General features: G+C 68.2%; 52 protein-coding genes (1 of these 52 cut by a window edge). 23 read left to right on the top strand and 29 right to left on the bottom strand.

The window, feature by feature from the left end; genetic code table 11:
• Nucleotides 1–211: 211 nt before the first annotated feature.
• A complete protein-coding gene (locus P3H15_RS05385; RefSeq protein WP_276136292.1) occupies nt 212–760 on the bottom strand; it encodes a hypothetical protein in 549 nt (182 codons plus the stop codon).
• 451 nt (nt 761–1,211) lie between these two features.
• Between P3H15_RS05385 and P3H15_RS05380 the strand changes: the two genes are divergently transcribed.
• From P3H15_RS05380 to P3H15_RS05340, 9 genes are all read left to right on the top strand, one after another.
• On the top strand, nt 1,212–2,111 hold the full coding sequence (locus P3H15_RS05380) for an NAD(P)-dependent oxidoreductase (RefSeq protein WP_276136291.1): 900 nt from the start codon (nt 1,212–1,214) through the stop codon (nt 2,109–2,111).
• Complete coding sequence (locus tag P3H15_RS05375; protein ID WP_276136290.1) at nt 2,108–3,568, top strand: aldehyde dehydrogenase family protein; 1,461 nt, start codon at nt 2,108–2,110, stop codon at nt 3,566–3,568. The genes P3H15_RS05380 and P3H15_RS05375 overlap by 4 nt, the downstream gene beginning before the upstream one ends.
• A gap of 174 nt (nt 3,569–3,742) precedes the next feature.
• Nucleotides 3,743–5,185: an amino acid permease gene (locus tag P3H15_RS05370; RefSeq protein ID WP_276136289.1), complete on the top strand. Its 1,443-nt coding sequence runs from the start codon at nt 3,743–3,745 to the stop codon at nt 5,183–5,185.
• Nucleotides 5,186–5,258: 73 nt separating this feature from the next.
• Nucleotides 5,259–6,620, top strand: a complete 1,362-nt coding sequence (glyA, locus tag P3H15_RS05365; RefSeq protein ID WP_276136288.1) for a serine hydroxymethyltransferase — start codon at nt 5,259–5,261, stop codon at nt 6,618–6,620.
• On the top strand, nt 6,620–8,032 hold the full coding sequence (locus P3H15_RS05360; RefSeq protein WP_276136287.1) for an L-serine ammonia-lyase: 1,413 nt from the start codon (nt 6,620–6,622) through the stop codon (nt 8,030–8,032). Before glyA ends, P3H15_RS05360 begins: the two co-directional genes overlap by 1 nt.
• A gap of 100 nt (nt 8,033–8,132) precedes the next feature.
• On the top strand, nt 8,133–9,347 hold the full coding sequence (locus tag P3H15_RS05355; protein WP_276136286.1) for a CdaR family transcriptional regulator: 1,215 nt from the start codon (nt 8,133–8,135) through the stop codon (nt 9,345–9,347).
• A 142-nt stretch (nt 9,348–9,489) separates the two neighbouring features.
• On the top strand, nt 9,490–10,827 hold the full coding sequence (locus tag P3H15_RS05350) for a hypothetical protein (protein WP_276136285.1): 1,338 nt from the start codon (nt 9,490–9,492) through the stop codon (nt 10,825–10,827).
• Nucleotides 10,827–11,849 carry a glutamate ABC transporter substrate-binding protein gene (locus P3H15_RS05345; protein ID WP_276136284.1) on the top strand — a complete coding sequence of 341 codons (1,023 nt, stop codon included), beginning with the start codon at nt 10,827–10,829 and terminating at the stop codon, nt 11,847–11,849. Before P3H15_RS05350 ends, P3H15_RS05345 begins: the two co-directional genes overlap by 1 nt.
• 163 nt (nt 11,850–12,012) lie before the next feature.
• Nucleotides 12,013–12,342, top strand: a complete 330-nt coding sequence (locus tag P3H15_RS05340; RefSeq protein WP_276136424.1) for a hypothetical protein — start codon at nt 12,013–12,015, stop codon at nt 12,340–12,342.
• On the opposite strand, the gene P3H15_RS05335 is transcribed toward P3H15_RS05340, so the two are convergent.
• Both P3H15_RS05335 and P3H15_RS05330 read right to left on the bottom strand, forming a co-directional pair.
• The gene (locus P3H15_RS05335) at nt 12,303–12,893 is read right to left on the bottom strand and encodes an alpha/beta fold hydrolase (RefSeq protein WP_346348752.1); all 591 of its coding nucleotides are present in this window, start codon (nt 12,891–12,893) and stop codon (nt 12,303–12,305) included. The two genes, P3H15_RS05340 and P3H15_RS05335, sit on opposite strands and share 40 nt — an antisense overlap.
• Before the next feature lie 380 nt (nt 12,894–13,273).
• Nucleotides 13,274–14,101, bottom strand: coding sequence for an NADPH-dependent oxidoreductase (locus tag P3H15_RS05330; protein WP_276136282.1), 828 nt, complete (start codon nt 14,099–14,101; stop codon nt 13,274–13,276).
• Nucleotides 14,102–14,274: 173 nt separating this feature from the next.
• On the opposite strand from P3H15_RS05330, the gene P3H15_RS05325 reads away from it, so the two are divergent.
• Complete coding sequence (locus P3H15_RS05325) at nt 14,275–15,021, top strand: SDR family oxidoreductase (RefSeq protein ID WP_276136281.1); 747 nt, start codon at nt 14,275–14,277, stop codon at nt 15,019–15,021.
• A 14-nt stretch (nt 15,022–15,035) separates the two neighbouring features.
• On the opposite strand, the gene P3H15_RS05320 is transcribed toward P3H15_RS05325, so the two are convergent.
• The 4 genes from P3H15_RS05320 to P3H15_RS05305 all read right to left on the bottom strand — a co-directional run bounded on the left by P3H15_RS05320 (nt 15,036) and on the right by P3H15_RS05305 (nt 19,742).
• Entirely contained in the window at nt 15,036–16,280 is a 1,245-nt protein-coding gene (locus P3H15_RS05320; RefSeq protein ID WP_276136280.1) for a reverse transcriptase family protein, read from the bottom strand.
• A gap of 273 nt (nt 16,281–16,553) precedes the next feature.
• On the bottom strand, nt 16,554–17,780 hold the full coding sequence (locus P3H15_RS05315) for a YbfB/YjiJ family MFS transporter (RefSeq protein WP_276136279.1): 1,227 nt from the start codon (nt 17,778–17,780) through the stop codon (nt 16,554–16,556).
• A gap of 28 nt (nt 17,781–17,808) precedes the next feature.
• Nucleotides 17,809–18,708 (bottom strand): LysR substrate-binding domain-containing protein, encoded by a 900-nt coding sequence (locus tag P3H15_RS05310; RefSeq protein ID WP_276136278.1) that lies wholly within the window; start codon nt 18,706–18,708, stop codon nt 17,809–17,811.
• Complete coding sequence (locus P3H15_RS05305; RefSeq protein WP_276136277.1) at nt 18,708–19,742, bottom strand: nitronate monooxygenase family protein; 1,035 nt, start codon at nt 19,740–19,742, stop codon at nt 18,708–18,710. The genes P3H15_RS05310 and P3H15_RS05305 overlap by 1 nt, the downstream gene beginning before the upstream one ends.
• Nucleotides 19,743–19,870: 128 nt before the next feature.
• Here P3H15_RS05305 and P3H15_RS05300 point away from each other — a divergent pair, with 128 nt between their 5' ends.
• Nucleotides 19,871–20,740 carry a LysR family transcriptional regulator gene (locus P3H15_RS05300; protein ID WP_276136276.1) on the top strand — a complete coding sequence of 290 codons (870 nt, stop codon included), beginning with the start codon at nt 19,871–19,873 and terminating at the stop codon, nt 20,738–20,740.
• Here the strand turns inward: P3H15_RS05300 and P3H15_RS05295 are convergent.
• From P3H15_RS05295 to P3H15_RS05270, 6 genes are all read right to left on the bottom strand, one after another.
• A complete protein-coding gene (locus tag P3H15_RS05295) occupies nt 20,728–21,414 on the bottom strand; it encodes a pyridoxamine 5'-phosphate oxidase family protein (RefSeq protein ID WP_276136275.1) in 687 nt (228 codons plus the stop codon). The genes P3H15_RS05300 and P3H15_RS05295 overlap by 13 nt on opposite strands.
• A 125-nt stretch (nt 21,415–21,539) precedes the next feature.
• On the bottom strand, nt 21,540–23,345 hold the full coding sequence (locus P3H15_RS05290; RefSeq protein ID WP_276136274.1) for a zinc ribbon domain-containing protein: 1,806 nt from the start codon (nt 23,343–23,345) through the stop codon (nt 21,540–21,542).
• Nucleotides 23,346–24,091: 746 nt separating this feature from the next.
• The gene (locus P3H15_RS05285) at nt 24,092–25,081 is read right to left on the bottom strand and encodes a nitronate monooxygenase (RefSeq protein WP_346348751.1); all 990 of its coding nucleotides are present in this window, start codon (nt 25,079–25,081) and stop codon (nt 24,092–24,094) included.
• Between the two features lie 246 nt (nt 25,082–25,327).
• A complete protein-coding gene (locus P3H15_RS05280; RefSeq protein ID WP_276136272.1) occupies nt 25,328–26,068 on the bottom strand; it encodes a lipoate--protein ligase family protein in 741 nt (246 codons plus the stop codon).
• 203 nt (nt 26,069–26,271) lie between these two features.
• Nucleotides 26,272–27,261, bottom strand: coding sequence for a transketolase family protein (locus P3H15_RS05275; protein ID WP_276136271.1), 990 nt, complete (start codon nt 27,259–27,261; stop codon nt 26,272–26,274).
• Entirely contained in the window at nt 27,258–28,121 is an 864-nt protein-coding gene (locus P3H15_RS05270) for a transketolase (protein WP_276136270.1), read from the bottom strand. Before P3H15_RS05270 ends, P3H15_RS05275 begins: the two co-directional genes overlap by 4 nt.
• A gap of 91 nt (nt 28,122–28,212) precedes the next feature.
• Here P3H15_RS05270 and P3H15_RS05265 point away from each other — a divergent pair, with 91 nt between their 5' ends.
• From P3H15_RS05265 to P3H15_RS05225, 9 genes are all read left to right on the top strand, one after another.
• The gene (locus tag P3H15_RS05265) at nt 28,213–29,004 is read left to right on the top strand and encodes an IclR family transcriptional regulator (protein WP_276136269.1); all 792 of its coding nucleotides are present in this window, start codon (nt 28,213–28,215) and stop codon (nt 29,002–29,004) included.
• Between the two features lie 121 nt (nt 29,005–29,125).
• On the top strand, nt 29,126–29,914 hold the full coding sequence (locus tag P3H15_RS05260; protein WP_276136268.1) for an SDR family NAD(P)-dependent oxidoreductase: 789 nt from the start codon (nt 29,126–29,128) through the stop codon (nt 29,912–29,914).
• A gap of 31 nt (nt 29,915–29,945) precedes the next feature.
• A complete protein-coding gene (locus tag P3H15_RS05255) occupies nt 29,946–30,914 on the top strand; it encodes a substrate-binding domain-containing protein (protein WP_276136267.1) in 969 nt (322 codons plus the stop codon).
• Between the two features lie 3 nt (nt 30,915–30,917).
• Nucleotides 30,918–32,453, top strand: a complete 1,536-nt coding sequence (locus P3H15_RS05250; protein WP_276136266.1) for a sugar ABC transporter ATP-binding protein — start codon at nt 30,918–30,920, stop codon at nt 32,451–32,453.
• On the top strand, nt 32,450–33,469 hold the full coding sequence (locus tag P3H15_RS05245) for an ABC transporter permease (protein WP_276136265.1): 1,020 nt from the start codon (nt 32,450–32,452) through the stop codon (nt 33,467–33,469). The genes P3H15_RS05250 and P3H15_RS05245 overlap by 4 nt, the downstream gene beginning before the upstream one ends.
• 19 nt (nt 33,470–33,488) lie before the next feature.
• Nucleotides 33,489–34,991 (top strand): NAD-dependent succinate-semialdehyde dehydrogenase, encoded by a 1,503-nt coding sequence (locus P3H15_RS05240; RefSeq protein ID WP_276136264.1) that lies wholly within the window; start codon nt 33,489–33,491, stop codon nt 34,989–34,991.
• Complete coding sequence (locus P3H15_RS05235) at nt 34,988–36,049, top strand: SDR family oxidoreductase (protein ID WP_276136263.1); 1,062 nt, start codon at nt 34,988–34,990, stop codon at nt 36,047–36,049. Before P3H15_RS05240 ends, P3H15_RS05235 begins: the two co-directional genes overlap by 4 nt.
• A gap of 30 nt (nt 36,050–36,079) precedes the next feature.
• Nucleotides 36,080–37,822: an NAD(P)/FAD-dependent oxidoreductase gene (locus tag P3H15_RS05230; protein ID WP_276136262.1), complete on the top strand. Its 1,743-nt coding sequence runs from the start codon at nt 36,080–36,082 to the stop codon at nt 37,820–37,822.
• Nucleotides 37,823–38,046: 224 nt separating this feature from the next.
• Nucleotides 38,047–38,484, top strand: coding sequence for a cupin domain-containing protein (locus tag P3H15_RS05225; RefSeq protein WP_276136261.1), 438 nt, complete (start codon nt 38,047–38,049; stop codon nt 38,482–38,484).
• 12 nt (nt 38,485–38,496) lie between these two features.
• Here the strand turns inward: P3H15_RS05225 and P3H15_RS05220 are convergent, their stop codons facing one another.
• Genes P3H15_RS05220 through P3H15_RS05205 form a run of 4 tightly spaced genes read right to left on the bottom strand, consistent with a single transcriptional unit; the run spans nt 38,497 to nt 41,997 of the window.
• Nucleotides 38,497–39,243 (bottom strand): cobalt-precorrin-6A reductase, encoded by a 747-nt coding sequence (locus P3H15_RS05220; protein ID WP_276136260.1) that lies wholly within the window; start codon nt 39,241–39,243, stop codon nt 38,497–38,499.
• Nucleotides 39,244–39,245: 2 nt separating this feature from the next.
• Nucleotides 39,246–39,995 carry a precorrin-4 C(11)-methyltransferase gene (gene cobM, locus P3H15_RS05215; protein WP_276136259.1) on the bottom strand — a complete coding sequence of 250 codons (750 nt, stop codon included), beginning with the start codon at nt 39,993–39,995 and terminating at the stop codon, nt 39,246–39,248.
• Nucleotides 39,992–41,227: a precorrin-6y C5,15-methyltransferase (decarboxylating) subunit CbiE gene (gene cbiE / locus P3H15_RS05210; protein ID WP_276136258.1), complete on the bottom strand. Its 1,236-nt coding sequence runs from the start codon at nt 41,225–41,227 to the stop codon at nt 39,992–39,994. Before cbiE ends, cobM begins: the two co-directional genes overlap by 4 nt.
• On the bottom strand, nt 41,224–41,997 hold the full coding sequence (locus P3H15_RS05205; protein ID WP_276136257.1) for an SDR family NAD(P)-dependent oxidoreductase: 774 nt from the start codon (nt 41,995–41,997) through the stop codon (nt 41,224–41,226). Before P3H15_RS05205 ends, cbiE begins: the two co-directional genes overlap by 4 nt.
• Before the next feature lie 30 nt (nt 41,998–42,027).
• Between P3H15_RS05205 and P3H15_RS05200 the strand changes: the two genes are divergently transcribed.
• Nucleotides 42,028–42,441, top strand: a complete 414-nt coding sequence (locus P3H15_RS05200; protein ID WP_012687822.1) for a TIGR03618 family F420-dependent PPOX class oxidoreductase — start codon at nt 42,028–42,030, stop codon at nt 42,439–42,441.
• Here the strand turns inward: P3H15_RS05200 and P3H15_RS05195 are convergent.
• Nucleotides 42,401–43,159, bottom strand: coding sequence for a polyprenol monophosphomannose synthase (locus P3H15_RS05195; RefSeq protein ID WP_276136256.1), 759 nt, complete (start codon nt 43,157–43,159; stop codon nt 42,401–42,403). The genes P3H15_RS05200 and P3H15_RS05195 overlap by 41 nt on opposite strands.
• A gap of 128 nt (nt 43,160–43,287) precedes the next feature.
• Nucleotides 43,288–44,427: a Xaa-Pro peptidase family protein gene (locus P3H15_RS05190; protein WP_276136255.1), complete on the bottom strand. Its 1,140-nt coding sequence runs from the start codon at nt 44,425–44,427 to the stop codon at nt 43,288–43,290.
• Between the two features lie 36 nt (nt 44,428–44,463).
• On the opposite strand from P3H15_RS05190, the gene P3H15_RS05185 reads away from it, so the two are divergent.
• Nucleotides 44,464–45,420 carry a 5'-3' exonuclease gene (locus P3H15_RS05185; RefSeq protein ID WP_276136254.1) on the top strand — a complete coding sequence of 319 codons (957 nt, stop codon included), beginning with the start codon at nt 44,464–44,466 and terminating at the stop codon, nt 45,418–45,420.
• Between the two features lie 19 nt (nt 45,421–45,439).
• Here the strand turns inward: P3H15_RS05185 and P3H15_RS05180 are convergent, their stop codons facing one another.
• The 8 genes from P3H15_RS05180 to pafA all read right to left on the bottom strand — a co-directional run bounded on the left by P3H15_RS05180 (nt 45,440) and on the right by pafA (nt 54,891).
• A complete protein-coding gene (locus P3H15_RS05180) occupies nt 45,440–46,117 on the bottom strand; it encodes a DUF4333 domain-containing protein (RefSeq protein WP_276136253.1) in 678 nt (225 codons plus the stop codon).
• Between the two features lie 102 nt (nt 46,118–46,219).
• Nucleotides 46,220–48,955: an RNA helicase gene (locus tag P3H15_RS05175; protein ID WP_276136423.1), complete on the bottom strand. Its 2,736-nt coding sequence runs from the start codon at nt 48,953–48,955 to the stop codon at nt 46,220–46,222.
• A gap of 18 nt (nt 48,956–48,973) precedes the next feature.
• A complete protein-coding gene (gene tatC, locus P3H15_RS05170; protein WP_276136252.1) occupies nt 48,974–50,014 on the bottom strand; it encodes a twin-arginine translocase subunit TatC in 1,041 nt (346 codons plus the stop codon).
• A gap of 71 nt (nt 50,015–50,085) precedes the next feature.
• On the bottom strand, nt 50,086–50,382 hold the full coding sequence (tatA, locus tag P3H15_RS05165; RefSeq protein ID WP_276136251.1) for a Sec-independent protein translocase subunit TatA: 297 nt from the start codon (nt 50,380–50,382) through the stop codon (nt 50,086–50,088).
• Between the two features lie 72 nt (nt 50,383–50,454).
• The gene (locus tag P3H15_RS05160; protein WP_276136250.1) at nt 50,455–51,519 is read right to left on the bottom strand and encodes a 2-dehydropantoate 2-reductase; all 1,065 of its coding nucleotides are present in this window, start codon (nt 51,517–51,519) and stop codon (nt 50,455–50,457) included.
• Nucleotides 51,516–52,496 carry a YafY family protein gene (locus P3H15_RS05155; protein WP_276136249.1) on the bottom strand — a complete coding sequence of 327 codons (981 nt, stop codon included), beginning with the start codon at nt 52,494–52,496 and terminating at the stop codon, nt 51,516–51,518. Before P3H15_RS05155 ends, P3H15_RS05160 begins: the two co-directional genes overlap by 4 nt.
• Nucleotides 52,493–53,485, bottom strand: coding sequence for a YafY family protein (locus P3H15_RS05150; protein WP_276136248.1), 993 nt, complete (start codon nt 53,483–53,485; stop codon nt 52,493–52,495). The genes P3H15_RS05155 and P3H15_RS05150 overlap by 4 nt, the downstream gene beginning before the upstream one ends.
• 47 nt (nt 53,486–53,532) lie before the next feature.
• Nucleotides 53,533–54,891 carry a Pup--protein ligase gene (gene pafA, locus P3H15_RS05145; RefSeq protein ID WP_012687833.1) on the bottom strand — a complete coding sequence of 453 codons (1,359 nt, stop codon included), beginning with the start codon at nt 54,889–54,891 and terminating at the stop codon, nt 53,533–53,535.
• A 76-nt stretch (nt 54,892–54,967) separates the two neighbouring features.
• On the opposite strand from pafA, the gene P3H15_RS05140 reads away from it, so the two are divergent.
• Nucleotides 54,968–56,431: a phosphatase PAP2 family protein gene (locus P3H15_RS05140; protein ID WP_276136247.1), complete on the top strand. Its 1,464-nt coding sequence runs from the start codon at nt 54,968–54,970 to the stop codon at nt 56,429–56,431.
• Here the strand turns inward: P3H15_RS05140 and prcA are convergent.
• Together prcA and prcB are read right to left on the bottom strand one after the other, a co-directional pair.
• On the bottom strand, nt 56,422–57,201 hold the full coding sequence (gene prcA / locus P3H15_RS05135; protein WP_276136246.1) for a proteasome subunit alpha: 780 nt from the start codon (nt 57,199–57,201) through the stop codon (nt 56,422–56,424). The two genes, P3H15_RS05140 and prcA, sit on opposite strands and share 10 nt — an antisense overlap.
• On the bottom strand, nt 57,198–57,210 hold the 3' portion of the coding sequence (prcB, locus tag P3H15_RS05130) for a proteasome subunit beta (RefSeq protein ID WP_206010987.1). Its footprint extends 872 nt past the window's final position; the window shows 13 of its 885 coding nt (coding positions 873–885); the start codon falls outside the window, past its right edge; the stop codon is at nt 57,198–57,200. The genes prcA and prcB overlap by 4 nt, the downstream gene beginning before the upstream one ends.

Here is a 57,210-nt window from a genome sequence, read left to right as displayed (position 1 = left end):
CATTGTCGATCCTTCCGCGTGGGCGCCCCAGCGGTCCGTCGATCATACGTCCGACGTCTCGACAACGACGGCGACCCGACCCTGTCCGACCCCGTAGTTCCTGTCACGCAGCGGCAGACGGCGGATCTGTTGTCCCGATCCACGCTGACACGCGAGACGAAGCACATGCCCCGCAATCGAACTGGCGTGGCTCCGACCATGCTGCGGGCACTCAGACTCCGCTGAGACTTGACACGAATTCGTCGACGGCGCCGCTGCGGCCTGGGACGACCACTTTCTCGAAGAGGGTCAGGATCAGCTCGTCGAGGTGGTCGGTGTGCGCGTGGGTGGTGCGCGTGACGCTGACCGAACGGAGTCCGCGTCCGCGTACGAGTTCTGCGAGCAGTGCTCCGTCACGCTCAGCGGTCGCCTTACGGCCGGACGTGTGCCGAAGTGTGTATGCGCGGCCGGGAAGGGTGACTTCGGCTCTTTTGTACTTGCGGCGCATCCTTCCGGCCATTTGGTCGGTGACGGCCCCGGTGGTTCCGTCGGCCAGTTCCAGAGATGCTGGTACGCCCTTGCGTAACGCGGCACCGTAACGGTCGATGCGCTCGGCCACGGATTCTCGCGTGAAGCGGGAGAAGTGGGCGGTGAACTCGTCACCGGGTCCCGGGCGCAGGGTCGCGCGGGCGATATGCGACGGATCGATCAGCGTGACCGAGGACAGGTCGTCGCTGATTCGGGCGGTCCACCCGGTGATTGTTGGTTGATTCCACGACATGTGGTGATTCTGTCAGGCCCGTGTGCAGACCGAGTGACCTGCATCGCGGACCTTGCTCCCCATGTGCGCGTCGGGCGATCCAGATCAGGAGACATTGACGGGTACCGTTGCGGGGGAAGTGAGTTCCAGCAGTTCGGCGTCGGTCGCGCAGCAGATGGTGTGTGGATCTGCACCGCCGGCCCGCAGCAGATCAGGCTGGGCCAGGTCGGCATCGAGGATGGTCCGCAGAGGCCGTGGATGCCCGATCGGCGAGACCTCGCCCCGAGGCACTCGCTGTACGTATTGCCTGTTCAACGGCATCTTCGAGGACCGTTTCTACAAATGTAGGGCAGATCGCGGAAAGCTCTCGTCATTTGCCGGTCGTGACCCAGCTCACGAATTCGTAGCGTTGAGGTCGGTAACGAACGGCCTCGCAGATCAGCGAGAAGTTCCCCCTCGATAGGAGCATCTGATGACATCCACCGTTGGCTTTGTCGGCCTCGGCAACATCGGTAGCCGGGTGGTCGCACACCTGGTCAAGGCAGGTCACGACGTCGCGGTGTACGACCTGAACACTGCGGCGGTGGAGGCGGCGGTCGCGCTCGGTGCCCGTTCGGTGTCCTCGCCGGGAGAGGCCGCGACGAAGGCGGCGGCGCTGTTCCTGAGCCTGCCCACCCCTGCAATCGTCGACGGCGTCGTCACCGAGGTGCTGTCACTGGGCAACCAGGGCCTGGTCATCGTCGATCACAGCACCATCGATCCGGACACCTCCCGTCGCCTCGCGGAGGATGCCCACGCCGCCGGTGCGAGCTTCCTCGACGCTCCCGTCAGCGGCGGTGTGCAGGGCGCCGAGGCCGGCACCCTCGCGGTGATGCTCGGCGGCGACGAGGACACGGTGAAGAAGGTGATCCCGCTCATCGAGAGTTACGCGGGCAACATCTTCCACGTCGGCCCGTCGGGCAGCGGTCAGGCGATCAAGCTCGCCAACAACCAGATCACGGCCGCGAACATCGTCGCTCTCGGCGAAGGTCTGAGCAGTGCCGTCGCGGCCGGTGTCGACCTGGACACCGCGGTCGCGGTGCTGACGAAGAGCTCGGCAAACAGCAACGTGCTGAGCAACTACTTCCCCAAGACGCTGTTCACCGAGGAGCGCCCCACCGGGTTCGCGCTCGACTTCATGCACAAGGACCTCGGCCTGTTCCTCGCCGCGGCGGGCAAGGCCAAGCTCCCCACCCCCGTCACCGGCCTGGTGCGTGATCTGTTCAGCATCGGCCAGCGCGACGGCCGCGGCGGCAAGGACTTCACCAGCGTCGTCGAATTCTACGAAGACTTCACCGGCATCCGTCTGCAGACGAAGGGACATGACAAGTGAGCACCCCCACCCTGACCACCGCCACGAAGGTCAGCCAGCTCATCGGCGGCCAGTGGGTCCCGGCCGACTCCGGCAACTGGATCGAGGTCGAAAACCCCGCCCGCCGAGAGGTTCTGGCCCTCATTCCGGATTCCGGTGCGGCCGACGTCGACCGGGCTGTCGCCGCGGCGAAGGCCGCGTTCGGACCGTGGAAGGCGTTGCCGGCCCGCGACCGCGGCGCCCTGCTGATCAAGATCGGCGACACGATCGCCGAGAACTCCGAAAAGCTGGCCCGGATCATCGCCTCGGAAACCGGCAACGCGCTGCGCACCCAGGCCCGCGGCGAGGCGGCCAGCGGCGCGGACATCTTCCGCTTCTACGGTCAGATCGCCTCCGAGCAGAAGGGCGAGACCCTGCCGTTCGGAGAGAACCTGGTCAGCTACACCGTCCGCGAGCCGCTCGGTGTGGTCGGCGGTATCGTCCCGTGGAACGCGCCGGTCACGTTGTCGTCGTTGAAGATCGCGATGGCCCTCGCGATGGGTAACACCCTGGTCCTCAAGACCGCCGAGCTGGCCCCGCTCGCGGTGCTCCAGCTCGCCGAGTGGGCGCACGAAATCCTGCCGGCCGGTGTGCTCAACGTGCTGACCGGGTCGGGCCGGAATGTCGGGGTGCCGCTGTCGAAGCACCCCGACGTCGCGAAGCTGACCTTCACCGGTTCCACCGGGGTCGGCAAGGAAATCCTCGCCGCGGCCGCGGATCGGATCGTGCCGGTCACCCTCGAACTCGGCGGCAAGTCCCCGGCGATCGTGTTCCCCGACTCCGACGACGACGCCACCGTCGACGGCGTCATTTCCGGTATGCGGTTCACCCGGCAGGGTCAGTCCTGCACCGCAGGGTCGCGCCTGTACCTGCACGAGGACATCTTCGACTCGTTCCTCGAGAAGCTGAAAACCAAGCTCGCCGCCTTCACGATCGGTGACCCGCTCGACGAGGCCACCGATATCGGCGCCATCGTCAGCGAGAAGCAGTTCGACACCGTGTGCCGCTACATCACCTCCGGTATCGCCCAGGGCGGCACCGTGATCACCGGCGGACCCGAGCGGCCGGTCGACGGCGACGGCTTCTTCGTCGCCCCCACCGTCATCACCGGCGCCGGTCCGGACTGGGACATCACCCGCGAAGAGGTGTTCGGGCCGGTGCTGGTGGTAATCCCGTGGAAGGACGAGGACCAGGTCCTGGCCGCGGCCAACGACAGCGCCTACGGACTGGCCGGCTACGTGTGGACCAAGGACATCACCAAGGCCATCCGCACCGCCAACGCCCTCGAGGTCGGCTGGATACAGATCAACCGCGGCGGCGGCCAGTTGCCCGGCATGTCCTACGGCGGCATCAAGCAATCGGGCCTCGGCCGCGAGTACTCCGTCGACGGAGCACTCGAAAGCTTCACCCAGGTCAAGAACATCACCATCGCGGTCTGACCCCCGCTTCTCCCGGCGCCGCCCCGTCCGGCGGCGCCGGGAGCCCACTCGGGCGTCCTCGGATATGCGCCCTCTCGCATTCGATTCGAACTCCCAGCTAGAGCAACCGAGCGACGCCCGGCACCCCTTTCGTGCCACGGTCGTCCTCGCCGACCCTGGAAACAAGGACACACCATGACAGTCGACAGTTCCCACGAACAGTTGAACGAGGACGGCCTCGCACAGGGCCTGAACAAACGACACATCCGGATGATCGCCATCGGCGGCGCCATCGGAGTCGGTCTGTTCCTCGGCTCCGGCAAGGGCATCTCCTACGCCGGCCCCGCCCTGATCGGCGTCTACGCGATCACCGGCGTGTTCATCTTCATCATCATGCGCGCCCTCGGTGAGCTGCTGATGTACCGGCCCGTCACCGGCTCATTCGCCGAATACGCCCGCGAATTCCTCGGCCCTGCTTACGGTTTCATCACAGGCTGGGGGTATTGGATCACCTGGACCATCATCGGGATGGCCGAGATCACCGCCGCCGGGATCTTCGTCACGTTCTGGTTCCCGGCGATGCCGCAGTACCTCACCGCCCTGATCGCGCTGATAGCGCTGGTCGTCCTGAACCTGGCCAAGGTCGGATTCTTCGGCGAGGCCGAATTCTGGTTCGCCTCCATCAAAGTCGTCACCATCGTCGCCCTGATCGTCGGCGGCATCGCGGTTCTCGTCTTCGACATCGGCGCGGCCGGCCAGGAAGGCGGGATCGCCAACCTGTGGGATCACGGCGGCATCGCCCCACAGGGCCTGCTCGCGGTCCTGCTGGCCTTCCAGATCGTGGTCTTCTCCTACCAGGGTGTCGAGCTGATCGGCATGACGGCCGCCGAAACGAAGAACCGGGCGACCGTGCTGCCCAAGGCGATCAACTCCATCCCGTGGCGGATCGGTGTGTTCTACGTCGGCACCCTGATCGTGCTGCTGTCCCTGTTCCCGTGGGACCAGTTCAGCGCTGCCGAGAGCCCGTTCGTGAAGGGCTTCGCGCAGATCGGGCTGCCTGCCGCCGCGAGCATCATGAACTTCGTCGTCCTGGCCTCTGCGCTGTCGTCGTGTTCGGCGGGCCTGTTCAGCAACGGTCGCCTGCTCAAGAAGCTCGCCGCCGACGGGGTGGCACCGAAGATCTTCGAAAAGACCAACCGTGGGCACGTCCCGGCCGCCGCGATCATCGCCTCGGGTTCGTTGATGCTCGTCGGCGTCGCCATCAACGCGATCGTCCCGGAGCAGGCGTTCTCCTACATCTCCTCCGTCGCCACCCTGGGCGCGATCTGGTCCTGGGGCGTCATCGTCGCCTGCCACCTGGTCTACCGCCGCCGCGTCGAGCGCGGCGAGCTCCCGGCGAGCACCTTCCGGCTTCCGCTGGCCAAGCCGTTGTGCTGGGCCACCCTCGCCTTCCTGACCGCGGTCACGGTACTGCTCGCCTTCGACGAGGGACAGCGCATCGCCCTGTACGCCCTGCCGGTCTGGGCCGCTGTGCTGCTCGCCGGGTACTACCTGTCCACCCGACGTACCGCGAGCATCGTCCCGGCCCCGCATCCGGCATCCGACAACGACGACAACCACCCGGTCTTGCACCCCTGACACCCCGGCGGCCGCACCCGGCACCGGGTGCGGCCTGCTCCCCGTCCACCCATCAGTCCGAGGAGACAGACGCATGGAACCCCGTTCGATTCTCGCCCCGTGGGCTTCGCCGATCGCTCAGCAGCGTCTGTCGGCCCTCGAGCTCGAACACACCGAAACCAGTACCGCTCAGGTCGTCGAGTCCGTCGGCCGCGCGGTGGCGGAGTATCACGCCCGGATCGACGACGGCATCGTCCTCTATGCCGGCACCAACATCCTCTCCCCGACTGCCACCGCCGCCCACGACACCGCCCTGTCCACCCGCCCGGCTTTGGGCTGGCCCGGCGAGAAGGTCCAGACCGCGGTCCAGGACATCGAACACCTCGAGGTGCTCGCCGCCCGGCAGGTCGCACAGGCGCTGCGCGGGACCTACGCCGAGGTGCGCTATCCGACCGCGACCATGGCCAACCTCGCCACCTATATCGCGTTCACCGATCCCGGCGACACCATCGCCGTGCTGTCCCCGGAATCCGGTGGCCACGCCAGCCACCAACAGATCCTCGGGACCGCCGGCGTCCGCGGGCTGACCGTCGAGCACCTGCCCTACTCACCGAGCGTCCTGGACATCGACGCCGGGGAGGTCGTCGACTTCGCGTGCCGGGTGCGGCCGAAGCTGATCGTGGTCGGCGGCAGCGTCACGCTGTTCCCGCACAACCTCGGGCCGATCCGCGAGGCCGCCGATCAGGTCGGTGCCGTCCTGGTGTACGACGCCTCCCACACTGCCGGACTGATCGCGGCCGGCTACTACCAGGACCCCCTCGCCGAGGGCGCGGATGTGGTGACCTTCTCGACGTACAAGACCTTCGGCGGACCCGCGGGCGGCACCGCCGTCACCAACTCCGCCGACTACGCCGAACGCCTCGCCGACGCCGCGTATCCGACGATGCTCTCGAACTACGACCCCGCCCGCCTCGGCCCGCTCGCGATCGCCGCCCGCGAAGCGGTGGAGCAGTCTCCGCCGTGGGCCGCCGCCACCATCGAATACGCCGGGGAGCTGGCCGCGAACCTCAACGCGCGGGGCCTCGTCGTCGTCGGCCGCCGCCTCGGCTATACCCGCAGTCACCAGGTCGTCATCGACGCCCAGGGGCTCGGCGGCGGACCGGCCGCGGTCCGCCGCCTCGAGGCCGACGGCATGTACACCGGGGCCTGCCGGCTGCCCTGGCAGAGTCCCGGCAGCCCAGCGGAGGGTGTGCGCCTGGGCGTGCAGGAATTCATCCGCCGCGGCGCCGGATTCGACACCATCGCCGACCTCGCCGACCTGGTCCACCGATCCATGACCGACGCCACCGACCCACCACTGACCGCCGACACCCGTCGACTGCGCCGCCGGGTCGCCACCGACCTGTGGGGCCGCCCCACCGCCGTCCCGTCCACCGAAGAATGGAGCACTGTCTGATGGCCATCAGCGCATTCGACCTCTTCTCCATCGGCATCGGCCCCTCCAGCTCGCACACCGTCGGCCCGATGCGCGCCGCCGCGATGTTTGTCGACGAGGTCGAGAACGTGCTCGACCTGAAATCGATCACCCGTCTGGAGGTCGACCTGTACGGCTCCCTTGCGGCGACGGGACGCGGGCACGGCACCCTCGGCGCCGTACTCCTCGGACTCGAGGGCAACACCCCGGAGTCGGTCGACCCCGCCTACGCCCGCACTCGGGTCGAAACCATCGACACCGAACACCGCCTGCAGTTCGGGTCGTCCGCCGACCTAGTGTTCGGTACCGCGGACATCGGCATGCACCCGTTGACCATCAAGGACCGCCACACCAACACCGTCCGGTTCGCCGTCCACACCGACCCGGCTGCCGCCGACCACACCCGCGGGCAACTCGCCGCCGCGACCCCCGCCCACGAGGCGGTGTTCTATTCGATCGGCGGCGGCTTCGTCGAACGCGAGGACCAGAGCACCGCCGTCGGATCGACCACCCCGGTACCGTTGCCCTTTCGCACCGGCGCCGAACTGCTCGCGATCTGCGAACGCGAGCACCTGAATATCAGCGACGTCATGTGGCGGAACGAGACCGCGACGCGCGACGCCGAGCAGGTTCGGGCGGGACTGCTCGAGATCTGGCAGGTGATGGCTGCGTCGATCCACAACGGGTTCACCGCCACCGGCCACCTCCCCGGGGCACTGCGGGTCACACGGCGTGCCCCCGAGTTCTACACCCGACTGGTCCGACGCGAGCAAGTCGTCGACCACGCCGACTCGATGGACTGGCTCAACGTCGCCGCCATGGCCGTCAACGAGGAGAACGCCGCCGGCGGACGAATCGTGACCGCCCCCACCAACGGCGCCGCGGGCATCGTCCCGGCCGTGCTGTTCTGGGCCCTGCGCTACCTCCCCGGCCTCGACAACCCGCAGGCCAAGGACGCCGCCGTGGTGAAATACCTGCTCACCGCGGCCGCGATCGCGGTGCTCTACAAGGAGCGCGCCTCGATCTCCGGCGCCGAAGTCGGCTGCCAGGGCGAGGTCGGCTCGGCCTGCTCGATGGCCGCCGGCGCCCTCGCCGAACTTCTCGGCGCCACCCCCGCCCAGGTCGAGAACGCCGCCGAGATCGGCATCGAACACAACCTGGGCCTGACCTGCGACCCGATCGGCGGACTCGTGCAGATCCCGTGCATCGAACGCAACGCCGTCGCCGCCGTCAAGGCCGTCAACGCCGCGAAGATGGCCCTGCACGGCGACGGCACACACCGTGTCTCACTCGATCAGGCCATCGAAACCATGCGACAGACCGGCATGGACATGCTCTCCAAGTACAAGGAAACCTCCACCGGCGGCCTTGCGGTCAACGTCCCCGAATGCTGACATGCCCCCACCCACCCGAACTCGACCCCACGGAGCGAACACGCGATTCTGTCGGCACACGCTCCGCCCGAGAACCACGCACGAAGCGGATGATGAGGCTGTGAGCGAACGAGAGATCCAAGCCGCGATCGACGAGATCGCCGAGGCGCTGGGCACCGGCGCATCCCTCGACGACCTCACCGGCCGACTCGTCGCCTACAGTGCCCAATTCGGCCGCGCCGACGACGCCCGCGTGCGCGCGCTACTCAACCGCGAGGTCCCCGAGGACATCCGGGAATGGGAAGAGCGCCACGGCACACGGACCGCCGTCGAACCACTGATCATCCAGGCCAACCCGGACCTGAAGATGGAAGCGCGGATCTGCATCCCGCTGATTCACCGCGGCGTCCGCACCGGGCTGCTGTACGTCATCGACCCACTCGCACCCGAGGACCCGGACCGAGTGACGACGACGGTCAACGCCATCACCGGCCACGTCGAACTGCTCGCCACCGTCCTCTACGAGATGGCCTCACCGCATCTCGACGAACGGCATCAACGCGAACTCGAATTCTTCGCCGCCTGCCAAGGCAACGCCGGCGCCCTCGAGACGGTCGCGAACTGGCCGCCGGTACGATCTGCGGCAAGCCTGCGACTGGCGGTGTCGATCTTCGCCACCGGCGAGGACATCGCCGAATTCTCCGAGACCCGGGCCGCCCAACTGAGGCTGGCCAGCCAGCAAACCGTCTCCCGGTACCCGAGTGTGATCGCCGGATCCGTGCAGGACACCCACTCCGTGGTCCTGCTACGACCGGACAACGAAGCCAACGCAGCGCTTCGCCTGCATCAACGCCTCGCCGCTGCGTCCGGAGTCGGGCAGCCCGGCGACACGGCCCCCGAGCGCCTCTACACCGGTGTGGCAGAGAATATCTCGTCGACGAGCGAGCTTCCCGAGGCATACCGGAGGGCCGTGATTGCCGCCCAGACGGCCGCCGTCGAACCGGAATCCGGCACGATCGCCACCTGGGAGACGATTGGCCCGTACCGGCTGATCGCCACCCGACTGCGCACCGACGGATCCATCTCCGACCTACTCGACACCCTCGTCGACGCAGACCCCAACGGTGACCTCGTGAACACCCTCGAGGTGTTCTACGACCAAGGCGACAACGTCAAAGCCGTGGCCGACACCCTGCACCTGCACCGCACCAGCCTGTACTACCGGATCAACAAGATCCGAGACATCCTCGGCGTCGACCCCCTGGGCGGCGCCACCCGCCTCGAGTTGCACCTCGCGCTCAAAGCCCGCCGCTGGACCCGCCGCCCGCGGATCTGAACCTTCCGAACCAGGCGGGCGTACCCGGTCCGGCAATCGGCGACTTGCCTCCACGCGAACCCCGATCAGGCAGACTGAAAGCGCTGGTCGGCCCGCGCCCGCGAGCGCGTGGTGCCCGGACCGACGGGCCTGGAGGAGCACAGTGTTCCAACGCGCGACCGACACCACCGGAGCCGGGCACGTCCTCGACGAATCGCAGGTCGCCGAGGACGCCCCACCTCGCCGACCGTGGCGCGAACTGCTGATGTCCACCCCGGGCCGGCTCACCCTCCTCGGCGCTCTGTTGATTTCAGCCACCCTGGTCGCAGGGGTGGTGCCGTCCGTCTCGGTTGGGGCCCGCCAACAACAAATCCAGACGCTGCGCGGCCATACCGAACCGCTGGCGGTCGCAGCGCAGTCTCTCTACAGCTCACTGTCGATCGCCGATGCAGCCGCCACCACCTCGTTCATCTCCACCGACGCCGATCCGACGACGCTGCTGCACACCTACAATCAAGCGCTCGCGGACGCCTCGGCAGCGCTGGTCGTCGCCGGCACCGGAGTCGACCCGCAGAACCGGGACGCCGTGCAGCAGTTGACGGACATCTCCCGGCACCTCGGCGTCTACGCCGGACTGATCTCGACCGCCCGCGCCAACGACAACGCCGGAAACCCGATCGGGGTGGCCTACCTCGGTGACGCGTCCGCGCTGATGCAGGACACCGTGCTGCCGATGGCGCACACCCTCTACTCGGACCAGATCCGTGCCGTCGCCGACACCCAGACCCGAACCGAGCAGCTTCCCACAGCTGCGCTCGCGACCACGATCGTGGTCCTGGCGTTGCTCGTCCTCGCACAGCTGTATCTGGTGCGCAAGACGCACCGGCGACTGAACCCTGCTCTGCTCGCCGCCACCGCGCTGGTGGCAGTCATCGCGCTGGGGGTGGGCACGGCCGGTCTGGTGTCCTCGACAGCCGGCGCGCGTGCACGGGTGGAGGGCACCGAGCCGCTGAGTGCGATCGCGAGCGCCGGAATCCTCGCGCAGCAGGCCCGCGCCGACGAAACGCTGTCGCTGTTGCAGCGCGGTTCCGACAGCCGGCCCGAGGTCGACTACACCGCGTACACCGCCGCGCTCGCACACCTGCTCGCACAGACCCCGCCGGGATCTGCGGCCGCCACCCCCGTGGCCGCGGCGAACGCGGAACTCGAACGGTGGCGCCACGCTCATACTCGCCAGCAGCAGGCACTCGACCGCGGCGACTATCAAGGCGCCGCACGCATTGCGGTGGGTTCCGGCGCCGACGACTCCGCGGCCGCCTTCGACGACCTCACCACACACATTCAGGAGGCGATCACTGCGTTGCGGGAAGAGGCAGTGAACGCCACCACCGAGTCGTATCGGGCCCTGTCGGCCCTGGCGGACGGTGCGGTCGCGTTGAGTGTGCTCGCCGCGCTCGCCGTCGGAGCCGGGGTGTGGCCCCGAGTGAACGAGTACCACTGATGCAGCCCCACCCCCGTATGACCGCGTGCCGGAACCTCTTCGGCGTGTTGATCACGGCCGCAGTCCTCCTCTCGGGATGCTCCGCGCCGCAAGAGCTCTCGCCGCCGGCCAACGGATCCTACGGCGACCTCCCCCTCCCGAACGGCACGACGATCATCACGCCCATCGCCGACACCGGCGGCACTGCGCCGCCCGAACCGCAATCACCAGCAGAGTGCGGCGCCCTTGCCAGCCTTCGCCCCGCCCCGCCGGGCACGGCATCCGCAGGCGGGGCGGTCGCCGCGATTCGCGCGCGCGGCCGGTTGATCGTCGGTGTCGACCAGAGCACCAACCTGATGAGCTTCCGCGACCCGGTGACTGGCACTCTGTCCGGTTTCGACGTCGACATCGCACGGGAAATCGCACGGGATCTGCTCGGGGATCCGTCCCGGATCGAATTCCGCCTCCTGACATCGGCCGCCCGACTCGACGCACTGGAGAACAACGATGTCGACATCGTCGCCCGCACCTTCACGATCACCTGCGCACGGGCGGAACGAATCGCGTTCTCGACCGTGTATTTCCGGGCGAGCCAACGCCTGCTGGTGCGCACCGACGCCGCAACAGAGGCTCCGGTGAACCTGGAGAGCCTGGCGAACCGGAGAGTGTGCTCGCTCGTCGACACTCCCTCGCTCGATGCCGTGCAGCGGCTGGTGCCCACCGCGACGATCGTCGCCGTCCGGGACCTCGACGATTGCCTCATCGTTCTCCAACAGCGCCAGGCCGACGCCGCGAGCACCGATGACGTCATCCTGGCGGGGATGGCAGTGCAGGACCCGCACCTCGAGGTCACCGGCCCCGAGTTGCAGTTGGATCAATACGGCATCGGCGTGAACAAGGACCACGACGACCTCGTGCGGGCAGTCAACGGCACCCTCGAACGCGTACGCTCCGACGGGACCTGGATGCGTTTGTACGACCGCTGGCTTGCCGCCCCGCTCGGTCCGGTGGCCGGCCCGCCCACCCCGACCTACCGTGATTGACAGCGGCAGGCAACGGTGATGCGGTCGAGCCTTCCCCTGTGCCGGGCTCCCCCTCGGCGGCGACGAATCTCTTAGCTGACCGCCCGGTGAACGCGAAACGCTGCACACACATCGGCCACGAGGGCTAGCATCCCCGATCGTGACAACATTGCGCGGCGTGCCGATGACACTTTTGCGAATGAATTATCAATTGCTGCGCATCCCTTTGCAATTCGTGGAGTACGTCGCAATCACGCAACTCGACGAACGCGCGCCGGCGCGCCTCGCCTACGAGCAATTGCTGATTCGGTGCGATCGCGCGGCCGCCTATCTTCTCGACGACGGGAACGCCGACGGCCGAGCGGCGGAACTTCACCGACATACGACTGCCGTTCGAGCCGGAATTGCCCGTCGACAACAGCAAGTAGATGCCGAGAGCGCGACGCTCCTGGATCTCCAGCGCGCCCGGTTCCATCAGCGCCGCCAACCCCGCAGGACCACCGACCCGGCGTGACGCACCGCGCTTCGCCGGCGCGGCAGCGGCCGATGGGGCGGCACTGCACTCCGCCACACAATCCGGGCCCTGGTGACGCCAACGGAGACTGCGGATCGGCTTGCGGAAGGTGCCAGCTCCCGTTGAGCGGAGCAGGAAGTGCCGGTGGAGGCTCGCACGTGCGGCGACGAGACACGTCCGGCCGCCCCTGCCCCGAAACTCCACTGCTGCACGGCCGGCATCTCAGATCGGAAGAACAAGTCGGCCTCGTCGAGCGCCTCGTCGAAGGCGTGTGGAATCACCCGATCCAGCACGGCACGGTAGCCATCGCCGCACACATGTCGCAGGAATCCGTCCACCGCGGCGGCCTTGTCGCCTGATCTATAGGCGGCGATGACCGGCTGTAGCGCGGCAGTGACCTGCTCGGAGCTGGAGATCCCCCGGACGGCGGGTTCGAGCAGTGCCACCGTGCCGACGCGCTCGGGATTCTCCGTCGCCAAGTGGAGTGCGACGAGCGCACCGTAGGAGTGCCCCACGACGTGAGCCTGTCCCAGCCGACGTGGTCCATCCACCTGACGCAGATTGCAGCATCTTCGGCGACTGTACGGCCCCGATATCCCCCGGAGTCTGATTCTCGAAGACGGCGCCGGTACCGCAAGGTCGAATACTCCATCAACTGCTCGGCCAGTGGGTCGTACCACGAGACGAAGGCACTCGCGTGTACGAGGACGACGCGCTCACCGCCCTCGCACAGCTGATAGGTCAGTTCGACGTCGCCGAGCCCCAGACTATCCACGGCGTCCCCCACGGATCCGCTCCATGGAGTCAGTTGAAGCGGAACGGCTCACGAAGTCAAGGGCATCCACGGCACGAAACCCGGTGGGCGGCCCCGCAGCGCCACCCACCGGGTTTCGGCCTTCAATCGGCGCGTCGCACGTAGCGCGAAACGCCTCTAACGAAGCGGGAACCCGAGACGGATGAGCGATTCCTTCAGCCGATCCCGCCCGTTCAGCCGCGCCGCGGACGCGAGTCGGTCCAGAACCCGTTCGATCCAGGAATGTTCGAGCTGCTGCGCAGAGTAAAAGGCTGCGATCCGCCCCTCGTAGGCGTCGACGTGGTCACGCTGGGCGGGCAGGTCGTATTTCTCGTGGTGCAACACCGCCGCTCGGGGCAGGCGCGGTTTGATCTGGGCGTCGGCGTCCGGATGCGGATGTCCGACGACGAGCCCGAACACCGCGAACACGTGGGGTGGCAGGCCGAGTTCCGCCGCGACCTCCTCGGGCTTGTTGCGCAGCGCTCCGATGAACACCGTTCCCAACCCGAGCGACTCCGCCGCGGTCACGGCGTTCTGCGCCGCCAGGGCGGCATCGATGAACCCGAGGTAGCTGCTCTCGAGGAAGTCGGCGCCCTCGATCGGCGCGCCGCGGTCGCCGGCGAGTTGACGGACACGGGCGAAGTCGGCGAGCCACACCAGCAGGACGGGGGCCTCAACGATGTGGGCCTGGTTGCCCGCGAGCGCGGCCAGACGCGCCTTCCTGTCGGGGTCGCGGACCGCGACGACACTCCACGCCTGGAGGTTCGACGACGTGGCGGCCGACTGAGCAGCCGAGACGAGGACATCGAGCGTCTCGTCGGTCAGCGGATCGGGTAGGTAGCGGCGGACCGACCGGTGCGAGTGCAGGGCTTCCAGAACCGGATTCCACTGAGCGGGTTCGGTGAGGGCGGGATCCCAATAGCGCTGCTGCAGCGCGGTGCGGGGTGCGATGTCTGCGATGGTCACCGGGACAGGAAACCCGACCGCCGTCCCCCACTCCAGTGTTAGGCGCACCGTGATTCCTGCGGGCACCACGAACCGGCCGGCCGAACGGCGACTGCCGGAACACCGGCGATCGGCGACAGTTCGCTGGATACCATCAGTTGGTCGTGAACATGTGTCGTCGACCGAATTGAGGAGTGAACGTGACGGAACGGGTCATCGTCGTGACGGGTGCCGGCTCGGGCATCGGACGATCCATCACGACCGCACTACTCGACGCCGGACACCACGTCATACTCACCGGACGCACACGCGACGCCCTCGACCACACCGCACACGGCCACGACCACGCACTCGTGGTCCCCTCCGACGTCTCCTCACCCCGATCCGTGCACAGCCTCTTCGCGACCGTCGCCGAACGGTTCGGCCGGCTCGACGTACTCGTCAACAACGCCGGCACCTTCGGCCCCACCGGCACAGTCGACGAGATCGAACCGGAAGACTGGGACCGGACCGTCGCCACCAACCTCACCGGAGCCTTCCTCTGCGCACGCGAAGCCGTCCGCATGATGAAGACGCAGACACCCCGCGGCGGACGGATCATCAACAACGGCTCCCTCTCCGCGCACACACCCCGACCCGCCAGCGTCGCCTACACCGCAACCAAACACGCAGTCTCGGGACTGACCAAGTCGATCGCGCTCGACGGCCGCGACCACGACATCTGCTGCACCCAGATCGACATCGGGAACGCCGCAACCGCCATGACGGCCGGCATCGGCCAATCCGCCCGCCAACCGGACGGATCCGTGCGAGCGGAACCCACCTTCGATCCGCGGTACGTCGCGGACGCGGTGACCCGGCTGGTCGAGCTGCCCTTGGACGTCACCGTGCCGACGATGACGATCATGGCCACCGGGATGCCGTACATCGGCCGCGGCTGACCGCAGTCCGGCAGCTACCCCGCCCAGTCGACGCGGGCGGCCAGTGCGTGCAGCGAACGTTTCCTGCTCTCGTTCGATTCCCCGACCCAGGCGATGCGTCCGTAGACGTACTCACGAAAGTGCGGTCTCCCGTCACGATTCTGCGAATCCGGTCCGTGCCGAACGCAATTGAACAGCAGCGCCTTTACGTCGTCGTACTCGGCACGAGACGCCTGCGGACGAGTGTTGACCACCAGCCCGCCCAGGTGCTGGCGCCGGTGTGCTCGCATCACCCGGGTCTTGCCCGGGTGGACGGCGAAGCCCTCGTCCGCCACGATCCGGCCGACGGCGTGGATCAGTCGATCCACCGCCAGATCCGACCCGGAGAACGCGAGGTCGTCGGCATACCGGGTGTACGCGACGCGGTGGGCGCGCGCAAGTCCGGTCAGCCTGCGATCGAGCCGGTGTGCAACCAGATTGGCGAGAGCGGGCGACGTCGGCGCCCCCTGCGGGATATGCGCACCCCGGAGCCGGCTCGCCGCGTCGAAGGGAAGCTGCGCGAGGACACCGGGTGGGGTCGACGTCGTGCAGAGCCCGGCGAGCACCCGCGACACCCGAGTCGGATAGCCGAGTGCGTCGAAGACCGCCCGCACCCGCGTCCGCGAAACCGAGGGAAAGAAAGCGCGAAGGTCGATGCGCAGCACGACCTCGTGCCCCGCGTGCGGGGCGGCGAAGGTGTGGACACTGCGACCTCGGACGAATCCGTGCGCCGCCGCATGAGGCGGAACGCGATCGAAGACGGTCCGCAGAATCCGGCGCTGTACCTCCCGGAGGCGTTCCTTCGGCGCTTCGAGCAGGCGGTTGTCAGGCCGGATCCGATAGCGGTAGTGCTGCAGCGGCGGCGCCTTCGTGCGCAGCCACCCGCCGGGATCGGCGAACCAGTCCAGTTCGGCGGGTGTGAGGCCGACCGCCTCGGCGACCGCGGAAGTGCGCGACCACTGCGGGACGTCGAACCTCCAGTCGTTGCCGGATACTTCGTCGACGATCGGCTCTGCTCGCTCGATCAGCGGGAGGTCCGACAGCAGCCGAAAGACGCTGTCGACGCCGTCGATCGGCGGCGTGGGCATGAGGTCGTGGAGCCGTGCCGCGATCCGGGCGGCGTCCGGCACTCCGGATTCCTCGAAGCGGAGGACGAGGCCGGCTCTCGTCCAGGCACTGTCGATCGCCGCCGCCGCGAGGCGACGGGCGAACTCGGGCGGCAGGGCGGGACGTTCCGTCATGCGTGCGACGATGCGAGGTGACCGATATCTGTCGTCTGCGGCGCGCCGGAGCACGCGGAGCATGCGGTCGCGCGTCGGACGGTGTCTCCGGTGAACACTGTCGAGCCAGGGGTTACCCCTGACGTGGTCGCGACCGGCGAACCGGCCACACCACTCTCACCCCCGCACCGTCGCACCTCGTGAGAATGCCACATGATCTCTGCCGTGCGGGGCCCTATCGGTGCTGATTTCGAATCGAGCGACTCCGCCAATCGGAGTGCGCAGTTGAGCCGGTCAGCGGATCACCCCGTCTCGCCGAAGAGTTTCGCTCCGACTCGTTTCGACAGACCTCATGTGAGTGAATGCAAGTAGCGTGGCGGCGAGTGCTGCCGCCAGAACGATGCCCGACGCGACGAGCAATGTCAGGTGGTAGCCATCGGAAAGCAGTGGTGTGACGATGAGCGGGCCCCCGATCTGACCGAGACTGTATCCGGTCGTCAGGACCGCGACCGCGCGTGGGAACTGGAGGTGCGCGCCGATCGTCAGCGTCATCTGACTGATGCCGAGGAATGTTCCCCCGAACAGGAAGGCAGAGATCAGGGCCGGCCAGGTGCGGTCTGCCAGCGCAGGCAACGCGATGCCGGCGGCCTGAACGACGAGGGCGGTCACCAGCAGGATCGGGCGAGACCATCGCCGGCCGAGCAACGCCCAGAGTGGAGCGGACGGTAGCGCCGCCAGCCCGACGATCACCCAGGCGCCACTGCCGGCGACGCTGCCTGCGGTGTGGTCGATCGCTGCGACGAGAAACGTGCCGGCGATGATGTATCCGACGCCCTCGAGGGAATAGCTGATGAACAGCATGCTGAACGAGCGTTGCTTCCTCTTCGGCGATTGTCGGCGCTCCACCGTCGGCGCCATGGGAGCGCGTTCCGGTGTGAGCGTCCACGCGGCGAGGGTGCAGATCAGGGTCAGCAGTGCAGCCGCCCACCACACCGACTCCCACGTGCTCATCGACCGCAGGATCAGGACGACGAGTCCGGACAGTGCGATACCCGCCCCGATTCCGCCGAACGCCCAGCCCGACAGGTGCGCAGCCTGCCCACTCAGAGTGGAGTGCATGGCGCCGACAGCGATGACGAACACCATCGCACTGGTGACACCTGCGATGAATCGCAACGCGCCCCAGAAGGTTTCGTTCGATGCCACCGGCATCAACGCCAGCGTGAGGGTCAGGACGAGCAGCGAGACACGCAGGGTTGCCGCCGAGCGCATCATCCCGGGTAGGGCGATCCCGGCGAGCGCCCCGATGAGATATCCGAGATAGTTTGCCGTCGCCAGAGCGGCGCCCGCCGACGGTGTCAATCCTGCCTGGGCCTCCATCAGCGGAAGTACGGGTGTGTAGACGAACCGTCCGATGCCCATACTCGCCGCCAATGCAGCCCCGACCTGGCCGACCGTGACCCACGGCGATGTCGGCGTGCGGAACGTGACCAGGTCTTCGGCGCCACCAATTACGTTCATACGTTCTCTTTCACAGACATTCGCAGCGTTAGCGAGCCACAGATTGCAGGGAGGCCGGGCGGTTGGACTCGCGGGTGTGGAACAGGAAACGCGACAGGGCAGGGGTCGTGGTGGCGTCCTTGCGGCGGATGAACAGTGTTTCCGCGCGCGAGTCGGCCGGCGCGAGATGATGCACCTTCAAGGCCGCCGCCGACGGCGACGCGGTCACGACGCCCAGCGGCAGCAGCGTCACACCCATTCCGGCGGCCGCGCACCCGAGGATGCCCTCGAGACTTCCGAACTCGAGGACGTCCGGACTCGGCAGACCGTGCTGCTCGAAGAGCCGCTCGAGTCGAGCCCGGTAGGCGCATCCGGCCCGGAGGACGAGAACCTTGTGCCGCCGTCCGTCCGCCGACACGGAGTCCAAGCCCGCCACGCGAACGCCGCTCACCAGCACCAATTGCTCGATGAACACCTGCTCGGAGACCAGGTCCGGATGCCGCACCGGTCCGCAGACGAACGCCCCGTCGAGTCGATGCTCGAGCACCTGGGTGGTGAGGGCGTCGGTGGTGTCGGTCGTCAGGGTGAAGTCGACTCGGGGGCATTCCTCGCTGAAGGCGGCCAGCACCCCGGGGAGCCGCAATCCCGCGGTGGTCTCCATCGACCCGATCGCGAGTCGTCCGGAGGGATCCAGGTCGTCGCCGACGACCTGCGTCACTTCGCGTACGAGCCGAGTGATGTGTTCGGCGTATGGCAGCAGACGTTCGCCGGGGTTTGTCAGAGTCACTCCGCGCGCATGGCGGCGAAACAGTTCCACTCCGAGTTCGTCCTCGAGCGCCCGGATCCGGGAGCTGATGTTCGACTGCACCGTCAGAAGTTCCTTCGAAGCCCGGGAGATTCCCCCGGCGCGGGCCACGGCCAGGAAGAAGCTCAGATCGCCGATGTCCATCAGGCGTCCCGCGCTTCTCTCCACAGGTCCCGGACGATCTCCCCTGCGGGGGCCGACCGGGCACTGCGATACCCGACGCCGGCCCACAGGGCGAGGCCCTGCGGATCGTCCGCGGCGCCCGCCGCGGCCCGCAACCCACTCGTCAACAGGTGAACCTGCGGATATGCCGTCACCGCGTAGGAATCGAAGTCGCGGATGAAGTCGTTGACCAGGCCACGGGCGGGACGACCCGAGAAGGCGCGGGTGACGACGGTGTCGGTGAAGCGGTCGTCGTGCAACGCGGCGCGGTGTGCGGCTTTGGTGCCCGCCTCGTCGGCGCGCAGGAGAGCGGTACCGATCTGAACGGCGGTGGCGCCCGCCGCGAGAGCCGCAGCGACGTCGTCGCCGGTCGCGATCCCTCCCGCCGCAACGAGGGGAAGGTCGACGGCGGCGCGGGCCGCCTCGACCAGGTCCCGGGTCGAACGTGGGTCCGGCTCCGCGTCCGGGTCGAGCGTCGCCCGGTGCCCGCCTGCGTCGACTCCCTGCAGACAGATCGCATCGACGCCCTGCTCGGCGGCCGACCGTGCCTCGGCGACATCCGACACCGTGGCCACGACGGCAGTGCCGGCGGCGTGCAACCGATCGACGACGCCTCGCGGCGGAAGGCCGAACGTGAAGGACACCACGGACACGGCGAGCTCGACCGCGAGGTCGACCTTGGCGTCGAACGCGTCGTCGTCGTGGTCGACAACCTCGGGCAGCACCACGTTCCGGCGTTCGGCGAGCGGCTGCAACCGCTCCCGATAGGCCTCCACGGCCGCGCGGTCGGCCAGGGGACGGCCCGGGACGAAGAGATTGAGTCCGAATGGTGCGTCCGTCAGAGCGCGAACCGCGTCGACCTCATGGCGAACCGCGTCGACGCTCTTGTACCCGGCCGCAAGGAAACCGAGACCGCCGGTGGACGAGACCGCCGCAACGAGTTCGGGGGTGCTCGGCCCTCCTGCCATGGGCGCCCCGACGATGGGAATTCGGAGGTCTTCCTCGAAATCGAACACCAGGATCCTTTCGGTGGATGGGTGCGTGACGAACGAGGTCACGCCCTGCTCACGCTTCCGTCCACCATCGTGCGCCGCCGCATCGGGGAGCGGAAATGCCGTTTCGGCTGGATCTATGCTTGGCAGTTATGACCATCGAACTGCGGCATCTGCGAGCGGTCGTGGCGGTCGCCGAGGCGGGCTCGTTCACCGCCGCGGCGACCGCGCTCCACATCACGCAACCGGCGCTGACCCGAACGGTGCAGCAACTCGAGGCCTCGCTCGGCGTGCGGTTGTTCGACCGGACCTCGCGCGCGCTCGCCCTCACCGAGGACGGCGCCGAGTTCGTCGAGAAGGTGCGCGTCATTCTCGGTGACCTCGATTCCGCGGTGGCGCTGTACACCACCCGAACCCTCGCCCTGGGCTTCAGTTGGCTCCTCCCCGACCCGTGGGCGCAGCAGGTGATCGACGACGTCGAGAGGAACTCCCGCGCCACCGTGGTTCCGCGTCGCTGCGACGACCCCATCGCCGCGCTGAACAACGCCACCGTGGACGCCGCGGTCGTCCGCCGGGACGTCCCGGGCGACGAGTTCGTGCAGCATCCGCTGTTCGAGGAGCAGCGGATCGCGGCGGTATCTGCTGCCTCGCCTCTCGCGAGCCGCGAGTCCATCGACTGGGCGGAGTTCGGAACTCTTCCGCTGGTCATCAACACCCTCAGCGGCACCACGTCCGAGGATCTGTGGCCGAACCATGACGGCCCGGTGGTGACGTGCTCGAATTTCGACGAGTGGCTCGAACTGATCGCTGCGGATCGCGGTGTAGGCACAGTTCCGGAAGTCGCCCGGCGGCGGGTGAACCACCGCAACGTCCGGTTCATCCCGCTGGTCGGTGCGCCGCCCGCGGTCGTGAGGTTCGTGTACCGCCGCAACCGGGTGACGCCGCTGCTGCGGGTATTGCGGGACGCCGCGATCCGCAACTCTCCCCCACCCGGCGGCGCCACCGCCCGTCAACCGCGCTGACCGTCACCGCCGTCACGCAGTTGCGCGATCTCCCGCTCCAGTTCGGCATTGCGGGATTTCAGGATGTCGATTTCGTCCTGCAATCCCTTGCGGGCCAACGTGAGCGATTCCCGCATCCGCGCCTCGCCGTACTTCGGGGGAATGTTCTTCGTGCAGTTCCGGTCCAGCGCCTCGACGTGGACGACGATCGCGCGGTCACAGCCGGCCTTCACGACCCCGTCAGGCGTGGTCAGGAGTCTGGCGACGAGACCCGGATCGTCGGCACGCTCGACGACCTCGGCTCGTCCGTAGACCTTGACTCTGGTGCGGGTGGGGTAGTCGATGAAGAAAAGGGCCACTGCGTCGTTCTCGTCGAGGTTGCCGATCGTGACGAACTGCTGATTTCCCGAATAATCCGCGAGCGCGATCGTCGAGGGATCGAGCACGTGCACGAAGCCGGTCGGTCCGCCCCGGTGTTGGATGTAGGGCCACCCGGAGGGCGTCACCGTCGCGAGGAAGAACGAGTCGGTGGCCCGGATCAGTGCGGTCACAGTTGTGTCGAGTTCGTCGGGCCTGCCTACGTTTTCGCCCTGCGCTCGCCTCCGCCCGTACCAGTGGATGCTTCCCGTCGCCTTCTGCCGCTCGGCCACCGGGGCGGTGAACGCGATCGCACCGTACCGGGTCGGGTGTCTCATGACGAGTACTCGGATTCGATCTGCTTCCACGCCCGCCGGACTATCGGGCTGTCCACTCCCCGCCGTAACGTCAGCACGAACACCACCGCTGTGACCGCGGTGACCGCGACGGGATAGATCAGCGTCTACGTAGATCTCATACTCTCTGCCACTGGTGTGGCGGGCGGGGGAGATGTACGTGTGTCACGGCTACCCGCATCACCATGCGGTGGTGCGGGTTTGACCGTGTCCCACACCGACGCTTCGGGTGCAGGAACATGCTGTTTCGGAGTCACCCCCACCCGGGGTGTCACGGTGGGGAGGCTGCGGCGGACCCGGCGATGCCGCGGCCGAGGTGGTGTCGGACTGGTCTTGTCCCGGGACCTGCGCACCGGCGCGTGCTCGACGACCCGGATCGCGGGCAGCTGCCCCCGCCGCCGGATCACCTTGCGTTTGCCGAGCAGCGCCCGTTTGGCCAGGTTCACCCCCGCGACGTGATCGCGGTTGCCGCCGACCCGACAACCCGAACACCACGCGGTGTGATAGCCGCCGGGGCGGGCAAGGGGTTCGTCGCAGCCCGGACATTGTGCGGACGATCCGCGGGCGGGCACCGACACCACCGCGATCCCCACACCGGCCGCGGTGTGCGCGAGCGCAGCGACGGCTTTACGGCGGGCGGACTGTGCGGCCCGGTTGTTGTTGACCCGTCCGTGTCCACGGGTCTCGAGAGTGGTGAGGTCCTCCACCGCGATCACCTGCGCACCCGCCGCCTCGGCGTAGTCGGTGACCTGGCGGGCGAAATGGAATCCCAGTTCCCGGTTGATCTTCCCGCGCTTGACGCCCACCGCCTCGCGGTGAGCGTTCAGGACGGCGATCTTCTCCTCCAGCCGAGCGCGGACTTCGGAAGGGCCGGTGGCGGCCAGCTTCTCCAACCGGGCCGCCTTGCGGTGCAGCACCTGCCCCTCAGTTTGCAGGCGGGTGAGTTTGGTCCCGAGGCCGCGGTCGTCGTACGTGAAACCCCGAAAGTCCGAGGACAACCCGTCCGGGTCCTCTGTGGTGATGGCGGCGGCGCCGAGCGTGGACGGCGACCAATCCACCCCCACCGCGACGGTCGCCGATACCAGGTCACCCTCGGGGACGAGTTCGGTCGCCGCGCACCGCAACAACAAACCCTGTCCGTCGAGGACCAGAGTCGGCAGGTGCCAGTCGATGATCGCCCGGCCGTGCAGGTGCCCGGGGATGGTGGCGGTCAGCCGGACCCGCCGCCACTGCGCCCGCCCCGCCGGGGCCGGGCAGGTCGGCAGCTTCACCGTCAACCCCAGCTCGTCACCGGTGACGGTGATCTGTGCGAGCTGACGATCGACTGCCGAGAGCCGGGCCATCGCACTTGTCTGAGGCGGGCCCTGCATGTCGGTGATCCGCAACCGACCCGCCGGCATCCCGGTGGTGCGGCGGGCGCGTGCGACGAGCTGACGTCGCACGCCCCGAGCGAAACCGGGCGGCACCCAGTCGCCCGGTTCGGTCGGCGCCGCCAGAGTGCCCGTGGCCGGGTCGAATCGCGCCGACAGTGCCGTGATCGCGGTGTCCCGGTAGGCGAGGGTCCGCAGGGTCGCCATCACCTGCGCGGTCACCACCCTGCTCACCCGCGACGGCACGTAGATTCCGTCCGGGTAGTGCGGGTGCCAGCCGAGGCGGGCGGCGGCGACATGACCCTGTGCGGGCAGCCGGCGACCCGCACCGTCCCGTCCGGCGGCGAGCACATCGAACGTGACCGGCTGCCACAGCCGCGCCACCAACTCGGTGCCGGCCGCGGCGACCAGGTCGAGGAGCCACCCCACCCGGGTATCGACATCGTCGAGACCGATCGACTCGCCGGTCGCGTCATCGACGGCCACGTGGGCGCGGGTGGTGAACGCGAACTGCCGCGGCGCAGTCGATCCCGGCTCGATCACGCCGGCCGGTCCGGCGCCAGGAACACCCCGAATGCAACTTGGCCCATCGCTTTTCCGAGAAGCGCCGCCATCGTCCGACAAGCTCATCGATTACCCCCCTTTCCCGCCCTCTGCCACCCCCGCGAGGCCTCGACTGTAACGCCGACCTCCGACAAGAACCGCTCGATCCGCGCCACCAGCACGAACCGGGTCAATCGATACCACCACACCGCACCACCGGGTGTCTGCCCCCGGGCCGCGTCGTCGAGCATCCGGCCGCGCCCCGCCCGCTGCTCCCACGAGACACGAACCGCGATCCTTGCAGATCCGATACAGCGCACCAATATCGCTCTTCCGCAACATTGTGCTGATCGGCTGGCACCCGGCACCCCAACAGTGCCTTCGCCCTCTCGGGAGTCGCTCCCGCACAACCTGATACAGTCCTGTCTAGATCGACGCCCCGGTCCGCACGGCTACAGAGTTCGGGACCCGAACCCGTGCGCCGAGACGGCAACCGGCCCTCCGTCGGCGCCCTGGCGCACCCCAACGACCGGCAGCCCCACGAATTCCGCAGACGCCAATCCGCGGTGACAGACAGTGCCAGAAACTGGTAGCGAGCACTAGCTGGACGCGGTGATGATCTTGCGAAGACTGCTCTTCGCTCCACCGCTCGCGAGAGCAGGTGGTGAAACGGACTGGCTGGTCATGGGGAATCCTTCTGGGGGACGCGCGGGGTGAGGGTTTTGCGAGGTCGCACCGATCGGGCGCTAGGAGCCGATCGCCGCCAGGTCGTGGGAAGTGCGGCCCAGGATCGAGCAGGCCGTGCCGACCATCTCGTCGATGATCGACGCCACGGTGTCGACTCGATCGATCTGTCCGACGACCTCACCGACGATCAGATTCGCGACGTCGTAGTCCTCGGCCTTCACCGCTGCCCGGAACTGCGCCTGCCTCTCCCGGAGCGCGCCCCGCAGGCCCGACTCGTCGCCGTGCCACCGGCGGATGAAGTCGTTGTGCAGGACTCGTCCCGTGTACCGAGTCGGCCAGGGCTTCTCACGCACGATGTCGAAGGCGCTCTGCCTGATCGTGTCGTCCCCACCCGCCGACAATGCGCGGTGCTGGGCCGCACGCGGAATCGCCGCCTCCTCGGCCGCCCAGAACCTGGTTCCGACGAGGGCGCCGTCGGCACCGAGCGCGAGCGCGGCCGCCAGGCCCCGGCCGTCGCCGATTCCACCGGCCGCCAGCAGCATCACCTCCGGCGCCTCCCGCCGAAGGACATCGGCGATCTCGGGCACCAGAGTGAACGTCGATCGGGCCCCCGTCCCGTGGCCGCCCGCCTCTCCGCCCTGAGCAGCGACGACGCTCGCCCCCACCTCGACCGCCCGGCGCGCCTGGTCGACATCGTGCACCTGGCAGATCAGCGGGATTCCCGCGGCACGAATCGCAGGCGCATGCGGCGCCGGGTCGGCGAAGGAGAGGAAGATCGCCGCAGGCCGGTACCCGATCGTCTTCTCGAGGAGCCTCGGTTGCTGCGCCATGGACCACGTGATGAAGCCACAACCGACCGCGCCGGTCGTCACGTGGTCGAACTGATCACGCAACCAGGCCTCGTCGCCGTATCCGCCGCCGATGAGTCCCAGCCCACCTGCCTCGGCCACGGCGTTGGCCAATCGCCAATCGGAGACGTAATCCATCGGTGCAAGGACTACCGGGTGTTCGATTCCGAATTTCTCGGTCAGACGGTTCTGCAGACTCATGCTGGGCTCCTCCACACAATTCCGACGTGTCGCCGTGTTCTCCACGTGCTGCACGTCACACCGGACGGCTTTGCGACAACGCTAGAAGCCGACAGAAGAGGGGTCCAACGGTTTGTTCCGAACCCTGCGTTCTCCAGAACAGAACGCTCGAGAAGCCGATGGCAGAGGACAGCGGGGTCGCGAAACCCACTGCTCTGCAACAGTTAACGTGCGGCTCGTACAGGAAGCCCCGATTTCTGGGGCCGATCACGCCACGTGTGCGTCGCGCAGGTTCGCGGCTTCCGCGAGGAGGTCGGGGTCTGCGGTCCCTTCGTGGACTGCGCCGATCTCGGCGAGGATCGCGGCCCGAACCTGTTCGAGACCGAGAGCCGGGTTCAGGTCCGTGAGGGACGCCGCCGTGGCGGGGTCGAACTCCAACTCGAGGGCAGCATTGACATCGGCGAGCACCGCCCGCACGGGATCCGAATCGGACACCACGAGTTCGAAGCCGAAGAGCCACGCGCCGGCGACTATTCGCTGCGCGGTCCCCGCCAACTTGACGCGGCCCCCGCCGTTCACCGTCCAATCACCGGGGCAGTACTCACCGGGAACCGGCCCGATGCGAGCATCGACACCGAGCGTCCTCAGCACGGCGACGATCCTCGGGGTGAGGCGCTGGAAGCGGGGCCGGGCCCCGACGATGCCCTCCGTGTCCGGGGAGACGATCTCCACGACGAGGGTCTGCTCGTGGTATGCCGCCGCCCGACCGCCCGCGCCCCGGACGACGGGCGTGAACCCGTGGTGCCGCGCCGCCGCTGCCGCGGCTGGAAACTGCGGCCGAACAGCGTCCAACCGCCCGAACGACAACGTCCGCGCGGGACTGTAGATCCGCACCAGCCCAGACGCATTCGGATCTCGCCCCGTGCGCCGCAGCAGCGCCGAGGCAAACGCCGCATCCATCACGGGATCATCCGGAAAATGCGTGGTCAGCAACTGCTCGATCGTCATACTCCCGTCGGTCCTCTCCGCGGCCGGCACCTCACTACAGTGTCGCCGAGGTGGACGAAAAGAGCACCCTCTTCGTCGCGAAGGCGCGACACCCGCCCGGCCCGGTGAGATGGCCGGGCCGGGCGGGTGTCGCGTTGTCGTGACGCGCCCCGCCGCGCCACCAGGAAAATCGGACCGCGGGAAAGTTACTGCCGGGCGCGGGCTTACGCCCCTACAGCGGCTCGCGCAACCTGCTCGATTCCGGCGGCGTCGAGCTTGTAGTGCCGGTACAGGTGGGTCGGCGGTCCGATCAGCGCGTATTCGTCCTTGACACCGTGCCGGACGACGCGAGTGCCGTACCCGTGTTCGGCGACGACCTCCGCGACCGCGCCCCCGAGACCGCCGATGACATTGTGTTCCTCCACGGTCAGAACGATGCGGGACCGCTGCGCGGCGCGGGCGACGGCATCGGCGTCGAGGGGCTTGATGGTGTGCATGTCGACGACTCCCGTGGAGATCCCGCCTGCGTTCAGAGCCTGCGCGGCCTCGAGAGTGGGATGCACCATCGACCCCGTGGCGATGATCGTCAGGTCGGTGCCGGCACCGTGTTCGATGGCGGTGCCGATCGTGAAGGGGTGAACGCCGTCGGCGTAGACGTCCGGGTCCTGACCTCGGCCGATCCGGAAGTAGATCGGTGCGGGATGATCGACGGCGGCGCGGAGCGCGGCCCCGAGCTGAGCGGTGTCAGCGGGTGCGATGACCGTGAGCCCCGGGATGCTGCGGGTGATGGCGAGATCCTCGGTGGCGTGGTGCGAGGTGCCGTAGAACCCGAGCGTGATACCGGCGTGGTGGCCGATGAGCCGGACCGGCTGCTTGGTGTACGCGATGTCGGTGCGGATCTGCTCGCAGGCCAGGTAGGCCATGAACGACGCGAAGGTCGCAACGTACGGCTGGAGCCCCGTAGTGGCGAGTCCTGCTGCGGTGGAGACCATGTGCTGTTCGGAGATGCCGAACTGGACATAACGGTCGGGGTGCCGCTCCTGGAACGCGACCAGTCCGTTCGAATACTTGAGATCGGCGGTACCGGCGACGATGGGATGGCCCTCGTCCACCAGATCGGCCAAGGTGTCGGCGAGTATGTGGAAGCCGGGCGCCCGTTCGATCAGGGTAAGCAGGTGCCAGGACTCGGCCTGCAGGCCGGGTGCGACGCTCATCGGTTGTTCCTCAGTTCTTCGATCGCGTTGATTTCGTCTTGTTCTGCCAGCCAGCCGAGATGCCAGCCGAATTCGGACTCCATGTAGGAGATGCCCTTGCCCTTGACGGTGTTCGCGATGATCACCGCCGGACGTGTCCGTTCGGGGTCTTCGACGATCGAGCGGAAGGTCGCGAGCAGTGCGCGGACGTCGTGTCCGTCGACCTCGTGCGCGTCCCATCCGAACGCGCGCCATTTGTCGCCGAGCGGCTCGATGTTCGTCACGGTGTCGATGCGGCCGTCGAGAGAGTGGTCGTTGCGATCGACGATCGCGATCAGGTTCGCAACGTCGTGGTGGGCCGCACCGAGCGCGGCTTCCCAGATCTGCCCTTCGTGCAGTTCGCCGTCTCCGAGGAGAACGAAGACGTTGGAGGGGCGGCCCTGCAGGCGGGTGCCGAGAGCGATACCGGTGCCGGTCGACAGGGCATGCCCGAGCGATCCGCTGCTGAAATCGATGCCGGGGATGCGGGTCATGTCGGGGTGGTCGCCGAACGCGTTGCCGAGGCGGGTGTACTCGTCGAGTTCGGCGGGGTCGAAGAATCCCCAATCCGCCAGGAGCGGGTAGAGCGTGGCCGCGGCGTGGCCCTTGCCGAACAGGAAACGGTCTCGGTCGGGCCAATCGGGCTCGCCTTTCCGAAGCCGCATGACGCCGTAGTACAAGGTGGCGAGGATCTCGGCGCAGGAGAAGCCGGACGCGTAGTGGCCGGTCTTGGCGATGGAGATGAGGCGGACGGTTTCGAGACGGGCGAACAGCGCGCGTTCGGAGATCAGGTCGACGAGTTCGTCGTCGTGGTCGGTGACCGGTGGGGTTGGTGTCAGCATGGACGAAAAGTACCAACCATCGGACGTCGTGTCCATAGAGTAATAAGACTATTTGATGGACTGTTTGTCCACTGAGCGATAATCTGGACGCATGGCAAATGACGGAAGTTTGATGTTGGTACGCAAGGTCGCGGAAGTACTCGACTTTCTGACCAAGGGGGAGGCAACCGCCACCGAAATCGCGGAAGCGATACACGAGCCGCGCAGTTCGATGTATCGGCTACTGGCGAGTCTGCAAGAGGAAGACCTCGTGGAGGCGGGATCGCGACGCGGCAAGTTCCGCCTCGGGTTCAAGCTGGTGTCACTCGGTTCGGCGGTGGTCGAACGGTTCGACGAGCGCCGGTTTGCGCAGCCGGTCATGGAAAGACTCCATGCGCTCACCGGCGAGACGGTGTTTCTCTGCGTTCCCCGCGGTGATCAGGCAGTGTGCATCGAACGCCTCGACGGCAAACGCGTGCAGTCGCTGGCCCTGCGGCTGGGAGGGTCCCTGCCGATGCATACCGGTGCCGCCTCCCGCGCCATCCTGGCCTTCCGGGACGAAAGCGAGTGGGAGGCATACATCGCCCGCAACACCCCACTGACCCGACTGACCCCCTCCACCCCCGCCGAGCCGTCCGAATTACGGGCACTCCTGCGGCGCACCCGCGACGAGGGGATCGCGATCAGCGACCAGGACGTGACGGTCGGCGTGGCGGCGATCGGCGTCCCGATCATCGACTACCAGGGCCGGGTCCGGGCGGCACTCTCGATCAGCGGCGTCCGCGAATCCATCCTCGGGGTCGACGGCGACCGGTGGAAGGCGGAGGTGATCAGCGGCGGACAGGAGATCTCTCGCGCCCTCGGCGTAGACCTCGCCGGCCAGAAGGTCGCGAACTTCGGGTAACACCCCGCCGCTGCCCCCTCCTTGCATACTTTGTCTCGCCCACTAGACATGTCGTCCGTGAAGTGAGACAGTGGTGAGCACCATAGTCCGTGGTACGACTCACCAGCAGGGAGGCAAGGACATGAGCGGCGAGCTTCACGACCGCGTGGTCGTGATCACCGGTGCAGGGGGCGGCATCGGCGGGGCCTGTGTTCGACACATGCTCGCAGCGGGGGCCGAGGTGGTCGGCGCCGATCTCGACGTCACCACCTCGGACCTGCCCCACGATTCCGAGCACCTACGCCTGACGACGGTCGACCTTCTCGATCCGTCCGGCGCCCAGACGATGATCGACTTCGCGCTCGACCAGTTCGGGCGCGTCGACGTCCTGGTCAACAACGCCGGCGTAGCGCCGGTGCGCGACAGCTTCCTGACGACGTCCGACGAGGACTGGGCCCTCACGCTGGACCTCAATCTGATGGGCTACGTCCGGGCGTCCCGTGCGGCGATCACGGCGATGCGCCGGCACGGCGACGGCGCCCTCGTCCATATCGCATCGGAAGCGGCCCGGATGCCCAATCCCCGGCTGCCCGACTACAGCGTGTCCAAAGCTGCGATTCTGATGCTCTCGAAAGTCCTCGCCGCGGAGTTCACCTCCGAAGGCATCCGATCGAACGTCGTGTCGCCGGCGTTCATCCGATCTCCTATCTATGACCGGCCCGGCGGTATCGCTGATTCCCTGGCCGCCGAATTCGGCGTCGACAAAGAGACTGCGCTCGCCAAATACGTTGAACTGAACAAGATCCCGGTGGGACGATTGGGGACCGTGGACGAGGTGGCGGGAATCGTCGTCTATCTCGCGTCCACCCGCGCAAGTTTCGTGTCGGGGGCGAATTTCTGCATCGACGGCGGCGTCACGCCCGTCGTCTGACCGATCCAGACCAGCAAGAAGGAACAGCCTGATGTCAGTTCTCGATAAAACCTGTCCACGTGCGAAAACGGCGTCGAAGATCGCTGCTGCACTGGGTACCGCGGTGATAGCGGCCGGCACCATGACAGCGTGCACGTCCGGCGCAGGTGCCGGAGACGACGGCAAGACCACGATCGGCGTCACCCTCAATGCGGCGTCGAACCCCTTCTTCCTCGCGGAAGGCCAGGAGATCGAAGCGGCCGCCGCCGAGAAGCGCGTGGAAGTGTCCGTCCAGTACGCCAATGCCGACGTCGCCGTGCAAAGCGACCAGATCGATACGTTCATCCGGCAGAAGGTGGACTCGATCATCGTCGACGCCGTCGATTCCGACGGCATCGGTCCCGCATTGCTCCGAGCGACGCAGGCGAACATCCCCGTCGTCGCCGTCGATGTCACGGCGATCGGTGCCGACGCGACCGTGACCAGCGACAACGTCCAGGCCGGCCGCGAAGCGTGCACGTATCTCGTCGAGCAACTCGGCGGATCCGGCAAGGTGGCCATCGTCGACGGGGCCGCGGTATCTGCGATCGCGGACCGTATGCAGGGATGCCGGGAAGCGTTCGACGCACACCCGGGCATCGAGGTCGTCGCCACCCAGCGCGCAGACCTCACCCGCGACAAGGCCATGAACGTCGCGAGCACCATCCTCACCGCGAACCCCGACGTGGACGGCTTCTTCGGCGTCAATGATCCCACCGCGATCGGAATCTCCCTCGCTGCACAACAGAAGGGCACCGACGTGAAGGTCGTCGGAGTGGACGGCGCGAAACAACTGACCGACCTACTCGGCAAGAGTTCCATCATCGCCACCTCGGGGCAGGACCCCGCCCAGCTCGGCCGCTCCGGACTCGACATCGCCGTTCGTCTCGCCGACGGCGAGAAGGTCGACAGCGCAACGACATTGATTCCCACCGTCCTCGTCACCGCTGACACCATCACTGCCTACAAGACCTGGGGATGAACCATGGGTACGCTCACGAAGGTCCCCGCAGCGCGTCTCGAAGGCATCACGAAGTCCTTCCACGGCAATTCTGTTCTGCGTGGAGTGTCATTGTCCTTGCATTCCGGATCGGTCTCCGTCCTCGCCGGTGAGAACGGGGCAGGCAAATCGACCCTGATCAAGGTGCTGACCGGTATCCACCAGCCGGACTCGGGAACGATCCACCTCGCCGGCGCCCCAGCGCACTTCACCGGCCCGGGCGACGCACGCGCACACGGACTCACGGTCATCCATCAAGAGCTCAGCGTGGTTCCCGAACTCACCGTCGCAGAGAACATGGTGCTCGGCCGGGAGCCACGGCGGCGCCTGGGCCGATTGGACCGCGGTGCCGCCCGCCGACTCGCGGTCGCGGCACTGGCCCGGGTGGGATCGACTATCCGTCCCGAAACCTATGTGGCCGAACTCAGTACAGGTCAGCAACAGTTGGTGGAGATCGCCCGCGCCCTGTCCGAACAGCCTCGGATCCTCGTCTTGGACGAGCCGACTGCCGCACTCTCGCAGGACGAGGCCGACAATCTGCTCCGCCTCGTTGCCGAACTCAAGTCGCGCGGTCTGGCCATGCTGTACATCAGTCACCGGATGGCGGAAATCGACCGCATCGCCGATCACGTCACCGTCCTCCGCGACGGCGTCGTCGCCGACTCGATGGCCCGAGCGGACATGACCCCGGACCGGATCGTCACGTCGATGGTGGGCAGACCGGTCGAGGCGATGTACCAGCACCGGCGAGCCGCGGCACGCACCGACGTCCGACTCCAGGTCAGCGGCCTCTCCTCCGACAGAGTGCAACCCTGCTCCATCGAGGTACGCGCGGGCGAGGTCGTCGGATTGGCCGGCATCGTCGGCGCCGGCCGAAGCGAACTGTGCCGTCTGGTGGCCGGCTTCGACAAAGCCGCGGCCGGCCGCGTCGAGGTCGACGCCCGCCACGTAGACCTCGGCAACCTCCGCTCGACCGCGGCGGCCGGGATCGTGATGCTCCCGGAGAGCCGCAAGGAACAAGGCCTGTTTCTCGACATGTCGATCGCCGACAATGTCTGCCTCGGTACAGCATTCGGACGCCACCGCTTCGGCCGGACCTCGCCGTCCGCATTGACACGTGCGGCCACTCGATACACCGAGCAGATGCGCGTCAAGACCACCGGCGTCGACCAGCGCGTCGGGGATCTCTCCGGCGGCAATCAGCAGAAGGTCCTGCTCGCGCGCTGTCTGGCCAAGCAACCGTCGGTACTCATCCTCGACGAACCCACCCGCGGCGTCGACATCGGAGCCAAGGCCGACATCTACGCACTCATCAACGAGGTCGCGTCGAAAGGGGTTGCAATACTGTTGATCTCCTCCGAGCTTCCGGAGGTCATCGGACTCTCCGATCGGATCCTCGTCATGCGCGAAGGCGCGATCGTCGCCGAGGTCTCCGGCGACTCCATGACCGAGGAAGGCATCATCCGGCACGCAACCGGAAGCGTGACTGCCCCTTCATCGCTCACCGAGGTAATCTCATGACCACCCAAATTCCCTCCCCCACCCTGCCGACGGCGCCGCACCGGTCCCCGCGAACGAACGGCATCCGGCACCACGTCACCGCACTCGCCGACCGGCTCGGCGTGGCGCTCGCACTCATCGTGCTGATCGCCGTGTTCTCGGCGGTCGCACCGTATTTCCTGTCGGTGGACAACCTTTTCGACGTTGCCCGGCAGATCTCCGTGACCGCCATACTCGGTGCGGGACTGACCTTCGTCATCATGACCGGCGGCATCGACCTGTCCGTCGGGTCGGCGGTGGGCGTGACCGCGTTCGTGGCCGTCGCCCTCTCCATCAACGGCGCTCCGACCCCGATCGCCCTGCTCGGTGCGCTGGCCGCCGGCCTGGTCATCGGATTGATCAACGGTGTACTGGTCGCGGGGCTCGGGTTGGCGTCTTTCATCGTCACCCTCGCCGCGCTGACGTATCTCCGCGGAGTGACCTACGTCGGTACCGACGGCAAGACCCTGTTCTCGACGGACCTCGGCTACGCCGTCCTCGGCCACGGCTCCCTTCTCGGAGTGCCGATTCCGGTGCTCGTCATGGCCGCAGTCTTCGCGGGCGGGTGGTATCTGCTCAATCGCACCGTCTTCGGACGCTGGGTTCGCGCAGTCGGCGGCAACGCCGAAGCCGCCCGGCTGGCCGGCATCCCGGTCCGGCGAGTGCTCACCACCGTGTACGTGATCTCCGGCATCTGCGCGGCCGTGGGCGGAATCATCGCGTCGGCCCGTCTGCAGAGCGCAGTACCGGACCTCGGCGCCGGATACGAATTGTCCGCGATCGCTGCCGTGGTCCTCGGCGGGACGTCACTGATGGGTGGGCGAGGATCGTTGATCGGCACCTTGGTGGGTGCGGCGATCATCGGGGTTCTCGTCAACGGTATGACGCTGCTCGACGTCTCGACGTTCTACCAGCAGATCATCCAGGGCGCGGTCATCGTGCTCGCGGTGGCGCTGGACCGGCTGCGCATCAAGTCCTCGGGGACGCAGCATGCTTGACACACGATCAAAGGAAACCATGACCTACGAAACCATGAATCCCGATGCCGCACTGGCAAAGGTGCCCACCGAACTGTTCATCGGAGGCCGGTGGGTATCACCCGGCACGGGACAGACCATCGCGGTGGAGAATCCCGCAACCGGCGACGTGATCGCCGAAATCGCCGACGGCGGGCTCGCGGACATGGCTGCCGCTGTCGACGCCGCCGCGGCCGCCCAACGAGACTGGGCACGCACCGCACCCCGGGTGCGCTCGGACATCCTGCGCCGCGCCTACACGCTCATGCTCGAGCGATCCGACTACCTCGCCACCCTGACCACCCTCGAGATGGGCAAACCCTACGCCCAGGCGCAGGCCGAGGTAACGTACGCAGCCGAATACCTCCGCTGGTACTCCGAGGAAGCCGTGCGCATCGGCGGCCGCTATACCGTCACCGAATCGGGAGTCGGCCGTATCGTCACGATGGCCCAGCCCGTCGGTCCGTGCCTGTTCGTCACACCGTGGAACTTCCCTCTGGCGATGGGCACCCGCAAGATCGGCCCCGCGCTGGCAGCGGGCTGCACCTGCATCGTCAAACCCGCGAAACAGACTCCGCTGAGCATGCTGGCGACAGCGTCGATCCTCGAAGAGGCCGGTGTTCCCGCCGGCGTGGTCAACATCGTGCCCAGCACCGATTCGAACCGAATCGTGGCCGCGGCAATGAATGATCCACGCCTGCGGAAGATCTCGTTCACCGGCTCGACCGAGGTAGGACAGTCACTCGTGCGGCAGTCGGCCGACCAGTTGCTGCGCGTGTCGCTCGAACTCGGTGGCAACGCCCCGTTCATCGTCTTCGACGACGCGGACGTCGGCTCGGCAGTGGACGCCGCGATACAGGCGAAACTGCGTAACAACGGAGAAGCCTGCACCAGCGCCAACCGCCTGTACGTCCATTCCTCGATCGCCGGCGAGTTCGCTGCCGAACTCGCCGAGCGCTTCTCCGCGTTGACCATCGGCCCCGGCATGGACCCTGGCACCGACATCGGCCCGCTGATCGACGACAAGCAGCGACGCCAAGTACAGAGGCTCGTCGACGACGCCGTCGCCAAGGGCGCACGCGTTGTGACGGGCGGGCACGCCCTCGACCGTCCGGGCTGCTTCTTCGCGCCCACCGTCCTCACCGATGTGCCCGGCGACGCGCTCCTCATCCAGGACGAGATCTTCGGGCCGGTCGCGCCCATCATCTCCTTCGACGACGAAGCCGCGGTCCTCGAATCCGCGAACTCGAGCCGATACGGTCTCGCCTCCTACGTGTTCACCCGCGACCTGGACCGCGCGATCCGCGTCGCCGAACAACTCGACAGCGGAATGGTCGCCGTCAACCAGGGAACGGTGTCGAACCCCGCGGCGCCCTTCGGCGGCGTCAAACACTCCGGCTACGGGCGGGAAGGCGGCCCGGAAGGCCTCGCCGAATACCTGGAGACGAAGTACATCGCATTGGGCGCGGGCACCGCACCCACGAGCACCGGAGGCATCGCATGAGCGGCGGAAAGACTCTGGTCGTCGGCGCCCACGGGGTGATCGGCAGCGCGGTGGTACGCACGCTGACCGACGAGGGCAGGGACGTGGTCACGGTGGCGCGCCGCGGCCCGGTCGAGTTGCCGGGCGGGGCGGCAGTCACCGACCACATCCAGGTCGATCTCCTCGACGGCGCGGCCACCTCGGCTGCGTTCGCCGGGCGTTCCGACATCGACACGATCGTCTACACCGCGTACACCGAACGTGAGTCGATGGCGGCCACCGTGGCACCGAACCTTGCAATGCTTCGGCACGTGCTCGCGGCGGTCGGAGGGTCATCCTCCACACTTCGGCACGTCGTTCTGATCGGCGGTGGAAAGTCGTACGGCGAGCACCTCGGCTTCTACAAGACTCCCGCCAAGGAGACCGACCCCCGCCACCTCGGACCCATCTTCTACAACGACCAGGAGGACCTGCTCTTCGCCGACGCCCAGCAGCACGGGTACACCTGGACTGTCCTCCGACCGGATGCAGTGCTGGGTGTGAGCATCGGATCACCGATGAACATGCTGACCGGTGTCGGCGTCTACGCGACCCTGTGCCGGCACCAAGGTCTGCCACTGCGCTTCCCCGGCACCCCGAAGGCTTGGACGGCGCTGCACCAGGCGACGGACAGCGCCGTCGTGGGCGCTTCGGTGCACTGGGCGCTCGAGGCCGAGACGGCACGCGGAGAGATCTTCAACGTCACCAACGGTGACAACTTCCGCTGGGAGCATCTGTGGTCGGACATCGCCGGCTTCTTCGGCATGGACGTCGCACCGATGCAGCCGATGACGCTGGCCGAGCAGATGGCGGACAAATCCGCACTGTGGGACGACGTCGTCAGCCGGCACCAGCTACGCCCGCTACCGCTGTCCGCGGTGGCTGCCTGGCCGTTCGTCGACGGATGGTTCGCGATGGAGTCCGACATGGTGCAGAGCACGATCAAGATCCGCCGGGCCGGCTTCACCGGGTGCATCGACACCCATGAGAGCTTCGTCGCCAACCTCGAGCAGCTCCGGGCGCTTCGCCTGATTCCGTAATCCCTTTACACTTCTCGACAGGACTGCATCATGACCACCACTTTCAGTGACACCGATCTTCGAACCGACGCCCAGGCGTGGATCGACGGATTCTCCCGGTTCCTCGCCGCCGAACTTTCACCCACCGCTGTCTTCGCCCCGCAGGCCTACTGGCGCGACGTACTCGCGTTCACCGGGGATCTGCGCACGTTCAGCGACGAGATTCCCGCGGAGGTGCTCCGCCGCCAGGAGCTCACGAAGGCAACGAACATCCGCATCGCCGAAGAGCGGACGCCTCCCCGTCTCGTGGAGCGGGCGGGTATCCCCTGCCTGGAGGTCATCTTCGAATTCGACACCCTCGCCGGGTCCGCCGTCGGGGTCGCGCGGCTGGTCGACGTGCCAGAACACGGTCTGCTCGTGCGCTCGCTGTTCACAACCCTCGACCAGCTCACCGACCACCCCGAACGCACCGGTGAGCACCGGCCCGTGGGGCAGGCGGACTCGTCGAAGTTCGGTGGCCCCAACTGGCTGGACCGCCGTGTCGCCGCGCAAGCCTACGAGAACCGCGACCCCGACGTGCTGATCGTCGGCGGTGGCCAGTCGGGACTGACCCTCGCAGCCCGGCTCGGGCAGCTCGACGTCGACGCCCTCGTCGTGGACACCCATGCGCGGCCCGGCGACAACTGGCGCACCCGATACCACGCCCTCACCTTGCACAACGCGGTGTGGCTCAACGACCTTCCGTACATGCCTTTCCCCGCAACCTGGCCGCAGTTCGTTCCCAAGGACAAGCTCGCCGGATGGTTCGAGGCGTACGTCGAGGCCATGGAAATCAACTTCTGGGGTACCACCGCCTTCATCGGCGGAGACTACGACGAACAGTCGCAGTCCTGGGTTGCGCGGGTTCGCCGCGGCGACGGCACCGTTCGCACCCTGCGCCCCAAGCACGTCGTGATCGCGACCGGTGTCAGCGGCATCCCGTACGTTCCGGAGCTCCCCGGACTTTCTCAGTTCACCGGTCGCACACTGCACTCGAGCGAATACGACGACGCGAACGACTTCGCGGGTCAGCGAGTCGTCATCATCGGAACCGGGAACAGCGCCCACGATGTCGCCCAGGACCTGCATGCTCACGGTATCGATGTGACGATGGTGCAGCGCAGCTCGACCACCATTGTGAGCGTGGACCCCTCGGCCGCGGCGGCCGATGCGTCGTACCTGACCGCACCGACCCTCGAGGACTGCGACCTCCTCTCGATGGCGACGGTCTATCCCGACCTCTACACCGGCAGCCAGATGATCACCGCAACGATGAAGGAACTCGACAAGGACCTCATCGCCGCCCTCAATCGCATCGGTTTCCGAACCGACTACGGCGAAGAGGACACCGGCCAGCAGATGAAGTTCATGCGCCGCGGCGGCGGCTACTACCTCAACGTCGGCTGTTCGGATCTGCTGATCTCCGGGCAGGTCGGGCTGGTCCAGTACGCCGACACGGCTGGGTTCGTCCCCGACGGTTTGAGTTTGACCAATGGTGACGTCGTCGAGGCCGACGCCGTCATCCTTGCGACCGGATACCAGACCCAGCAGGAGGGTGTACGCGCCCTGCTCGGCGACGAGATCGCCGACGCGGTCGGCCCCATCTGGGGATACGACGACGAGGGCGAGGTCCGCAACACGTGGAGGCGGACGGCACAACGCGGACTGTGGTTCTCCTCCGGCAACTTCCAGCTCTGCCGGATCTACTCCAAGGTCCTGGCCATGCAGATTCGCACCGAACTCGACAACGACTGAATCCGACCGGCCGGGTGCGACATCGGTGCGCCGACGACGGGGAGGTCCGATGCGCCTGCTCGGGCTCAGCGGACTCTCCCCGACAGCGCCGGTGCCTTCGAGATGTCGAGTTCGCGGATATCCCCTCGGCCGCACGGTTCGTGGTCCTACCCTGGACACGCCGTAATGCACCCCTGGACGCCTGCGCGCAGTGTGCAGGGCCAGCGCGCCGAGAGGTCGTCACGATGCTCCTCAGATCGAGTGTGGTCGTCTTGTCCTGTGCCGTCGCCGTGGTGCTGTCCGCCTCCCCCGCCCAGGCCACGCCGTCTTCGGGGGTGACCGCACAGGTTCTGTTCGAGACGACGGTTCCGGCGGTCGCCGGGAGTTCGGCGGGCACGGATCTGACGCTGCGGCGCATCGAGATCGCCCCCGGCGGCACGACGGGGTGGCACTACCACGACGGCCCGGTGTACGCCTTCGTCGAATCGGGTGTGCTGACGCGCACGCTGCAGGACTGCACGACGGCGGTGACGACCGCCGGTCAGGCGATCACCGAGGACCACGGCAGCGATCACGTCCACGAGGGTTCCAATCTGGGTACGGAACCACTGGTCCTGCTCGCGTTCTACACCGAACCGGAGGGCAAGCCCCTGTCCGAGGACGCGCCGGCGCCGGCCTGCTGATGGCCGGCCGGATCATCGTCGCGTGAGGGCGCCGATCCAGGCGATGGCTCCCGCGACGTCGTCCACCGTTGCCGTCGCCGGCGGCAACGGCGGACGGCGAATCATCAGTACCGGGACGCCCAGCGCGCGTGCGGCGTCCAGTTTCGCGTCGGTCTGACCGCCGCCGCTGTTCTTGGTGACGAGGACGTCGATGCGGTGCTCGCGCATCAGTGCGGTCTCGTCGGCGACCGCGAACGGCCCGCGGGCCAGGAGCAGCGCCGAGTGCGGCGGCATCGCGACGTCGGGCGGATCGATCGCGCGGATCAGGAACCACAGTGCGTGCAGGTCTGCGAACGCGTCGACGCCCTGCCTGCCGATGGTGAGGAAGATTCTCGTTCCCAGTCCGGGCAGCAGTTCGGCGGCGTCGGCGAGGTCCGCGGCGCCGTGCCAATGTTCACCCGGACGCGGCGACCACTCGGGGCGACGGAGAACCACCAGCGGGATGCCGCGGCGGTGCGCGGCATCGGCGGCGTTGCGCGTGATCTGCGCCGCGAACGGGTGCGTCGCATCGACGATCGCATCGACGGGATGCACGCGCAACCACTCCGCGAGGCCGTCCGCTCCCCCGAAACCGCCGATCCGCACGTCACCGACGGGCAGGCGCGGTTCACGGACCCGGCCGGCGAGAGAGGACACGGCCTCGACACCCGGAACGTCCGCGAGTGCCGCGGCCAACGCGCGGGCCTCCCCGGTGCCGCCGAGGATCAGGATCCACGTCACGCTCAGTGGGTGGTGCGCTCGCGGGTGGCGGAATACAGGTAGCTGTCCGGAAACCCCTCGGCAGCAAGCACCTTACCGACGATCACCACCGCGGTCTTCGTGACGCCCGCCGCCTTCACCTGATCGGCGATGGTGGCCAGGGTGCCGCGCAGCACGATCTCGTCGGGACGCGACGCGAACGCGACGACAGCGGCCGGACAGTCGCGGCCGTAGTTCTCGGCGAGTTCTTCGGCGATCTGATCGATCCGGTGCGCTCCCAGGTGCACCACCATCGTGGCGCCGCTGCGGCCGAGGGAACGCAGGTCCTCACCCTCCGGCATCGCGGTGGACAGGGTGGACACGCGGGTCAGCACGATCGACTGCGAGACACCGGGAACGGTCAGTTCCCGGCCCAGCGACGCCGCCGCCGCGGTGAACGCGGGCACCCCGGGCACGACCGTGTACGCGACCCCGGCGGATTCGAGCCTGCGGACCTGTTCGGCGACGGCACTGAAGATCGACGGGTCACCCGAATGCAGTCGCGCGACGTCCTGACCGGCCGCGTCGGCCTCGATCAGCAGGGCGACGATCTCGTCGAGACTCAGACGCGCCGTGTCGATCACCCGCGCCCCCTCGGGGCATTCCGCCAGGAGTTCCTGCGGGACGAGGCTGCCCGCGTACAGACAGACGGGGCTGGCCGCGATGATCCGCTGCGCGCGAACCGTGATCAGGTCGGCCGCACCGGGACCGGCTCCGATGAAGTACACCGTCATGCCACAACACCTTTCGACTGCTTCGTCACCGACCACTGCGCCACCGGCAGTTGCGGCCGCCACGCGGTGAACCCACCGAGCGGCTCGCCCCGGTACACCTGAAATTTGCGGAGCTGCCCACCGCAGTGTGAGAACCACTGCAGCAGGAGCGCTTCCGATTCCGCCGTCACCGCGTTGGCCACCAGCCGGCCGCCGACCCGGAGCCGGGACCAGCACTCGTCCAGCAGACCGTCCTGGGTGACGCCACCGCCGACGAAGATCGCGTCCGGCGCGGACAGGTCGGCGGGGACGTCGTCGAATGCCGCGGGTGCGTCGCCGAACACGGCGAGGGACGGCACCCCGAGCGCTTCGGCGTTCGACGCGATCTGGTCGACGCGTGCCGCACTGCGCTCGAAAGTCGCTGCCCGGCAGAGGGGGTGAGTACGCATCCATTCGATCGCGACGGTGCCCGATCCGCCTCCCACGTCCCACAGCAACTCCCCCGCCGCGGGTGCGAGGGCGCACAGCGTCAGGGCGCGGATCTCGTGTTTGGTCATCTGCCCGTCACCGGTGAACGCGGCATCGGGCAGTCCCGGCAGCCGCGTCAGCCGGACGGCGCCGGCCTCGGCGCGGCAGTCGATCGCGATCACGTTCAGCCGGGGCCCCGGCTCGTGCGACCACGCCGACGCCGTTCCGTCGAGCCTCGACTCGCAGGGTCCGCCCAGTTCGCCGAGCACGGTGAGCCGGGACGGCCCGAACCCCCGTCCCGTCAGGAGTTCGGCAACGGCCGCGGGGGTGTGCTCGTCGCGGCTCAGCACCAGCAGTCGCGTCCGATCGCCGAGTGCCGGCAGGAGCGTGTCCACGGGCCGATTCACGAGACTGACCACCGGTGTCTCGTGCGCCGCCCAACCCAGCCGGGCACAGGCCAGGGTGGCGGAGGACGGGTGCGGAATCACCCGCACCCGGTCCGCGCCGAGGAGGCCGACCAGAGTGACACCGATGCCGTGGAACATCGGGTCTCCGCTGGCGAGCACGCAGACCCGCCGGCCCTGGTGCTGCTCGAACAGACCGGGCAGTGCCGGGACCAGCGGCGACGGCCAGGCCACCCGCAGCGCGGGCGACTCGGGAATCAGGGCGAGTTGGCGCCCCGAACCCATCACGACGTCGGCAGCCTCGATCGCGCGGCGCGCAGCCGGCGACAGACCGTCCCACCCGTCGGCACCGATACCGACGACGACGATCGGGTCGGTCATCGCGGCATCCGGCGCCAGATCGCCTGCGGCAGCAGTCGTATGACGAAGAACACCGGCCGCAACCGTCCCGGCACCCATACTCGGCTCGCGCTGCGGCGCAGGCCCCGCACGGTCGCGTCCGCGACCTGTGCCGGCGTGCTCGACATCGGCGCGGGCGACATTCCCTCGGTCATCCGGCCGATCACGAAGCCGGGCCGCACGAGCAGCAGGGACACCCCGCTGCCGTGGAGGGCGTCGCCCAGACCGGAGGCGAACCCGTCCAGGCCGGCCTTCGCCGACCCGTAGACGTAGTTGGCGCGGCGCACCCGCACACCCGCGACGGACGAGAACACCACGATCCGTCCCGACCGCTGCTCCCGGAGCAGGGTGGCGAGGTGGGTGAGCACAGAGACCTGCGCGACGTAGTCGGTGTGGACCACGGCGACGGCGTGCCGTGCGTCCCGCTCGGCGCGCGCCTGGTCGCCCAGAATGCCGAACGCCAGCACCGCCACCGACAGCGGGCCGTGGGCGTCGACGACGGATCTCAGCAGCTTCTCGTGGCTGTCGAGGTCGTCGGCGTCGAATTCCACGCAGTCCACCGCAGACGCGCCCGCATCGAGCAGCGCCTGCCGCTCGGCGGCGAGTTCGGTGCTGCGGCGGGCGGCGAGGACGATCGTGCGGCCGGGCGCGAGCCGGGAGGCGATCTCGAGACCGATCTCGCTGCGACCACCGAGCAGGAGTACCACCCCGTCGTCGCGCTTTCCGCTGTTCTTCTTCGATCCCAGGCTCACCCGTCCAGTGTCCTGGATTACCGTCGGGGGATGGACCGCACCCCCTCCACCCCGATCCGCCTGCCCGACGCGGCGCTCGCCTTCCTCGGCGAATACCACCTCGGGACGCTCACCACGCTGCGCAAGAACGGCACCCCGCACGTCGTCGCCGTCGGCTTCACCTGGGATCAGGAGCACGGGCTGGCACGGGTCATCACCAACGGCTCCTCGCAGAAGGCCCTCAACGCCGAACGCGGAGGGTACGGCGCGGTCAGCCAGGTGGACGGACCGCGCTGGATGACGCTCGAAGGTCCCGCCCGGGTCCTCACCGACCCCGAATCCGTCGCCGACGCCGTGGCCCGCTACGCCGCGAGGTACCGCCAGCCCCGGGTGAACCCGACACGGGTGGTCGTGGAGATCGCCGTCAGCCGCGTACTCGGCTCGGCTGCGCTGCGTCACGACTGAACCGCAGCGTCCACGGGACCCGCGCCGACTCGAGCTGCACCGCGAGGCTCATCTTGGACACGCCGTCGGTGCGTTCCTCGAACCGGATCGGGACCTCGGCGATCGTCATGCCGCGTTGCACCACCCGGTAGTTCATCTCCACCTGGAACGCGTACCCGTTGCTCTGCACACCCTCGACGTCGATGGCCCGCAGCGTGTCCGCGTGCCACGCCTTGAATCCGGCGGTGGCGTCCTTGACCCGCAACCGCAGGATCGCGTTGACGTAGAAGTTCGCCCACGCCGACAGCGCCTTGCGGTGCCAGGGCCAGTCGCTGGCGACCGCGCCGCCCGCCACGTAGCGGGAGCCGAGCACGACGGCCGCATCCGTCGTCGTCAGCGTCTCCACCATCCGCGGGATGGCCTCGGTGGGGTGCGACAGGTCGGCGTCCATCTGGATCACGATGTCCGCGCCCTCGGACAGCGCACGCGTCATTCCGGCGACGTAGGCCCGCCCGAGGCCGTCCTTCACGGTCCGGTGCAGCACACCGACCGGGATCGGACCGCTCTGCGCGAGCGTGTCGGCGACCTCACCGGTGCCGTCCGGCGAGTTGTCGTCGACGACCAGCACGTGCAGGTTCGGGATGGCCAACGCCGCGAGAAGCTCGACGATCTTGGGCAGGTTGTCGCGTTCGTTGTAGGTCGGGACGACGACGGTTACCTTCGGGGCGACGCTTTCCATGACACCTTCGGTTGATCTGTGATCCCGACTCTCCGCGGACGTGCAGCGGCGAGTGCGGTCGTGAACAAATGGGAGATGTTACTACCCGCGCCGCACCGCCCCGCACACTCCCGGTTCCCGCGGCGTACTCAGCCCGGGAGAACCGTCAACCCGTGCGGCCGGGTGTTGACCGGCTCACAGCCGTCCGCGGTCACGATGACGATGTCCTCGATGCGGGCACCCCACTCCCCGCGGAAGTAGATTCCCGGTTCCACACTGAAGGCCATCCCCTCGGTCAGTTCGATCGCGTTACCCGAGACGATGTACGGCTCCTCATGCACCGACAGACCGATTCCGTGCCCGGTCCGATGCACGAACACCTCGGCGAGCCCCTGCGCGGCCAGCAGGTCCCTGGCGGCCGCGTCGACCGCCTCGGCGGTGACGCCGGGACGCACCAGGGCGACCGCCGCCGCCTGCGCCTGCTCGAGCACCGCGAACTTCGCGGCCACACCCGGATCGGGTTCACCCATGCTGTAGGTGCGGGTGGAGTCGGAGTTGTACCCGGGTTCGACGGGTCCGCCGATGTCGATGACCACGACGTCACCCGACTCGACGACCCGCTCGGACACCTCGTGGTGCGGGTCGGCGCCGTGCGGTCCCGAGCCGACGATGACGAACGCCGCCTCGGTGTGGCCCTCGTCGAGGATCGCCGCCGTGATGTCCGCCGCCACCGCGGCCTCGGTGCGGCCCACCTTCAGGAACTCTCCCATCCGGGCGTGGACCCGGTCGATGGCCTGACCGGCCCGGCGCAACGCGTCGATCTCCGCGTCGTCCTTGACCATCCGCAGCTCCCGCAGCACGTCGGTGGCCAGGACCGGCAGCGCCCCGAGCGCCTCCGACAGCGGAATCAGGTGCAGCGCGGGCATCGCATCCGTGACGGCGGTCCGCGCAGGAGACGGCAGCAGACCCGACACCAGCGCGTACGGGTCGACCCCGTCCACCCAGTCGCGGACCGTCAGACCCAGTTCGGACGTGGCGGATTCGGTCAGCGCGGCCAGTTCGAGCCGCGGCACGACCACGGACGCGGTGTCGCCGTTCGCCGGAATCACCAGGCAGGTGAGCCGTTCGAACGACTCCGCGCGCGAACCCAGCAGATACCGCAGATCCGGTCCGGGCGTGATGAGGAGACCGTCGAGTCCGGCATCACGGGCCAGGGCGCCTGCCCGCGCGATCCGGTCGGCATAGATGGTCGTCGGGAAACGTGAAGGCGATGCGCCGAGGGAACTCATGGCTTCAGGCTAAACCGGTTTGGCAGGATGAGGGTCATGACAGGGCCTCTGCTTCTCCTCGACGGTGCCAGCCTGTGGTTTCGCGCGTACTACGCGCTACCCGACTCGATCACTTCACCTGACGGTCGATCCGTCAACGCAGTGCGCGGATTCACCGACATGGTGGCCGCACTGATCACCAAGCACCAGCCGTCCCGGCTCGCGGTGTGCCTCGACCTGGACTGGCGGCCCGCGTTCCGCGTCGAAGCGGTGCCCACCTACAAGGCGCACCGGGTGGCCGAGGACACCGGCGGGGCGGAGGAAGAGGTCCCCGACACCCTGTCGCCACAGGTCCCGATGATCCTGGATGTCCTGGCCGCCACCGGAATCGCGACCGCGGGCGCGGAAGGCCTCGAAGCCGACGACGTTCTCGGCACCCTCGCCGCCACCGAGACCCGCGACCCGGTCGTCGTGGTCACCGGCGACCGCGACCTCCTGCAGGTCGTCACGAACGACCCGGTGCCCGTGCGGGTGCTGTACGTGGTGCGCGGACTCGCCAAGGCGGAGTTGCTCGGGCCCGAAGAAGTGGCAGCCAAGTACGGGGTGCCCACCGACCGGGCCGGTGAGGCCTACGCCGAACTCGCGCTGCTGCGCGGCGACTCGTCCGACGGACTGCCGGGCGTGAAGGGAATCGGTGAGAAAACCGCGTCCAGCCTGATCATGCAGTACGGATCGCTCGCCGCGCTGCGGGCCGCGGCCGTCGATCCAGAATCGGACATGGCGAAGGGTGCGCGCGCGAAGTTCGCCGCCGCGGCCGACTATCTCGACGCGGCGCTGCCGGTGGTGCGGGTCGTGCGCGACGCGGACGTCGAACTGTCCCGCGAAGACACGCTGCCCGCCGAACCGGTCGACGCGGACCGGCTCGGCAGGCTGGCGGACGAACTCGGAATCGAGAACTCCGTGGGACGCCTCACGACGGCGATGAAAAAGGTGGCCGCCGCACGGGTTCCGTGACGGTCGGGTGGGCCGCCGCCTAGCTGGGGCGGCTCACCTCGTAGGTGCCCTTGTCGTCGGTGAAGGTCAGAGTGACCTGCTTCTTCTCACCGTCGACGGTGAGGCTGCACGTGAAACTGTTGCCCTTCTTCACTTCCTGGCCCGAGGGGCAGGTGACACCGGACACGTTCTCGGCGCCGTACGAATCGGTGACGATGCGCTCGACACCGTCCTCCGCCGCCTTCTGATCGAGAGTGTCCGTGCCGAACACCGTGAACGCCAGCACCAGGGCGATACCCACGATCACCAGCAGTGCCACCACACCGCCGATGATCAACGGCAGCTTCGACTTCCCCGAGGACGGCGGCTGACCCCACTGCTGCTGGCCGGGGGCCGGTCCCCACTGCTGCGGCTGACCCGGTTGCTGACCCCACTGCGGCTGCCCAGGCTGCTGGCCCCACTGCCCCGGCCCCGGCTGTCCGAGCTGACCGGGCTGCGGCTGCTGACCCCACTGGGGCTGTCCGGGCTGCTGGCCCCACTGCGGCTGCCCGGGCTGCTGAGGCTGACCCGGTTGCTGACCCCACGGCTGGGCGGGCGGCTGCTGACCGTACTGCGGCGCGCCGTACTGGCCGCCGGTCTGGTCAGGATTGCCCTGGCCCGGTTGCTGTCCCTGGGCCCATTGCCCGTTCGGGTCGTTCGGTCCGTAAGGGCCGCTCATCGTCGCCTCCCGCTCACGTGTCAAGTTTTGTACCTACCGTAACGCCCCACCATCGGATTCGGGCCCTCGGACGGCGTGCGAATCCAACCACACGGCGTCGGGTCACGCAGCATCCACGGCGACGACGCCGCGACGGATCGCCGCGACCGCACGACCTGCCGCCTTTCCGACCTCCGGATCGGGCGACGTCGACCGGACCTGCTCGAGGAGGTCGATCACCTGCCGACACCACCGCACGAAGTCGCCGGCGGACAGCGCGCGCCCCTGGTCTCCCGCCGCGATCAGCGCCTCGACGAGCGAATTGTCGCTGGCCCAGTGGTAGATCGCGGCGGCGAAGCCGAAGTCCGGTTCACGGGTGGGCGGCAGCTTGTGCCGAATCTCGTCCGCCCGCAGTTCCCGCCACACCCGCACGGTTTCGTCGAGGGCGTGCCGCAGCGCTCCCGGACCGCCGCTCTCGACCGTGTCCCCCTCGCGGCGCGATTCGAAGATCACGGCGGACGCGACGGCGGCGAGTTCCGCGGGCCCGAGCCCCTTCCACACACCCTGCCGGAGGCACTCGGCCACCAAGAGGTCGCTCTCGCAATAGATCCGGCTCAACCGGGTGCCGTGCTCGGTGGCATCGGGGTGCTCACCCGCCGAGACGTAATCGCGCTCGGCGAGCAGCGACAGGATCCGATCGAACGTGCGCGCCAACGAGTTCGTCGTGGCGGCGACCTTCTGCCGCATCGTCTCCGTCTCGCGCGCCAGCCGGTTGTAGCGCTCACCGATCCGGCTCAGCTGCTCGCGGTCGGGCCAGCTGTGGCACGGATGCTGCCGGATCGCGCGCCGCAGCCGCGCGATCTCGGCGTCGTCTCCGGCCGCACCCGACTTCTTCCGCTTCCGCCGGCCCGGCGCGACGATTCCGGTGCTGCGCAACGCCGATGCCAGATCGCGTCGCACCCGGGCCGTGTGGTGATCGAAGCGTCGCGGCAACCGCATCGATCCCAAAGACCGTGCCGGCTCGGGGAAGTCGCCCGCCGACACCCGGCCCGCCCACTTCGCCTCGGTGAGGATCAACGGCTTCGGGTCCGTCGGATCCCGGTCCGGTTCCAGCACCACCGCCAGACCGGAGTGCCGTCCCACGGGGATCGCGATCACGTCGCCGCGCCGCAGGGCGACGAGCGAGGCGACGGCGGCGTCCCGGCGTTCGGTCCGGCCTGCGCGTTCGAGCGATCGTTCCCGGCTGCTCAGTTCCTCCCGCAGCCGCGCGTACTCGAAGTACTCGCCGTCCTCGCCGCCGAGCCGTTCGCTGAGCGTGGTGAGCGCGGCCTCGTTGCGTTCGATGCCGCGCGTCAGGCCGACCACCGACCGGTCGGCCTGGAACTGGGCGAACGACCGCTCGAGCAGGGCCCGCGATTCCGCCGCACCCATGCGGTCGACCAGGTTGATCGTCATGTTGTAACCGGGACGGAACGAACTGCGCAGCGGGAACGTGCGGGTGGACGCCAGCCCGGCGACGTCCACCGGTTCCACCCCGGGCTGCCACAGGACCACCGCGTGGCCCTCGACGTCGATACCGCGACGTCCCGCCCGGCCCGTGAGCTGGGTGTACTCCCCCGGGGTGAGTTCTGCGTGGGCCTCGCCGTTGTACTTGACGAGGCGTTCGAGGACGACGGTGCGGGCGGGCATGTTGATGCCGAGCGCCAGCGTCTCGGTGGCGAACACGGCCCGGACCAGACCCTTGACGAACAACTCCTCGACCGTCTGCCGGAACGCGGGCAACATCCCCGCGTGGTGCGCGGCGAGACCACGCTCGAGCGCCTTGCGCCATTCCCAGTACCCGAGGACCTCCAGATCGGCTTTCGGCAGTTCGCCGGTGTGGGCGTCGACGATGGTCCGGATCTCGGCGACCTGCTCCGGCGTCGTCAGATCGAGCCGGGATCGCAGGCACTGGGCCAGCGCGGCGTCGCACCCGGCCCGGCTGAAGATGAACGTGATCGCCGGGAGGAGCCCCTCGTCGTCGAGACGGGAGATCACTTCCGGCCGGGGCAGCGGCCGGAAATCGCTGGAGTACCCGCGGCCGCCGCCGCGTCGTCCCCTGCCCCGCGACTCCCACGAGTCGGCCCGTTCGAGGGCCTGCCGCTGCTTGACGTGACGCACCAGATCCTGGTCGACCACCAGATCCTTGCGGGCGTCCCCGCTGCGCGCCCTCGTATCGAACAGGTCGAACAGCCGCTTTCCGACCATGATGTGCTGCCACAGCGGGATCGGGCGGTTCTCGTCGACCACCACGGTGGTGTCGCCGCGCACCGTCTCCATCCACGCACCGAACTCCTCGGCGTTGCTGACGGTCGCCGACAGACTGACGAGCCGGACGTCCTCGGACAGGTGCAGGATCACCTCTTCCCACACCGCCCCACGGAACCGGTCGGCCAGGAAATGCACCTCGTCCATGACGACGTGCGACAACCCGCGCAGCGCGGCGGAATCGGCGTACAGCATGTTCCGCAACACCTCGGTGGTCATCACGACCACCGGGGCGTCCGAGTTGATGCTCGAATCTCCGGTCAGCAGCCCGACCGTGTCCTTGCCGTAGCGTCGCACCAATTCCGCGTACTTCTGATTGCTCAGCGCCTTGATCGGCGTGGTGTAGAAGCACTTGCGACCGGCCGCGAGCGCCAGGTGCACGGCGAATTCGCCGACCACCGTCTTTCCCGCGCCGGTCGGGGCGCAGACGAGGACGCCGTGGCCGCCCTCGAGCGCGCGGCAGGCGTTGATCTGGAAGGGGTCGAGCACGAAACCGAGCTGCGCCGAGAACACATCGAGTTCGGTGCCGCCGGTCGTGTCACCTGTTGTCACTGCCACCCCGTCAGATTGTCACAGGGTGTCGGAGAAGTCCTGACCCGGTGTGTTGCTGCCGGTCGTGCTCGCGTCGTCGTTCTTGTTCGCAGCACCGGACTTCCCGGACTTGCGGGAACGACGGAACCGGCCCGCGGGCTCGGGGACCGCGGTGGCGGCCACGTCGAACGACTCGTTCAGGTCCGACGGCGCCGCGATCGTCGACGCCTCGTCGTCGTCGAGGGCACCCCACTCCTGCTCCGTGCGACGAGCCTTGCGGCGATCGTTGACGCGGGCGATCTGCACCGCGATCTCGAACAGCAGCGTCAACGCGAACGCGAGCGCGAGCATCGAGAACGGGTCCTGACCGGGTGTGGCGATCGCGGCGAACACGAACAGGGCGAAGATCAGGCCGCGGCGCCACGCCTTGAGCTTCGCGTAGGACAGAACGCCGACGAAGTTCAGGGCGACGATGAGCAGCGGGATCTCGAAGCTGACGCCGAAGATGATCAGCAGGTTGATGATGAACCCGAAGTACTCCGCGCCGCCGAGTGCGGTGATCTGGACGTTGTCGCCGATCGTCAGCAGGAAATGCAGGGCCTTCGCGACGACCACGTACGCCAGAACGGCGCCGGCCATGAACAGCGCCGCGCCGGACACCACGAAGCCGATCGCGTAGCGGCGTTCCTTCGCGTACAAACCGGGGGTGATGAACGCCCACAGCTGGTACAGCCAAATGGGGCAGGCGAGGACGACGCCCGCCGTGAACGCGACCTTGAAGCGGAGCATGAACTGCTCGAACGGTCCGGTCGCGAGGAGTCGGCACGACCCGTCGTTGCTCAGGTCGGCGCGACTCGACTCCGGCAGCGAACAGTACGGCCCACGCAGGAGTTCGCCGAGACTCTCGATGCCGAAGATCTCGTGGGAGTACCAGAAGAAGCCCACCGCGGTGGTGACCACGATGGCCAGCACCGACAGGAGCAGTCGCGTGCGCAACTCGTAGAGGTGATCGACCAACGACATGGTGCCGTCGGGGTTGGTCCTCCGCTTACTGTGGCGCGGATCGAACGGAATTCGCACTGTTGTTCGCCCTAGTCTTGGTCAGCAGTCAACCGGGGTGAAGAGTCACCCCGGTTGTCAGGCGGCTCGGGCTACGCCGACTTGGGCTCGGTGTGCTGCGACTGCGGCTGCACCGGCGCCGGAGGAGTGACCGGTGCGGCGGTGGTGTCCGCCACGGGCAGCTCGGCGGGCGCGCTCTGCGCGGGGGGCGCACTCTGCGCGGTGGGCGCCGGCGTGCTGTTGTCGTTCTGCATCTCCTTGACCTCGCTCTTGAAGATGCGGAGCGAACGGCCGAGTCCACGAGCCGCGTCGGGCAGCTTCTTGGAACCGAACAGGATGACGACGACCAGCGCGACGATGGCCCAGTGCCAGGGGCTCATGGCTCCCATGATGAAACCTCCAAAAGATCAGGTAACCCTGATGCTACCGGACATACACGGCACCAGCCCGGTCGAAACCGGCTAGCTGCGCTGCCCTTTCCCTGCGGGTTTCCCGGGTCCCCGCTGTGAGCGCAGATCGGCGAGCAAGGCGTCCCCGGACCACTGCCGGTTCCCGCCCGCCTCGGCCTCGCGGATCAGTGCGACCAGCCTCGCGTTCACCGGCGCGGCCGTCCCCGACGCCTCCGCCAGGCGCACGATCTCCCCACTGATCCAGTCCACTTCGGTGCGCCTGCCCGCCTCGAGGTCGTCCCACATCGACGACCGCGCGTGCGGGTCGATGGCCAGCATCCGGCTGCCCGCCACCCGGAACACTCCGTCCGGGACGGTCAGCAACCGGGGAATCCACTGCGGCGGCAGCGGTGTGAGCTTGGCGACAGCGATACCGCGGGCGGTCAGGAGTGCGAGGGCTTCTCGCTGCGCCAGGGCGAGAGCCCGGCGGAACGGCCGCCGCGACAACTCCTCGCGGAGCGGCAGACCGGACAGGGCGTTGACCGGGTTGTTCAGGTTGAGCAGCAGCTTCGCCCACTGCACCGACCGGAAGTCCTCGTGGGCGTGCAGCGGCAGTCCGGCGTCGTCGAACACCGGCGCGAATGCGCGCACCGCCGGATGCTGCTCGATCTCGAGGTCGCCCTCGGAACCCTGGTGAAAGTGCCCGTCGCCGCGGTGCACCACATTGAACGGCACCATCGCCGCGAGAACCACCTGCTCCGGGAGTGCGGCGCGCAGGGTGTCCGCGTTGCCCAGCCCGTTCTGGGCGCTGACCACGACGGTGCCGGGGCCGATCGCCGACGCGAGTGTGGCACCCGCCTCCGGCGTCCCCGCCGACTTCACCGACACGACGACGAGATCGGCGGTGGCCGCCGACCCGGCCCCGGTGTCGAAGGCGATGTCGCGGGCACCGACGCGGATGTCCGATCCGTGCAGGTCCGTCAGCCGCAACCCGTGGTCACGGATCTCTGTCCCGACCCGCTCCCGGCCGATCAGGGTCACCTCGGCGCCGGCCGCGGCGAGCCGGCCCCCGAGATAGCACCCGATGCTGCCCGCCCCGAACACACTGATCCGCAGCGGACGCGCGGCGCCGGTCATGCCTCGACGGCCTCGTAGGCGGACAGCGCCTCCACGGCCCGGCGGCGCACCTCGTCGACCAGGTCGGGTGGTTCGAGCACGGTGATTCCGGAACCGAACCCGAGCACGAGCCGGGCCATCCACTCCAGCGCCCCGTAACTCATGGTCGCCTCGACCGAACCGTCGGCGGCGAGCGTGGCGACATCCATCGGGTAGTAGTCGAGCACCCACACGCAGTCGGCGCGGATGTGCAACCGTGCCTGGGGAAGGGATGCGTCGCCGCTGAACAACTCCAGATTGGAGTCCCGCACGAGCGCCTGCGCCGGCGGGGTGGACGGCTCATCCAGTTCGGTGGCGGCATCGATCCGGTCGAGACGGAACAGCCGGACCCCCTCGGCCTGCCGGCACCATGCCTGCAGATAGCTGTGATTGTCGACCAGCACGATCCGCACCGGATCCACGGTGCGCTCGGTGACCCGGTCCCGGGACGCCGAGTAGTACGTCAGGTGGAGGGCCCGCCGGCGATGGAGCGCGGATCGCACCGCGGCGGCGATGGGATCTTCCGCCACGTCCTCCACCACGTCCCGCTCGGACGCCGGCGTCACCGCCGCACGGGCCGCCGCCGTGCCCGCGGCATCCTCGATCTTCGCGATCGCACTGTGCGCCGCGGACGGGTCGACCATGCCCGGCATCTCCACCAGCGAACGCAGGGCAATCAGCAGGGCGGTCGCCTCGGTGGACGTCAACCGCAGCGGACGGTCGATGCCCGCCGAGAACGTCACCTCGATGCTCTCCTCGGAGAACGACAGGTCGATGAGGTCACCGGGACCGTAGCCGGGCAGCCCGCACACCCACAACTGGTTGAGGTCGGACATCAGCTGCGTGGTGGTGACGCCCAGTTCGGCGGCGGCCTCGGCGGCGCTCATCCCGGGGTTCGCGATGAAATACGGCACCAGGTTGAGGAGCCGGGACAGTCGCGACGACAGCCTGTTGCTCACGACGTCCCCCCTTCCCCTGCGGCGTCCTTCAGCTTGGTCAGCACATCGTGTCGTAGTTCCGGCGGATCGAGGACGAGGGCGTCCGCCCCGTGGCCCGCGACCAGCCGCGCGATCCAGTCCCGGGAGTGGACGGGGATCCGGAGCACGGTGCCGCCGCGCTCGTTCACCCGCTTCTCTTCCGCGGTGGTCGCCAGTCGGCGCAGTTCCTGGGCTCGGCCCTCGGCCACCCACACGGTGGCGGTGCCGGTGACCTCACCCGAACCGGTGACCCGGTCGACGATGTCCCTGAGGTCGACGCCCGCGGGTTTGTGGACGACCCCCGACGGTCCGAACTCCGTCACGTCGTCGCCGATCCGCGACAGCCGGAACGTCCGGACGGCTCCCCGGTCGACGTCGTGACCGACGAGGTACCACCGGCCGTGGGCGGTGACGACACCCCACGGTTCCACGGTGCGTTCGGTGTACGGCTCGTTGAGAGCCCCCCGATGCGGGAAGTGCACGGCGCGGCCGGCGTCGACCGCCGCCAGCAGCTTGCCGAGCGCCGGTTCGGAGCCGCGGGTCCGGGCGGGCACCGCCGTGATCGGGGTGGCCGCCGAATCCGGATCCACCTGCACACCCGCCGCACGCAGCTTGAGCAGCGCCCCCTGCGCCGCGGACGTCAACTCCGGCGACTCCCACAACTGGACGGCCACCGCGACCGCCGCCGACTCCTCCTGGCTGAGGTCGATGTCGGGGAGCTCGTACGCATTGCGGTTGATCCGATAGCCCTCGACCGTCGAGAACCGCGACGCCTGCCCGGTCTCGAGCGGAACACCGAGATCCCGCAACTCGTTCTTGTCGCGTTCGAACATGCGGCTGAACGCCTCGTCGCTGGCGGAGTCGGCGTACCCGGCAACGCTCTCGCGAATCTTCTCGGCGGTGAGGAACTGTCTGGTGGACAGCAAACAGATCACCAGGTTCATCAAGCGCTCGATCTTGGAAGTCGGCACGCCCGGAAGCCTAGTGGGTGAGCCCGTTACGGACTCCCCGAGCGCCGCTACATCGAGGCAATCAGCCGCTCCACCCGCTCGTCGACCGATCGGAACGGGTCCTTGCACAGCACGGTCCGCTGGGCCTGGTCGTTGAGCTTGAGATGCACCCAGTCGACCGTGAAGTCGCGTCCGGCCTCCTGCGCGGCGGTGATGAACTCGCCGCGCAGCTTCGCCCGGGTGGTCTGCGGCGGCGTGTCCACCGCGGCCTCGATGGTCTCGTCCTCGGTGATCCGCTTCACCAGACCCTTGCGCTGCAGCACGTCGAACACGCCGCGACCGCGTTTGATGTCGTGGTACGCCAGATCGAGTTGCGCGATCTTCGGGTCGGCCAGTTCGAAGCCGTGCCGGTCCTGGTAGCGCTGGAACAGCTTGCGCTTGATCACCCAGTCGATCTCCGTGTCGACCTTCGCGAAATCCTGCGTCTCGACGGCGTCCAGCATGCGGCCCCACAGGTCGACCACCTGCGTGACCTGCGGATCGGGGTCGCGGTTCTGCAGGTGTTCGACGGCGCGGGCGTGGTACTCCCGCTGGATGTCGAGGGCGCTGGCCTGCCTGCCGCCCGCGAGCCGCACCGGGCGGCGCCCGGTGACGTCGTGGCTGACCTCGCGGATGGCGCGGATCGGGTTGTCGAGCGCGAAGTCGCGGAACGACACCCCGGCCTCGATCATCTCGAGCACGAGCGCCGCCGTGCCCACCTTCAGCATCGTGGTGGACTCGGACATGTTCGAGTCGCCGACGATCACGTGCAGGCGGCGGTATTTCTCCGCGTCGGCGTGCGGCTCGTCGCGGGTGTTGATGATGGGCCGCGACCGCGTGGTCGCCGAGGACACGCCCTCCCAGATGTGCTCGGCGCGCTGCGACAGGCAGAACGTGGCCGCCTTCGGCGTCTGCAGTACCTTGCCCGCGCCGCAGATCAGCTGCCGCGTCACCAGGAACGGGAGCAGCACATCCGAGATCCGGGAGAATTCGCCGGCCCGCGCCACGAGGAAGTTCTCGTGACAGCCGTACGAATTACCCGCCGAGTCCGTGTTGTTCTTGAACAGATAGATGTCGCCGCCGATGCCTTCCTCGGCGAGCCGCTGCTCGGCGTCGATCAGCAACTCCTCGAGGACGCGCTCACCCGCCCGGTCGTGGTTGACCAACTGGATGAGGTTGTCGCACTCGGCTGTCGCGTATTCGGGGTGCGAGCCGACATCCAGATACAGGCGGGCACCGTTCCGGAGGAACACGTTGGAACTCCGGCCCCACGACACCACCCGCCGGAACAGGTAGCGCGCAACCTCGTCCGGGCTCAGTCGCCTGTGACCATGGAAGGTGCAGGTCACACCGAACTCTGTCTCAATTCCCATGATTCGTCGCTGCACACCTCGACAGTACAACGCCGATCACCCGGCGGAGCGGGAAAACCGTCCGGCGACACTCCGCGCCTACGCTGAGACGGTGAACCGACACCTGCACCGCATCCACCGGGCCGACGAAATCGTGTTCGGCCGCAGCGCAGATCTGCGCCCCACCGAGGTCGACCGGGCGATGCGCTTCCTCAGTCACGCGGCCGACAAGGGGGTCTTGTGGTGGTGCGTGGCGGCGCTGCTGGGACTGGTCGGCGGACGCGCCCGGCGCGGTGCCGTGCGGGGCCTGCTGTCCCTCGCGATGGCGAGCGGTCTCGCCAACGGCATCCTCAAACCGGTGTTCCCGCGGCGGCGCCCTCCTGCCCGCGCGTGGACGAACGCGCTGCGCGGGGTGCCGATCCCCCGGTCCTCGTCCTTCCCGTCGGGACATTCGGCGTCGGCGGCGGCGTTCACCACGGGTGTCGCCCTGGAATCGCCCGCGGCCGGTGCCGCACTCGCCCCCCTCGCGGCCGCGGTCGCGTACTCCCGGGTGCACAACGGCGTGCACTGGCCGTCGGACGTCGTCGCCGGGCTGATACTGGGCGGGGCCGTCGCATCGGGAACCCGCCGCTGGTGGGCGGTGCGCACCGAGGACCCCGCGGAACTGGGCCGCGCGGTCGACGCGCCGGCCCTGCCGGGCGGTGAGGGCATGCTCGTGCTGGTGAACCAGGAGTCCGGGCCGGACACTGTGGATCCCAGTGAGGAGATCGCGACCGCACTCCCGAACGCGCACGTGCGCGCCCTCGACACCGACCACGATTTCGCCGAGCAACTCGACGCCTGGGTGGCCGAGACGAATCCGCGTGCACTCGGAGTGTGCGGTGGGGACGGGACCGTGGTCGCCGTCGCGTCCGCGGCGGCGCGTCATTCGCTGCCGCTGGCGGTGTTCCCCGGCGGCACACTCAATCACTTCGCGCGCGACGCCGGCGTCGCCGACATCTCGGACACCGCGAAGGCAGTCGAGACCGGACGCGCGGTTCTCGTCGATCAGGCCGTCGTCCACACCGATGTCGAGGAACCCGCCCCATTCCTCAACACCGCCAGTCTCGGCGGCTATCCCGACGCGGTGCGGCTGCGCGAGAAGTGGCAGCCCCGGTACGGGAAGTGGCCCGCGGCCTGTGCGGCGATGGTCCGGATTCTCTCCGCGGCAACACCGCTCGCCGTCACCATCGACGGCCGCCCCGTGAAGGTGTGGATGCTGTTCGTGGGGAACGGTCGGTATTCGCCCGCCGACCAGGTTCCGATGTCGCGTCCCGCCATCACCGGCGGACTGCTCGACGTCCGGTACGTGCGAGCCGACCGGCGGGCGTCCCGGCCGCGGCTGCTGTTCGCCGCCGCGACCGGAACACTCGGAAACAGCCGGGTGTACGTGCGATCCCTCGTCCCCCGGCTCACCGTCCGGGTGAACGGTGCGCCGGTGGCGCTGGCCACCGACGGTGAAGTGGTGGCCGACGCCCGACGGTTCGAGTTTCGGACGGTGCCCGGAGCGATCGCCGTGTACCGACCTCAGTCCTGAGTGTCGGCCGGCTTCGTCTCGGTGTCCGGCTTCGGCTCCGGAGCGGACTCCGAGGTGGCCGCCGGCGCTGCGGGAACCAGCTGTTCGAGCGCGGCTCCGGCGATCCGCCGGAACGCGCGGCGGGGACGGGACTGATCGAGGACGGCCACCTCGAGGCTGGCCACGTCGACGTTCCGCTTCTCGCCCTCCCCGGCACCGCCCTGACGTAGGGCGTTGACCGCGATGCCGACCGCCGCCTCGAGATCGAGGTCGGCACGGTACGACTCGCGCATGGCGGTCGCGATCGGCTCCGTCGTGCCACCCATCACGACAAAATGCTGTTCGTCGACGATGGATCCGTCGTACGTGATGCGGTACAGCTGGGGGGCCTTCGGGCTGCCCACCCGTCCGACCTCCGCGACGCAGATCTCCACCTCGTACGGCTTGGGCTGCTCCGTGAAGATCGTGCCCAGGGTCTGCGCGTACGCGTTGGCCAGCGATCGGCCCGTCACGTCACGGCGGTCGTACGAGTAACCGCGCATGTCGGCGTGGACGATCCCTGCGCGCCGCAGATTCTCGAACTCGTTGTACTTGCCGACGGCCGCGAAGCCGAGCCGGTCGTACAGTTCGCTGACCTTGTGCAGGGCGGTGGAGGGATTCTCGGCGACGAACAGCACGCCGTCGCGGAACGTGAGCACCACGACGCTGCGTCCCCGTGCAATTCCCTTGCGCGCCAGTTCCGAGCGGTCCCGCATGATCTGCTCGGCGGAGGCGTAATACGGCATGGTCATCGCGCAGAC

The sequence above is a fragment of the Rhodococcus sp. T2V genome, from assembly GCF_029269925.1.
GTDB lineage: Bacteria > Actinomycetota > Actinomycetes > Mycobacteriales > Mycobacteriaceae > Rhodococcus_F > Rhodococcus_F koreensis.
Note: the sequence above shows the minus strand (reverse complement) of the source record. Positions and strands in the feature narration are given on the sequence as shown.

What these genes read in the sequence shown, in the direction of transcription:
- P3H15_RS05310 (WP_276136278.1), bottom strand. Translation starts at nt 18,708, where the DNA reads ATGGACATCGGCGATCTGAGCTTCTTCCTGGCCGTGGCCCGCGCCGGG.
- P3H15_RS05190 (WP_276136255.1), bottom strand. Translation starts at nt 44,427, where the DNA reads ATGAGTTCCCTCGGCGCATCGCCTTCACGTTTCCCGACGACCATCTAT.
- P3H15_RS05230 (WP_276136262.1), top strand. Translation starts at nt 36,080, where the DNA reads ATGACCACCACTTTCAGTGACACCGATCTTCGAACCGACGCCCAGGCG.
- P3H15_RS05340 (WP_276136424.1), top strand. Translation starts at nt 12,013, where the DNA reads ATGACACTTTTGCGAATGAATTATCAATTGCTGCGCATCCCTTTGCAA.
- P3H15_RS05345 (WP_276136284.1), top strand. Translation starts at nt 10,827, where the DNA reads ATGCAGCCCCACCCCCGTATGACCGCGTGCCGGAACCTCTTCGGCGTG.
- P3H15_RS05285 (WP_346348751.1), bottom strand. Translation starts at nt 25,081, where the DNA reads ATGAGTCTGCAGAACCGTCTGACCGAGAAATTCGGAATCGAACACCCG.
- P3H15_RS05225 (WP_276136261.1), top strand. Translation starts at nt 38,047, where the DNA reads ATGCTCCTCAGATCGAGTGTGGTCGTCTTGTCCTGTGCCGTCGCCGTG.
- P3H15_RS05185 (WP_276136254.1), top strand. Translation starts at nt 44,464, where the DNA reads ATGACAGGGCCTCTGCTTCTCCTCGACGGTGCCAGCCTGTGGTTTCGC.
- P3H15_RS05300 (WP_276136276.1), top strand. Translation starts at nt 19,871, where the DNA reads ATGACCATCGAACTGCGGCATCTGCGAGCGGTCGTGGCGGTCGCCGAG.
- P3H15_RS05380 (WP_276136291.1), top strand. Translation starts at nt 1,212, where the DNA reads ATGACATCCACCGTTGGCTTTGTCGGCCTCGGCAACATCGGTAGCCGG.
- P3H15_RS05240 (WP_276136264.1), top strand. Translation starts at nt 33,489, where the DNA reads ATGACCTACGAAACCATGAATCCCGATGCCGCACTGGCAAAGGTGCCC.
- P3H15_RS05245 (WP_276136265.1), top strand. Translation starts at nt 32,450, where the DNA reads ATGACCACCCAAATTCCCTCCCCCACCCTGCCGACGGCGCCGCACCGG.
- tatA (WP_276136251.1), bottom strand. Translation starts at nt 50,382, where the DNA reads ATGGGAGCCATGAGCCCCTGGCACTGGGCCATCGTCGCGCTGGTCGTC.
- glyA (WP_276136288.1), top strand. Translation starts at nt 5,259, where the DNA reads ATGGAACCCCGTTCGATTCTCGCCCCGTGGGCTTCGCCGATCGCTCAG.
- P3H15_RS05265 (WP_276136269.1), top strand. Translation starts at nt 28,213, where the DNA reads ATGGCAAATGACGGAAGTTTGATGTTGGTACGCAAGGTCGCGGAAGTA.
- P3H15_RS05180 (WP_276136253.1), bottom strand. Translation starts at nt 46,117, where the DNA reads ATGAGCGGCCCTTACGGACCGAACGACCCGAACGGGCAATGGGCCCAG.
- P3H15_RS05160 (WP_276136250.1), bottom strand. Translation starts at nt 51,519, where the DNA reads ATGACCGGCGCCGCGCGTCCGCTGCGGATCAGTGTGTTCGGGGCGGGC.
- prcA (WP_276136246.1), bottom strand. Translation starts at nt 57,201, where the DNA reads ATGACCATGCCGTATTACGCCTCCGCCGAGCAGATCATGCGGGACCGC.
- cbiE (WP_276136258.1), bottom strand. Translation starts at nt 41,227, where the DNA reads ATGACCGACCCGATCGTCGTCGTCGGTATCGGTGCCGACGGGTGGGAC.
- P3H15_RS05370 (WP_276136289.1), top strand. Translation starts at nt 3,743, where the DNA reads ATGACAGTCGACAGTTCCCACGAACAGTTGAACGAGGACGGCCTCGCA.
- P3H15_RS05250 (WP_276136266.1), top strand. Translation starts at nt 30,918, where the DNA reads ATGGGTACGCTCACGAAGGTCCCCGCAGCGCGTCTCGAAGGCATCACG.
- P3H15_RS05385 (WP_276136292.1), bottom strand. Translation starts at nt 760, where the DNA reads ATGTCGTGGAATCAACCAACAATCACCGGGTGGACCGCCCGAATCAGC.
- cobM (WP_276136259.1), bottom strand. Translation starts at nt 39,995, where the DNA reads ATGACGGTGTACTTCATCGGAGCCGGTCCCGGTGCGGCCGACCTGATC.
- P3H15_RS05270 (WP_276136270.1), bottom strand. Translation starts at nt 28,121, where the DNA reads ATGCTGACACCAACCCCACCGGTCACCGACCACGACGACGAACTCGTC.
- P3H15_RS05235 (WP_276136263.1), top strand. Translation starts at nt 34,988, where the DNA reads ATGAGCGGCGGAAAGACTCTGGTCGTCGGCGCCCACGGGGTGATCGGC.
- P3H15_RS05360 (WP_276136287.1), top strand. Translation starts at nt 6,620, where the DNA reads ATGGCCATCAGCGCATTCGACCTCTTCTCCATCGGCATCGGCCCCTCC.
- P3H15_RS05280 (WP_276136272.1), bottom strand. Translation starts at nt 26,068, where the DNA reads ATGACGATCGAGCAGTTGCTGACCACGCATTTTCCGGATGATCCCGTG.
- P3H15_RS05295 (WP_276136275.1), bottom strand. Translation starts at nt 21,414, where the DNA reads ATGAGACACCCGACCCGGTACGGTGCGATCGCGTTCACCGCCCCGGTG.
- P3H15_RS05320 (WP_276136280.1), bottom strand. Translation starts at nt 16,280, where the DNA reads ATGACGGAACGTCCCGCCCTGCCGCCCGAGTTCGCCCGTCGCCTCGCG.
- P3H15_RS05195 (WP_276136256.1), bottom strand. Translation starts at nt 43,159, where the DNA reads ATGGAAAGCGTCGCCCCGAAGGTAACCGTCGTCGTCCCGACCTACAAC.
- P3H15_RS05315 (WP_276136279.1), bottom strand. Translation starts at nt 17,780, where the DNA reads ATGAACGTAATTGGTGGCGCCGAAGACCTGGTCACGTTCCGCACGCCG.
- P3H15_RS05275 (WP_276136271.1), bottom strand. Translation starts at nt 27,261, where the DNA reads ATGAGCGTCGCACCCGGCCTGCAGGCCGAGTCCTGGCACCTGCTTACC.
- P3H15_RS05255 (WP_276136267.1), top strand. Translation starts at nt 29,946, where the DNA reads ATGTCAGTTCTCGATAAAACCTGTCCACGTGCGAAAACGGCGTCGAAG.
- P3H15_RS05200 (WP_012687822.1), top strand. Translation starts at nt 42,028, where the DNA reads ATGGACCGCACCCCCTCCACCCCGATCCGCCTGCCCGACGCGGCGCTC.
- P3H15_RS05260 (WP_276136268.1), top strand. Translation starts at nt 29,126, where the DNA reads ATGAGCGGCGAGCTTCACGACCGCGTGGTCGTGATCACCGGTGCAGGG.